Source organism: Streptomyces sp. NPDC058683 (assembly GCF_042716195.1).
In the GTDB taxonomy this organism is placed as follows: domain Bacteria; phylum Actinomycetota; class Actinomycetes; order Streptomycetales; family Streptomycetaceae; genus Streptomyces.
Map to the genome: position 1 here is coordinate 1 of NZ_JBHXSK010000032.1, position 57,671 is coordinate 57,671.

A 57,671-nucleotide genomic window follows, 5' to 3' on the forward strand; every position below is an offset into this window, starting at 1 on the left:
GTTCAGGGACCCGGAGGGTTCAGCGGCCCCCGCCGGGTTCGCCGTCCCTCCCGAGGCCGAGGCTCGCGTCGCTCGGCTCTCCGTCCGCCCTGCCGCTCGCCCCCGGCCGACCGGCAGGGCACGGTGCCGTGGCGGGTCGTCTCGGCGGTCGGCTCAGTCGACGGCGGCCGGTACCGTCTTCCCGGTGGCGTGGGTGTCGTCGTCGTGGTGGTGGCGGCCGAGCGGGATGACCATCGGGGTGCCGCTGACCGGGTCGGGGGTGATCCGGCAGCGCAGGTCGAAGACGTCCTCGACGGTGGCCTCGGTGACCACCTCGGCCGGCGGGCCCTCGGCGACGATCCGGCCCGCCTTCATGGCGATGACGTGATCGGCGTACCGGCAGGCCTGGTTGAGGTCGTGCAGCACCATCACCACCGTGCGGCCCTCGCGCCGGTTGAGGTCCGTGATCAGGTCGAGCACGTCGATCTGGTGCGCGAGGTCGAGATAGGTCGTCGGCTCGTCCAGCAGCAGTACGGGGGTGCCCTGGGCGACCGCCATGGCGATCCACGCGCGCTGCCGCTGCCCCCCGGAGAGCTCGTCCACCGGCCGGTCCGCGAGGTCGGTGAGTTCGGTCGCGGCCAGCGCCGACCGCACGGCTTCCTCGTCCGCCGCCGACCACTGCCGCCACCAGGTCTGGTGCGGGGAACGGCCGCGGCCCACCAGGTCGACGACGGTCAGCCCCTCCGGCGCCACCGGCGTCTGCGGCAGGATGCCCAGCTTGCGGGCGAGTTCCCGGGTCGGTATGGAGCGCAGCGCGGCGCCGTCCAGTTCGACGACGCCCTGGCGCGGGGCGAGCAGCCGGGCGAGGGCCCGCAACAGGGTCGACTTGCCGCAGGCGTTGGCGCCGACGATGGCCGTGATCCGGCCGGTGGGCACGGTGAGGTCCAGGTCCTCCACCACCGGCCGTCCGTCGTAGGCCAGATGGAGGCCGGCGGCCCGCAACTCGGGCCCGGCCGCGGGCTCTTCGGGGGAGACGGGCGAGCCGGGGGTGGCCGGCCGCGGGGTGCGCGAGTCGGTGGTCGACATGGGATCAGCCTCCAGAGCCCGCGCGGTTGGCGCGGATGAGCAGCCACAGCAGGACCGGCGCGCCCAGGGCGCCGGTGACGACCCCGACCGGCAGTTCCGTCCCGGGGATCGCCTCGCGTGCGAGGAGGTCGGAGCCGAGGACGACGAACGCGCCGGTGAGACCGGAGACGAGCGGGGGCGGCGACGAGGTGCCCGCCAGCCGCAGGGCGATCTGCGGACTGGCCAGGGCCACGAACGCCACCGGACCGGCCGCGGCCGTGCCGAAGGCGATCAGGCCGACCCCGGTGAGCAGCAGCGCCAGCCGGACCGGCTGGACGGGGGTGCCGAGCCCGGCCGCCACGTCGTCGCCGAGCTGGAGCGTGCGCATCCAGCGGCCCATGCCCAGGGCCACCGGCAGCAGCACGGCCAGGGCGACGGCCAGTGCGTCCACCTGGTCCCAGGTACGGCCGTTGAGGTTGCCGACCAGCCAGCCGAGCGCCTCTTCCGCCTGGAACCGGTTGCCCCGCGCCACCAGGAAGTCGGTGGCGCTGGTGCAGATCCAGGACACGCCGATGCCGACGAGGATGATGCGGTAGCCGGTGGTCCCGCCCTTCCAGGCCAGCGCGTACACGAGGAGCGCGGTCGCGAGGGCGCCGAGCAGCCCCAGCGTGGACAGCCCGAGGCCGCCGGTCCAGCCGAGGACCACCGCCGCGACCACCGCGGTGCCGGCGCCTTCGGTCAGCCCGATCATGTCGGGGCTGGCCAGCGCGTTGCGGGTCATCGTCTGGAACACGGCCCCGGAGACACCGAAGGCGATGCCGACGAGGAGCCCGGCGAGGGCACGCGGCAGCCGCAGGTCCCGTACGACGGTGAGCGTGCCGGGATCGCCCACACCGAACAGGGCCTTGACGACGTCGGGCAGACTCACCGGATAGTCACCGAGGGCCAGACCCCAGCAGAACAGCGCGAACGCGCCGAGGCCGACGAGCACTCCGGTCAGCACCAGGCGCGGCCGGAACGTCCCGGAGACGGGCGGCGCGGCCAGCCGGAAGGGCCGGTCGCGCAGCGCGGGCCGGGTCCGGGTGCCGGGGGACGACTGCGCCTTCGACTCGGCGGCCGTCTGAGGGGGCGACTGGGCGGTCACGTTCACACCTCCGCGAGCTTGCGGCGGCGGACCAGGGCGATGAAGAACGGGCCGCCGAGGAACGCGACCAGCACGCCGGCCTGGATCTCGGTGGGCCTGGCCACCATCCGGCCCACGATGTCGGCGGTCAGCAGCAGCACGGGGGCGAGCGCCGCCGACAGCGGCAGCAGCCAGCGGTGGTCGGGACCGATGCCGGCCGCCTGGGCCAGCACCCGGGCGATGTGCGGGACGACCAGGCCGAGGAAGACCACCGGGCCGATCACGGAGACCGACGCGCCGGTCAGCAGCACGACCGCGGCCACGCCCTGGAGCCGTACCAGACCGAGCCGCCGCCCCAGCGAGGCGGCCACGTCGTCGCCGAGGGCCATGCTGTTGAGGGCGGGGGCGCAGGACAGCGCGAGGACGGCGCCGACCGCGAGGAACGGCAGGATGCGCGGCAGGTCGCCGGAGTCCTGGTCGGCCAGGGTGCCGGCGGACCAGAAGCGGTACCGGTCCAGCGCGTCCTGGTCGGTCAGCACCACGGCGCTGGTCAGCGAGGACAGCAGCGAGGTGACGGCCACTCCGGCGAGCGCCAGCTTGACGGGGGTCGCCCCGGACCGGCCGAGCCGCCCGAGCAGGAAGACCAGGACGCTGGCGGCCAGCGCCCCGGCGAACGCGAACCACACGTAGCCGTACAGCGATCCGACCCCGAACACCGCGACCGAGACGACGATCGCGAAGGAGGCGCCGGCGCTGACCCCGAGGATCCCGGGGTCGGCGAGGGGGTTGCGGGTCAGGGCCTGCATCAGCGCGCCGGACATGCCGAGCGCCGCGCCGGTCGCGAGGCCCAGCAGGGTGCGGGGGATGCGCACCGACCAGATCACGTTGTCCACGAGCCGGCTGGGCGGATGCCCGAGGACCGAGCGGACCACTTGGTCGAGCGGGACGCTCAACGCGCCCAGTGCCACGGAGAGAAGGGACAAAAGAACCAGGAGGGCGACGATCAGTGACACCAGCACCGTCGTGCGAAGCCTTCTGTCTGAAGCCACTTGCGGGTCTCCATGCCGTCTTCCGGTGGGCCCCCGAACACTCCTGAGGGCGGGTTAGGTGAGCATAACCTCAGCTGCTGTGACTTGGACCGCTGAAACCACATCGACCCTGTTGAGTTAGGCAATCCTTACCTTACTATGCGAGCGGTCGCGGCTCCGCTGAGCCGTTCCACACCTATGGGGAGGCACGGGCAGCTGTGTCGGGCAACACGCGTTCTTCCGCACCTTCTTCCGCGAGTTCGGCTTCTGCGAGTTCGGCAGCTTCTGCGAGTGCGGTGACGAGGGCGACAACCACCGAGGACTACTGGCGGCAGAAGTTCGCCGCACCGGCACCGGAGACCGCGCTGCCGCACGACTTCCCCCACCCGCCACGGTCGCAGGAGCGGCGCCGACCGGCCCGCCGTACGGTCGCGTCGGGCACCACGGCCGACGAAGCGACCCAGCTCGCCGCCTTCGCCGCCCTGCTGCACCGCTACGGCGGCGCCGCGGCGACCGAGATGACCGTCGCCCACGACGGGCTCCCGCTGCGCCTGACGGTGGCCGGCGGCCACTCCTTCGCCCAGCTGCGCGCACGCGTCACGGCCGCCCGCACGGAGGCCGCCGCCCACCGGCTGCCGACCGCCGGCCTGCTCCGCCTGCTCGCCCCCGAACCCGGCCGCGGCGGGGCCCTGTTGTGCGCCACCGGCTTCGGCGCCGCCCCCTGGGACGAGGGCGGCCCGCTGGACCTGGCGCTGTCCGTGGCCGACGGGGAACTGCACGCGGACTACGACCCCGACCTCTTCGAGGCGGCCACCGTCGACCGGATCCTCGGCCACTACGCCACCCTGCTCGCCGCCGCCCTCGAATGGGCCGACACCCCGGTCGCCGCCCTGGAACTCCTCGGCGAGGAGGAACGGCACCGGATCCTCGCCGAGTGGAACGACACCGCGCACGACGTGCCCGCGCTCACCTGGCCGCACATGTTCGCCGACCAGGTCGCCGCCCGCCCCGACGAGGTGGCCCTGATCCACGAGGACGTCCGCCTCACCTACGCCGAACTCGACGCCCGTGCCGCCCGGTTGGCGCACGCCCTGGTGGCCCGGGGGGCCGGGCCCGAGCGGGTGGTGGCCCTCGCCGTACCCCGCTCGGCCGACATGATCGTCGCCGAGGTCGCCGTACTGAAGGCGGGCGCCGCCTATCTGCCCGTCGACACCGACTACCCGGCCGACCGCATCGCCTACATGCTCGACGACGCCCGGCCGGTCTGCCTCGTCACCACCGCCGAGATGGTCCCCGACCTGCCGCCGGGCCAGGACCCGCTGGTCCTCGACGCCCCGCAGACCCTCGCCGAACTCGCCGGATATCCCGCCCACGACCCCGCGGCGGCCGCCGAGTTGACCGTCGCGCACGCGGCGTACGTCATCTACACCTCCGGATCCACCGGCCGCCCCAAGGGCGTGGTGCTCTCCCACGCCGGTGTCGCCAAGCTGGTCGCCACCCAGCGCGAACGGTTCGGGATCGGCCCGCACAGCCGGGTCCTGCAGTTCGCCTCGCCCAGCTTCGACGTGGCCTTCTGGGACCTGTGCCTCGGCCTGCTCTCCGGCGGCCGGCTGGTCGTCGTACCCGCCGACCGCCGGGTGCCCGGCGCACCGCTCGCCGACTACGCGAACGAGCACGGCATCACCTTCATGATCCTGCCGCCCGCGCTGCTGGCCGCGATGCCGGAGGACGTCCGACTCCCGCCCACGGCGACCCTGTTGGCGGGCACCGAGCGGGTCTCGCCGGAACTGGTCGGGCGGTACGCGCGCGACCGGATGATGTTCAACGCCTACGGCCCCACCGAGGCCACCACCAACTCCACGCTCGGGCGGTGCGACCCGGACACCCCGGCCGGCACCATCGTGCCCATCGGCGTCCCCGACCCCGGCACCCGCGCCTACGTCCTCGACGACCGGCTGCGGCCGGTACCCGCCGGTGTGGTGGGGGAGTTGTACCTCGGCGGCGCCGGACTCGCCCGCGGCTACCTCGGCCGGCCCGCGCTGACCGCCGAGCGGTTCGTCGCCGACCCGTTCGGCGCGCCCGGCGAGCGCCTCTACCGCACCGGCGACCTGGTCCGCTGGAAGGCGGACGGACGGCTGGAGTTCCACGGCCGCGCCGACAGCCAGGTCAAGATCCGCGGCTTCCGTATCGAGCCCGGCGAGATCGAGTCGGTACTGCGCGCCCACCCGGCCGTCGACCAGGCCGCCGTGGTGGTCCGCGAGGACCGACCCGGCGACCGCCGCCTCGCCGCGTACGTCGTGCCCTCCCTGGACGCCGCGGCCGAGGCCGACGAGGCCTTGTCCGACTGGAAGGACCTGCACGAACTCCTCTACTCCGCCGCCGGTTCGGACGGCTTCGAGGAGAACTTCGCGGGCTGGAACAGCATGTACGACGGGCTGCCCATCCCGCTCGCCGACCTGCGCGAGTGGCGGGACGCGACCGTCGACCGGATCCGCGAACTGCGGCCCCGCCGCGTCCTGGAGATCGGCGTCGGCAGCGGTCTGCTGCTTTCCCGGATCGCCCCGGACTGTGACGGGTACGTCGGCACCGACCTCTCCGAGGAAGCCGTACGGGCCCTGCGCGTCCAGGTCGACGCCGTACCGGAGCTGGCCGGCAAGGTCACCCTGCTGGCGCGGCCCGCGCACGAGCTGACCGGCCTGCCGGAGGGTTCCTTCGACACGATCGTCGTCAACTCCGTCATCCAGTACTTCCCGAGCTCCGACTACCTCACCGACGTCCTGCGCTCGGCGGCCCGGCTCCTCGCGCCCGGTGGTGCGCTGTTCGTCGGCGACGTACGGAACCTGCGGCTGCTGCGGACCCTGAGCGCGGCCATCGAGACGGGCCGGGCCCACACGGACGACAAGGACGCCCTGCGCGCCGCCGTCGACCGGGCCGTGGCCTGGGAGGGCGAACTCCTCGTCGACCCCGACTACTTCGCGGCCCTGGACGGCTTCACCGCCGAGGTACGGCTCAAGCGCGGCACCCACCACAACGAGCTGACCCGCTACCGCTACGACGTCGTCCTGCGCCCGGGCGCCGAGACCCCCGCCGACATCGCGACCGAGACCCCCGCCGACATCGCGACCGAGACCCCCGCCGACATCGCGACCGAGACGTCCGCCGGCACCGCGACCGAGATCGCCTGGTCCGCTCTCGGCACCCCCGAGGCCCTCGCCGAGCGGCTCGCCGCCGCCGACCGCCCGGCCCGCCTCCGGGTCACCGGCATCCCCAACGCCCGTCTCGCCCCCGACCTGGCCGCGCTCGGCACCCTCGACGACAGCAGCCGCACCGGCGGTGCGGGCGTCGACCCCGAGGCCCTGTACGAGACCGCCGCCCGGCACGCCTACGGGGCGGCCCTGACCTGGACCGCGGACGCCGAGGACGGCAGCTTCGACGCGGTGTTCGCCCTCGGCGACGACACCCCGCTCGGCCCGCTCTACCGCCCCGCCCAGGACCACCCGCACGCCAACCGCCCCGCGCCGTTCCGCAACGTCACCGCGCTGATGGCCCAACTGCGTGCGCACACCGCCGAGTTCCTGCCCGAGTACATGGTCCCGGCCGCCCTGGTGCCGCTGGACCGGCTGCCCGTCACCCCCAGCGGCAAGCTCGACTCCGCCGCCCTGCCCGTCCCGGACTACGGCCTGCTCAGCTCGGGCCGCGCCCCGCGCACCGAGCGCGAACGCCTGCTGTGCGACCTGTACGCGCGAGCCCTGCGGGTGCCCTCGGTCACCGTCGACGACGACTTCTTCGCGCTCGGCGGCGACAGCATCGTCGCCATCCAGCTGCTCGTCCTGGCCCGCCGGGCAGGCCTGGAGCTGACCCCGCGCGACGTGTTCAGGCACCGTACGGTCGCCCACCTCGCCACCGTCGCCCGCACCGCCGACGGCGGCGACGACACCGCTGAGCTGCCCTGGGACGCCCCGACCGCCGACGAACTCGCCGCACTCCAGGGCCGGGACCCGCTCACGGTCGCCGAGGTCCTGCCCCTCGGCCCGCTCCAGGAGGGCTTCTTCTTCCACGCCCTGGTGGACGGCAGCGAGCACGACGCCTACGTGGTCCAGCAGGTGATCGAACTCGCCGGGCCCGTCGACGGCGACCTGCTCCGGCAGGCCGCCCAGCGGCTGCTCGACCGGCATGCCCCGCTGCGGGCCTGCTTCCGCCAGCTCCCGGGCGGCCGCCCCGTCCAGATCGTCGCCACCGGCCTCGACGTACCGTGGCGCGAGGTCGACCTCGCCGCCCAGGACACCGCCGTCCGCGCGGGCCTCGCCGAGGCCGTCGCCGCCGACGAACGCACCCGCCGCTTCGACCTCGCCCGCCCGCCGCTGCTGCGCTGCGCCCTGGTGCGCCTCGCCCCGGACCGCAGCCGGCTCGTCCTGACGTTCCATCACATCGTGGCGGACGGCTGGTCGCTGCCCGTCCTGCACCGCGAACTCCTCGCCCTCTACGGCGCCGAGCCCGCCGCACTGCCCGAAGTCGCCCCGCTCCGCGGCTACCTGGCCCGTGTCGGACGCGCCGACCGCGAGGCCGCACGGGACGCGTGGCGAGGCGCCCTGGCCGGGATCGACGAGCCCACCCGCCTGGTCGAGACCCCCGCCGCCGGGCCGATCGAGCCCGCCCAGATCCGCATCGAGCTGCCCGAGCGCACCACCGCGCGCCTCACCGCCCGTGCCCGCGAGCACGGCGTCACCCTCGGCACCGTCGTACAGGCCGCCTGGGGCCTGCTGGTGGCCGGCCTCACCGGCCGTCAGGACGTGCTGTTCGGCACCACCGTCTCCGGCCGCGACGCCGCCGTGGCCGGCATCGAGTCGATGGTCGGCCTCTTCATCAACACCCTGCCCACCCGGCTGAGCTGGGCCCCCGGCGACACCCTCGGCGCCGTACTCGAACGTCTCCAGCGGGAACAGAGCGCCCTGCTGGACCACCAGCACCTCGGCCTCGCCGAGATCCAGCGGGCCGCCGGGCACGCGGGCGGCGGCGAACTCTTCGACACCCTCGTGGTGTTCGAGAACTACCCCGCCGACTCGCACCTCACCGACCCCACCGGCACCGTCCGGCTGACCGGGCACGCCTTCCACGACGCCGTCCACTATCCGCTGGCCCTCGTCGTCAAGCCCGGCCGCCGTCTCGACCTGCGCCTCAAGCACCACGCCGACCGGCTCCCCGCCGACGCCGCAGAGCTCCTCGCCGACCGGCTCACCCTGGTCCTGGACGCCCTCGCCGAGGACACCGCACGCCCGGTGGCCGCCCTCGACCTGCTCACCCCGGCCGAGCGGACCCACCCCGAGGGCGAGCGGCACGCCGTACCGGCGGTCACCCTGCCCGCCGCCATCGCCGCGGGGACCGCCCGCACCCCCGACGCCACCGCCGTCGTCTTCGCGGACACCACCCTCACCTACGCCGAACTCGACGCCCGCGCCGAGGCATTGGCCCGACGGCTGCGGGCCCAGGGAGCGGGACCCGAGCAGTTCGTCGCCGTCGCCGTGCCCCGCTCGGCCGAGCTGATGGTCGCCCTGCTCGGCGTGCTCAAGGCGGGCGCCGCCTATCTGCCGCTCGACCTCGACTACCCGGCCGACCGCATCGCGTACATGCTCACCGACTCCGGCGCCCGGACCGTCGTCACCACCGCCCGGGACGCCGTACGCCTGCCGGACACGGACGGCCTGGACATCCTGTACGTCGAGGAGGACGCGGACGTTCCCGACGCACCCCGGTCCGTGCCGCTCACCCCGGACCACCCCGCCTACCTCATCTACACCTCCGGCTCCACCGGCCGCCCCAAGGGCGTCGTCGTCACCCACCGTGCCATCGGCAACCGGCTCGCCTGGATGCAGGGCGCGTATCAACTCACCGCCGACGACCGGGTGCTGCAGAAGACGCCGGCCAGTTTCGACGTGAGCGTCTGGGAGTTCTTCTGGGCGCTGCACGAGGGCGCCGCCGTCGTCCTCGCCGCCCCCGACGGGCACCGCGACCCCGCCTACCTCGCCCGGCTGATCCGGGCCGAGAAGGTGACGACGATGCACTTCGTGCCGTCGATGCTGGAGGCGTTCCTCGCCTCCGAGGAGGTCACCGCGGACCCGTCCTGGGCGGGCAGCCTGCGCCGGGTCCTCAGCAGCGGCGAGGGGCTGCCCGGACGGGCGGCGGCCCGCTGGCACGAGCTGACCGGCGTACCGCTGCACAACCTGTACGGGCCCACCGAGGCCGCCGTCGACGTCACCCACCACGCCTTCGACGGCGCACCCGACACCACCGTGCCCATCGGCCGGCCCGTGTGGAACACCGGCCTGCGCGTGCTGGACTCCTGCCTGCGCCCGGTGCCCGACGGCGTGCCCGGCGAGCTGTACCTGACCGGCGTCCAGCTGGCCCGCGGCTACCACCGGCGGCCCGCGCTCACCGCCGACCGCTTCGTCGCGGATCCCTTCGGAGCGCCCGGCGCCCGCATGTACCGCACCGGTGACCTGGTGCGCCGCCGCCCGGACGGCACCGTCGACTACCTGGGCCGCACCGACCGGCAGGTCAAGCTGCGCGGCAACCGAATCGAACTCGGCGAGATCGAGGCCGCGTTGACCCGGCATCCGGCGGTGGCGCGCGGTGCCGTCGTCGTCCGCGACCAGCGCCTGGTCGCCTACGCGGTCCCGGCGACCGGTGCCGTCGCCGACCCCGCCGACCTGCGCGCCGCGCTCGCCGACGCGCTGCCCGCGGCCTTGGTCCCGGAGGCGTACGTCGTCCTGGACGACCTGCCGCTGACCCCCAGCGGCAAGCTCGACCAGGCCGCGCTGCCCGCCCCCGAGGCCGAACGCGCCGCCCGCCGCGAGCCCGCCGGACCCCTGGAGCGGCAGCTCACCGACATCTACGCGGCCGTCCTCGGCATCGCCGACGTCGGCCCGGACGACGACTTCTTCCGGCTCGGCGGCGACAGCATCAGCTCCATCGGCGTCGCCAGCCGGGCCCGCGCAGTCGGCCTGGACCTCAGCCCGCGCGACGTCTTCACCCACCGCACGCCCGCCGCCCTCGCGGCCAACGCCGGCACGGCCACGGCCGCCACTGAGGCCACCGCCGCCGCGTTCGTCCTCACCGACGCCGAGCACGCCCGGATCCGCGCCCTCGCCGGCCCTGCGGCCGTCGCCGACGTCTGGCCGCTGGCCCCCCTCCAGGAGGGCCTGTTCTTCCACTCGGCCTACGACCAGGGCGCGTTGGACGTCTACACCGTCCACGAGACCTTCGACTTCGCCACCCGGCTGGACGCGGCCCGGCTGCGCGCCGCCGTCCGCACCCTCCTCGACCGCAACCCCGGGCTGCGCGCCGGCTTCACCAGCGAGGGCCTGGACCAGCCGGTGCAGTTCATCGTCGAGGACCCGGAGATCCCGCTGGAGGAGGTCGACCTCGCCCGCCTCCCGGCCGCCGAACAGGACGCCCGGGTGCGGGAGTTGACCGACGCCGAACGCAACCGCCGGTTCGACCTGTCCGCGCCCCCGCTGTTCCGGCTGCTCCTGCTGCGCCTCGGCGCCGAGCGCGGCGACCGGCTCGTCATCGGCCGCCATCTGATCCTCTGGGACGGCTGGTCGGCCTGGCTCTTCCTCGACGAGCTGTTCGCGCTGTACGAGACGGGCGGCGACGCCTCCGCCCTGGCCACGCCCGGCAGCTACCGGGACTACCTGACCTGGCTGGACCAGCAGGACGACTCCGCCGCCACCGCCGCCTGGCGCACCGCCCTCGTCGGCCTGGAGGAGCCCACCCTGCTGGCCCCGACGGCCGCCGACGGTCTCGAACCGGTCATCCCCGACCAGCTCGACGTACGCCTGACCGCCGCACTCGGCGACCGGCTCCGGGAGACCGGCCGCGTCCACGGCCTCACCCTGAACACCCTGCTCAACGCGGCCTGGGGGCTCACCCTCGCGTCCGCCACCGGCCGTCCCGACGTCGTGTTCGGCACCACCGTCGCCGGCCGGCCCAGCGAGGTCCACGACGTCGAGAACATCATCGGGCTGTTCCTCAACACCGTCCCCACCCGGATCGCGTTCGACCCCGCCGAGCCGGTCCTCGACCTGCTCCGCCGCGTCCAGGGCGAGCGGCTCGACCTGATGCCCTACGAGCACCTCAGCCTCGGCGTGCTCCAGGCCGAGACCGGGCACCGCAAGCTCTTCGACACCCTGTTCGTGCTCCGCAACAACGACACCGAGGACCGGCTGGCCCAGCTGCGCACCCGGCACGGCGCCACCGCCGTCGCCAACGTCGACGCCACCCACTACCCGGCCAACCTCGTCGTCACCCCGGGCCACCGGATCGCGGTCACCCTCACCCACCGGCCCGACCTGGTCCCCGCGGACCGCGCGCAGGCCCTCCTGGACCGCTTCGCCCTGCTCCTGGACCGCCTCACCGCCGACCTGACGGCACCCGTCGGCTCCCTGGACCCGCTGCTGCCCGCCGAACACACGGCGCTGCGCGAGGAGTGGGCCGCCGGCCGGGTCGCGGACCCCGAGGACACCGTCGCCGACCTGCTCGCCGCCCAGGCCGCCCGCACCCCGGACGCCCGCGCCCTGGTCTTCGGCGAGCGCACCCTGACCTACGCCGAACTCGACGCGGCCGTGAACCGGATGGCCCGGCTGCTGATCGAGCGCGGTGCGGGCCCCGAGCGGGTCGTCGCCCTCGCCCTGCCGCGCTCCCTGGACATGGTCGTCGCCCTGTTCGCCGTGCTGCGCACGGGCGCCGCCTACCTGCCGCTGGAGCTGGACCACCCGGCCGACCGGCTCTCCCTGATGCTGGCCGACGCCCGCCCGCTGCTGCTGCTCAGCAACGCGGCCGTATCGGCCACGCTCGACGGCGACCTGGCCCGGGTGCTGCTCGACGACCCGGCCACCAAGGGGGAGTTGGCGGGGCTTCCGGACACGCCCGTGCACCGCCGCTTCAGCCTCGAACACCCCGCCTACGTCATCTACACCTCCGGCTCCACCGGCCGCCCCAAGGGCGTCGTCACCCCCTACCGGGGTCTGACGAACATGCAGCTCAACCACCAGAAGGAGATCTTCGAACCGGCCATCGCGGCGGCGGGGGGACGGCGGCTGCGGATCGCGCACACCGTGTCCTTCGCCTTCGACATGTCGTGGGAGGAGCTGCTCTGGCTGGTCGAGGGCCACGAAGTGCACGTGTGCGACGAGGAGTTGCGCCGTGACGCGGAGGCGCTGGTTGCCTACTGCGAACGACACCGCGTCGACGTCGTCAACGTGACCCCCACCTACGCCCGGCTCCTCATCGAACAGGGCCTGTTGGAGGGTCATGTCCCGCCGCTCGTCCTGCTCGGCGGCGAGGCGGTCCCGGAGACGGTGTGGGCGGCCCTGCGCGACACAGAGGGCACCTACGGCTACAACCTGTACGGGCCGACCGAGTACACCATCAACACCCTCGGCGGCGGCACCCTCGACAGCGCCACCCCGACCGTCGGCAAGCCCATCCGCGGCACCCGCGCCCACATCCTCGACGCCTGGCTGCGCCCGGTGCCCGACGGTGTCCCCGGCGAGCTGTACATCGCCGGAATCGGCCTGGCCCGCGGCTATCTCGACCGCCCCGGCCTGACCGCCGAACGGTTCGTCGCCGACCCGTTCGGGACGCCCGGCGAGCGCATGTACCGCACCGGCGACCTGGTGCGCCGCGCCGCCGACGGGAACCTCGACTTCCTCGGCCGCACCGACGACCAGGTCAAGATCCGCGGCTACCGCATCGAACCCGGCGAGATCGAGACCGCCCTCAGCCGCCACCCGCTGGTCTCCCAGGCCGCCGTGGTCGTCCGCGACGAACGCCTCGTCGGCTATGTCGTGCCCTCCGGCGCCGACACCGCCGAACGCACCGCCGCCGAGGCCGCCCAGGTCGGCGAGTGGCAGGAGATCTACTCCGACGAGTACGAGGAGATCGGCACCGCCGTCTTCACCGAGCAGTACGACGGCTGGGACAGCTCCTACGACGGCCGGCCCATCCCCTTCGAGCAGATGCACGAGTGGCGCGAGGCCACCCTCGCCCGCATCCGCTCCCTGAACCCGCGCCGCATCCTCGAGATCGGCGTCGGCTCCGGCCTGCTGCTGTCCCGGCTCGCCCCGGACGCCGAGGCCTACTGGGCGACCGACTTCGCCGCCCCCGTCATCCGCAAGATCGGCGCCGAACTGCGCGCCCGGGACCCGGAGCTGGCGGCCAAGGTCGAGCTGCGCTGCCGGCCCGCCGACGATCTCGGCGGCCTGCCCACGGGCTACTTCGACACGATCGTCATCAACTCCGTCATCCAGTACTTCCCGAGCATCGAGTACCTCACCGCCGTCATCGACGGCGCCATGGCACTGCTCGCCCCCGGCGGCGCCCTGTTCGTCGGCGACGTCCGCAATCTGCGCCTTGCCCGCAGCTTCCACACCGAGATCCAGCGGGCCCGGGGCACGGCGGAGGCCGAGCTGGAGCGGGCGGTGGAGCGCGGTCTGCGCCTGGAGAAGGAACTCCTGGTCGACCCGGACTTCTTCACCGCCCTCGGCCACGGCGTCGATCTGCGCACCAAGCGCGGCCGTCACCACAACGAACTGATCCGGCACCGCTACGACGTCGTCCTGTACGCCGGCGAGCCGGACCTCCGCCTCGACGACGCCCCGACCGTCCGGTGGACCACCGCCCACACCGTGGGCGAACTCGCCCGCGGCGGCTTGACCTCCGAGGCCGTCGGGGACCTCCTGTCGGCAGGCGGCCGGCTGACCGGCCACCTCGGCGCCCGCTCGCGCGCCGAGCGGCCCGCCGCCCTGCGGGTGACCGGTATCCCGGACGGCCGGACGGCCGAGGACGGCGTCGACCCGGAGACCCTGCACACGCTCGGCGCGGACGCCGGATACCGGGTACTGACCACCTGGTCGGCACGGACCGGCACGTACGACGCCGTCTTCCTCACGGGCGAAACGGCCCAAGTGGCCGAACACCGGCTCACCGGCGGCCTGTTCCGCGCCGGCGGCGGCACCGCGCCCTACGCCAACGACCCCACCGCCGCCCGCGAGACCAGCGCCCTGATCCGCAGGCTGCGCGAGGACCTCGGCCGTGAGCTGCCCGAGTACATGGTCCCGGCCGCCTTCGTCACCGTCGACGGCCTGCCCATGAACGCCAACGGCAAGCTCGACGTCCGCGCCCTGCCCGAGGCCGAACCCGCGGTCGCCCTCGGCGGCGGACGCGGCCCCCGCACCCCGCAGGAGGAGGTGCTGTGCCGGCTGTTCGCGGAGGTGCTGGGGCTGCCGGAGGCCGGTGCGGAGGACGACTTCTTCGACCTGGGCGGCCATTCGCTGCTCGCCACCCGGCTGGTCAGCCGCGCCCGCACCGAGCTGGGCGCCGAACTCGCCATCCGTGATCTCTTCGAGGCACCCACCCCCGCCCGGCTCGCCGCCCGGGTCGGCGAGGCGAGCCCGGCCCGGCCGCCCGTGATCCCGGTGACCGACCGGCCCGACCGCATCCCGCTGTCCCCGGCCCAGCGCCGGCTGCTGCTGGTCGAGCAGATCACCGGCAGCGGTGTCGCCTACAACTTCCCGCTGGTCTTCCGGCTGCGCGGCGACCTGGACACCGAGGCCCTGCGTGCCGCCCTGCGGGATGTGGCGGGCCGCCACGAGGCCCTGCGCACGGTGTTCCCCTCGCACGAGGGCGAGCCGTACCAGCGGATCGTCCCCGCCGAGGAGGCCGACCCGGCCCTCACCGTCACCGACGCGATCGAGGACGACCTGCCCGCGCTGATCGAGGCGGCCCAGCGCCGCCCGTTCGACCTCACCGCCGAACTCCCGCTGCGCTGCGCGGTGTTCCGGCTCGGTGGAGCCGACCACGTGGTGGCCGTCGTCCTGCACCACATCACCACCGACGAGTGGTCCGACCGGCCGTTCCTCGCCGACCTCGACACCGCCTACGCGGCCCGCCGCACGGGTACGGCCCCGGACTGGGCGCCGCTGCCCGTGCAGTACGCCGACTACACCCTGTGGCAGCGGCAGCTGCTCGCCACCGGCGGTGAGGCTCAACTCGCCCACTGGAGCGAGGCGTTGCGCGGGCTCCCCGAGGAGCTGACCCTGCCCGCCGACCGGTCGCGCCCCGCCGGGCCGACCGGACGCGGCGGCAAGGTCCGCCTTGACCTGCCCGCCGCCACCGGCCTCGCCCTGCGCGATCTCACGACCGCCACCGGCACCAGCATGTTCATGCTGTTCCAGGCCGCCACCGCCGCCCTGCTCAACCGGCTCGGCGCCGGTGCCGACATCCCGCTCGGCGCACCCATCGCGGGCCGCACCGACGAGGCCCTCGGCGACCTGGTGGGCTTCTTCGTCAACACCCTCGTACTGCGCACCGACCTGTCCGGCGACGACCTGACCTTCCGTCAACTGCTCGGCCGGGTACGGGAGTCGTCACTGTCCGCCTTCGAGCACCAGGACCTGCCCTTCGACAGCGTCGTGGAGGCCCTCAACCCGCCCCGGGTGGCCGGCCGCAACCCGCTCTTCCAGGTCATGCTCGGCTACCACTTCCGCCCCGACGGCGACCCCGACGTGCTGGGCCTGGCCACCGAGTGGTTCGACATGGACACCGGCATGGCCAAGTTCGACCTGCACTTCACCTACGTCGACGAGTCCGACCGGGTGGTCCTGCTCCTGGAGTACGCCACCGACCTCTTCGACCACGCCACGGCCGAGCGCCTGGCCGCCCGCGCGGTCCGGCTGCTGTCCCGCGCCGCCGCCGGACCCGACCTGCGGGTAGGGGACCTGGACGTCCTGGACGAGGAGGAGCGGGCCCGCGTCCTCACCGACTGGAACGCCACCGCCCACCCGGTCCCCACCGGCACCCTGCCCGAGCTGTTCCGCGCCCAGGCGGCCCGCACCCCCGACGCCACCGCCCTGGTCTTCGAGGAACAGCGGCTCAGTTACGCGGAGCTGGACGCCCGGGTGGAGCACACCGCCCGGGTCCTGGCCGGTCTCGGCGCGGGCCCGGAGCGGACCGTCGCCGTCGCCCTGCCGCGCTCGGTCGACCTCGTCGTCGCGCTGCTCGCCGCGCACCGCGCCGGGGCCGCCTATCTGCCGCTGGACCCCGACTACCCGGCGGACCGGCTCGCCCTCATGGTCGAGGACGCCCGCCCGGTGTGCGTGATCCGCGACGCGCTGCCCACCGGACCGCAGGGCGAACTGCCCACCTCGTACGACCCCCGCCACCCGGCGTACGTCATCTACACCTCGGGCTCCACCGGCCGCCCCAAGGGCGTGGTCGTCCCGCACGAGGGGATCGTCAACCGGCTGCTGTGGATGCAGGACACCTACCGGCTCGATACCGAGGACCGGGTGCTGCAGAAGACACCGTCCAGCTTCGACGTGTCGGTGTGGGAGTTCTTCTGGCCGCTGATCACCGGGGCCACGCTGGTCGTCGCCCGGCCCGAGGGCCATCGCGACCCCGCTTATCTGGCCCGGCTGATCCGCGAACAGGACGTCACCACCGTCCACTTCGTGCCCTCGATGCTCCAGCTGTTCCTGGAGGAGCCGACCGCCGCCGACTGCACCGGACTGCGCCGGGTGATGTGCTCCGGCGAGGCCCTGCCCGCCGCGGTGACCCGGCGCTTCCACGAGGTGGTCCCGGCCGAACTGCACAACCTCTACGGCCCGACCGAGGCCTCCGTCGACGTCACCGCCATCGAGATCGGTCCCGGCGCGACCGGCGTGCCGATCGGCCGCCCGGTCTGGAACACCCGCCTCTATGTCCTCGACGCCGGTCTGCGTCCGGTGCCGCCCGGGGTCCCGGGTGAGCTGTATCTGGCGGGCGTACAACTGGCCCGCGGCTATCTGGACCGGCCCGGGCTGACCGCCGAGCGGTTCGTCGCGGATCCCTTCGGGGCGCCGGGGGAGCGGATGTACCGCACCGGCGACCTGGCCCGCTGGACGGCGGACGGCACGGTCGAGTACCTGGGCCGTACCGACGACCAGGTGAAGGTGCGCGGCTTCCGGGTCGAGCTCGGCGAGATCGAGGCCGTGCTGGCCGCCCACCCGGCCGTCGCACACGCCACGGTCGCCGTCCGCGACCAGGCGCTCGTGGCCTACGTGGTCCCCGACGCGGGGCCGGTGGTGGACGCGACCGCACTGCGCGGCCACGCCTCCGCCGCACTCCCCGCCCACATGGTCCCGGCCGCCTATGTCACCCTCGACGCCCTGCCGCTCACCCCGAACGGCAAGCTCGACCGCAAGGCCCTGCCCGACCCCGGGTTCACCGCCGATGCGGCCGACGGCACCCCGCCGCGCACCCCGCGCGAGGAGATCCTCGCCGCCCTGTTCGCCGACGTCCTGGGCCTCGAACGGATCGGCGCGGACGACGACTTCTTCGCGCTGGGCGGCCATTCGCTGCTCGCCATGCGTCTGGTCAGCCGCGTCCGCACGGCGCTCGGCGCCGACCTCACGGTCCGCTCGGTCTTCGAGGCGCCCACGGTGGCCGGGCTCGCCGCCCGCACGGACACCTCCGGCGACGCGGCCCGACCCGCGCTCGCCGACCCGCGCCCGCGTCCCGAACTGCTGCCGCTGTCCTCCGCGCAGCGCCGGCTGTGGCTGCTCGCGCAGGTGGACGGCGCGAGCACGGCGTACAACCTGCCGTCGGCCTGGCGGCTGACCGGCTTCCTCGACCGCGAGGCCCTCCAGGCCGCCCTGAACGACGTGGCCGCCCGGCACACCCCGCTGCGGACCGTCTTCCCGGCCGTCGACGGGGTCCCGCACCAGCACGCCCTGGACCCGGCGGACGTCCAAGTACCCCTTACGGACGCCCCGTTCGAGAACCTCGCGGAGCAGGCGGCGCACCTCTTCGACCTGGAACACGAACTCCCGTTCCGTGCGGCCCTGTTCAGGACCGGCCCGGACGAGCACGTCCTGCTGCTCCTGCTGCACCACATCGCCACCGACGAGTGGTCCGACCGCCCGCTGCTCGCCGACCTCTCCACCGCCTACGCGGCCCGCACCGCAGGCCGGGCCCCCGACTGGACGCCGCTGCCCGCGAGTTACGCCGACTACACGCTCTGGCAGCGCGACCTGCTGGCCGCGGCCGAGCCCCGGCTGCTCGCCCACTGGACCGAGACCCTGCGCGGGCTGCCCGGTGAGCTGACCCTGCCCACCGACCGGCCGCGACCCGCCGAGCCCGGCGGACGCGGCGGCACCACCGGCTTCACCGTCCCGCCCGCCCTGGCCCACGCCCTGCGCGGCCTCGCCCGCGAGCACGGCGTCAGCATGTTCATGGTCGCCCAGGCGGCCGTGGCCGCGCTGCTGCACCGGCTCGGCGCCGGCGACGACATCCCGCTCGGCGCCCCGGTCTCCGGCCGCTCCGACGAGACCCTCGAAGACCTGGTCGGCTTCTTCGTCAACTCCCTGGTGCTGCGCACCGACCTGTCCGGCGACCCCACCTTCGCCGACCTGCTCGCCCGGGTCCGGGAGACCGACCTGGCCGCCTACGAGCACCAGGACCTGCCCTTCGAGCGGCTGGTGGAGGCCCTCAACCCGGAACGCTCCCTGGCCCGGCACCCGCTGTTCCAGGTGATGGTCGTCCACCTCGCGGGCCAGGGCGGCGCACCCGTCCTGCCCGGCCTCACGGTCCGCGGCGAGACCGTCGGCCAGGACAGCGCCAAGTTCGACCTCAGCTTCGACTTCGTCGAGCAGGACGAGCACATCGACGGCTGGATCGAGTACAGCGCCGACCTCTTCGACCGGCGGACCGCCGAACTCCTCGCCCGCCGCCTGGAGTCCCTGCTGGCGCAGGTCGCCGCCGACCCGGACCGCCGCGTCGGCACCCTGGACGTGCTGCGCGAGGAGGAACGCGCGCTCGTCCTCACCGGCTGGAACGACACCGCCCGGGACGTCCCGGACCTCACCCTCCCCGAACTGTTCCGCGCCCGGGTGGCCCGCACCCCCGGCGCCTCCGCGCTCGTCTTCGAGGACACCTCGCTCACCTACGCGGAACTGGACCTGCGGGTGGAGCGGCTCGCCCACACCCTCGCCGCGCACGGGGCGGCGGCCGAGGCGACGGTCGCCGTCGCCCTCCCGCGCTCCCTCGCGCTCGTGGTGACCCTGCTCGCCGTGCACCGTGCGGGCGCCGCTTATCTGCCCCTCGACACCGGCTACCCGGCCGAGCGGCTGGCGTACACGCTCACCGACGCCCGCCCGGTCTGCCTGGTCACCACCGACGGCGTCACCCTCCCCGCCACCGACGTGCCCCGCCTCACCGTGGACGCCGACGGCACGCCCGCGCACCCGGCCGACGCACCTCTGCCCACCTCCTACGACCCCCGCCACCCCGCCTACGTCATCTACACCTCCGGCTCCACCGGCCGCCCCAAGGGCGTCACCGTCCCGCACCGGGCCATCGCCAACCGCCTGCAGTGGATGCAGGACACCTACCGCCTCGACGCCGGTGACCGGGTGCTGCAGAAGACCCCGGCGGGCTTCGACGTGTCGGTGTGGGAGTTCTTCTGGCCGCTGATCACCGGCGCCGCCCTGGTCGTGGCCCGGCCCGAGGGCCACCAGGACCCGGCCTACCTGGCCGCCCTGATCCGGCGCGAGCACATCACCACGGCCCACTTCGTGCCGTCGATGCTGCGCGCCTTCCTGGACGAACCGACCGCCGCCGACTGCACCGGCCTGCGCCAGGTGATGTGCAGCGGCGAGGCCCTGCCCGCGCCGCTGGCCGCCCGCTGCCACCAGGTACTGCCGGACACCCGCCTGCACAACCTGTACGGCCCCACCGAGGCCGCCGTCGACGTCACCGCCCACGAGGTGCCCGCCGACCCGGCGGCCGTGCCCATCGGCCGCCCGGTGTGGAACACCCGCACCTATGTCCTGGACGGCGCCCTGCGGCCCGTACCGCCCGGTGTGGCCGGCGAACTGTACCTGGCCGGCGTCCAGTTGGCGCGCGGCTACCTCGGCCGCCCCGGGCTGACCGCCGAGCGGTTCGTCGCCGATCCCTTCGGGGCGCCGGGGGAGCGGATGTACCGCACCGGCGACCTGGCCCGCTGGACGGCGGACGGTGAACTGGAGTACCTCGGCCGCACCGACGACCAGGTCAAGCTGCGCGGCTTCCGGATCGAGCTCGGCGAGATCGAGGCCGTGCTCGCCGCCCACCCGGCCGTCGCGCACACCGCGGTCGTGCCACGGGACGAACGGCTCGTCGCCTACGTGGTGCCCGCCGGATCCGGCGCGGACTCCGCCGAACTCCGCGCCCACACCGCGCGGTCGCTGCCCGGCCACATGGTCCCCGCCGCCGTGGTCACCCTCGACGCCCTCCCGCTCACCCCGAACGGCAAGCTGGACCGCCGGGCCCTGCCCGCGCCGGACTTCGCCGCAGAGGTCACCGACACCCGTCCGCGCACCCCGCTGGAGGAGACCCTGTGCGGCCTCGTCGCCGAGGTGCTCGGACTCCAACGGGTCGGTGCCGAGGACGACTTCTTCTCCCTCGGCGGGGACAGCATCGTCGCCATGCAGCTGGTCGCGCGGGCCCGCGCCGCCGGACTGGCGTTCAGCCCACGGGACGTGTTCCGGCACAAGTCGGCCGCCGGACTCGCCACGGTGACCACCACGGCCGCCGCCGAACGCCGGGACGAGACCGTCCTGCTCGACCTCACCGAGAGCGAGCGCGCCGAACTCACCGCCCTGCCCGCCGGCACCGACGTCCTGCCCGTCTCCCCGCTCCAGGCCGGCCTGCTCTTCCACGCGGCCCTGGACTCCGGCGACGAGGGACCCGACGTCTACACCGTCCAGGTCACCTACGACCTCGACGGCCCCCTGGACGCCGACCGGCTGCGCGCCGCCGCGCAGGCCGTGCTCGACGCCCACGAGAACCTGCGCAGCGGCTTTTGGCACCTGTCCTCCGGACGGCCCGTCGCCGTCGTACCGCGCACGGCCGTGCTGCCCTGGCGGCAGCTCGACCTCACCGGGGAGCCGCAGGACTGGACCCGGCTGCTCGCACAGGAACGGCGCCGATTCGACCCCGAACGCCCGCCGCTGCTCCGGCTGTTGCTGGCCCGGGTCGGCCAGGACCGGCACCGGCTGGTCCTCTCCCACCAGCACCTGCTCCTCGACGGCTGGTCACTGCCGCTGCTGGCCGCCGAACTGTGGGCGCGCTACGAGGGCCGCCCCCCGGCCCCGGCCGCCCCCTACCGCGCGCACCTGCGGCTGCTGGCCGCCCAGGACCCGGCCGCGTCCACCGCCGCCTGGTCCGCGGCCCTCGCCGGTCTCGCCGAGCCCACCCGGCTGGCGCCCGCCGACCCCGACCGGGCCGCCGCCGTCCCGGGCACCCACACCGTGGAACTGGACGCGGTCCGCACGGCGGAGCTGGAGGCGTTCGCCAGGCGCCGGGGCATCACCGTCAACACCCTGGTGCAGGCGGCCTGGGGCGTGCTGCTCGGCCGGCTCACCGGGCGCGAGGACGTCGTGTTCGGCGCCACCGTCGCCGGCCGCTCGCCCGAACTCGCCGGATCCGAGGCGATGATCGGCCTGTTCATCAACACGATCCCGGTACGGGTACGGGTGCGCCCCGAGGAGAGCACCGCCGCTCTGCTGGAGCGGCTCCAGGACGAGCAGTCCCGGCTCATCGCCCACCAGCACCTCGGCCTCGCCGACATCCAGCGCGCCGCCGGACTGGGCGAACTCTTCGACACCCTCGTGGTGTTCGAGTCGTACCCGGTGGCGGAGACCGGCGAGGAGACGGGCGACGCGCCGCGCGTCACCGTCCGCGACCACGCCGACTCCACCCACTATCCGCTGGCCTGGGCCGTCGAACCCGCCGAACGGCTCCGGGTGACCGCCGAGTTCCGCCCCGACCTGTTCGAGGCGGCCACCGTACGGCGGATCACGGACGCCCTGACCGGTCTCCTCACCGGCATGGCCGCCGACCCGGAGGGTCCCGTCGGCCGGCTGGAGCTGCTCGGCTCCGCCGACCGGTACACCGTCCTGGAGACCTGGAACGACACCGCGCTCCCGGCCGCCGAACGGCTCGGCACCGTACCGGCGTTGTTCGCCGCGCAGGCCGCCGCCACCCCCGACGCGGTCGCCGTCACCGACGGCCGCACCACCTGGACCTTCGCCGAACTCGACGCCCGCAGCACCGAGTTGGCACGGACCTTGGCCGGGCACGGGGTCGCACCCGAGCGGATCGTCGCGCTCGCCCTGCCCCGCACCGCCGGCCACATCGCCGCCATCCTCGCGGTGATGAAGGCGGGCGCCGCCTATCTGCCCCTCGACCCCGACCTGCCCGAGACCCGGCTGAACGCGATGCTCGCCGACGCCCGCCCGGCGCTGCTCCTCGCCACCGTGGAGACCGCCGCCGCGCTGCCCGCCGCCGATGTCCCGGTCCTGCTCCTGGACGCCCCGGCGGACGGCCTGCCGCAGGCCGAGCCCACCCCGCCCGGCCCCGACCACCCCGCCTACGTCATCTACACCTCCGGCTCCACCGGCCGCCCCAAGGGGGTCGTCGTCACCCAGCGCGGTGTCGCCAATCTCTTCCACAGCCACCGCCACGACCTGCACGACCTGGCCAAGGAACGCACCGGGCGACGGCACCTGAGGGTCGGACACGCCTGGTCGTTCTCCTTCGACGCCTCCTGGCAGCCGCAGCTCTGGCTCCTCGACGGGCACGCGCTGCACATCGCCGACGACGACACCCGCCGCGACCCCGAACTCCTCGCCGCCTTCCTCCGCGACCAAGGCATCGACTTCATCGAGGTCACCCCGTCCCTGCTCGCCCGGATGGCCGACAGCGGCCTGATCGGCCCCGACGGCGGCTGCCCGCTCGCACTGGTCGGCTTCGGCGGCGAGGCCGTACCCGAGTCGCTGTGGCAGCGGCTCGCCGCGCTCCCGGACACCGAGGCGGTCAACCTCTACGGCCCCACCGAGGCCACCGTCGACGCCCTCGTCGGCCGGGTCCGCGACAGTGCCCGCCCGGTCGTCGGACGCCCCGTCCACCACTCCCGCGCCTACGTCCTGGACACCGCCCTGCGCCCGGTCCCGCCCGGCTTCACCGGCGAGCTGTACCTGTCCGGGCCTGGCCTGGCCCGCGGCTACCTCGGCCGCCCGGAACTCACCGCCGAACGCTTCGTCGCCGACCCCTTCGGCGCACCGGGGGAGCGGATGTACCGCACCGGCGACCTGGCCCGCTGGACCGAGGACGGCCTGCTGGAGTTCGCCGGACGCACCGACGACCAGGTCAAGATCCGCGGCTACCGCATCGAACTCGCCGAGATCGAGGCCGCGCTCGACACCCACCCGACGGTCGCCCAGACCGTGGTCGTGGCCCGCGAACACCGGCCCGGGATACGGCAGTTGATCGCCTACACCGTCGTCGAGGCCGATGGCGCGGACGGTGCGGAGCTGCGGGCGCATGCCGCGGCCACCCTGCCCGACTACATGGTCCCGGCCGCCGTCGTCGTGCTGGAGCGGCTGCCGCTGCTGTCCAACGGCAAGCTCGACCGGGCCGCCCTGCCCGCCCCCGACTTCACCGCGGCGGGCGGCGGCCGGGCCCCGGAGAACGACACCGAGCACACCCTGCGCGACCTGTTCGCGGACGCCCTCGGCCTGCCCGCCGAGGCCATCGGCACGGACGACGACTTCTTCGCCTTCGGCGGCGACAGCATCGTCGCCATGCAACTCGTCGCCCGGGCCCGCTCGGGCGGTCTGCGGATCACGCCCCGCCAGGTCTTCCAGCACCGCACGGTCGCCGCCCTCGCCGGTGTCGCCGTCCCGCTGGGCGCCGGCGAACGGCACACCACCCACGACGACGGCACCGGCCGTGTCCCGCTCACCCCGATCATGCGGGCCCTGCTGGCACGCGGCGGCCCGCTCGCCGCCTACCACCAGGCAGCCCTGCTGCGCACCCCGGCGGACCTGACCGAGCCCGGCCTGCTGACCGTGCTCGGGGCGCTCGCCGCCCGGCACGACATGCTGCGCGCCCGGCTCGTCCGCACACCGGAGCCCGCCCTGTGGGTGCAGGCCGCACCGGACACCGACGTGCGGACGTGGCTCGCCCGGGTCGACGTACGCGACGCCGCGACCGACGAGACCGCGCTGCGCGACGTCATCGTCCGCCACGCGCCCACGGCCCTGGCGGGACTCGACCCGGACGCCGGGGCGATGGTGCGGGCGGTCTGGTTCGACGCCGGCCCCGACCACCCCGGGCGGCTGCTGCTCCTCGTCCACCACCTGGTGATCGACGGCGTCTCCTGGCGGGTGCTGCTGCCCGACCTGGCCACCGCCTGGGCGGCCGTCCGCGGCGGCCGTACCCCCGAACCGGCCCCGGTGGAGCTGTCGTTCGCCCGCTGGTCGCGGCTGCTCGGCGCCCGTGCCGCCGACCCGGCCGCCGAGGACGAGCTGCCGTGGTGGACGTCCGCTCTCGCCGAGGGCGCCGGGCTGCCCCTGGCCCGCCCCCTCGACCCCGCCCGGGACACCGTCGCGAGCACCCGCTACCTCTCCCTGACCCTGCCCGCCGGTATCACCGGCCCCCTGCTCGGCCGGGCCCCGGCCGCCTTCGGGGCGAGCGTCAACGACGTCCTGCTCACCGCGTTCGCCCTGGCCGTCGGTGACTGGCGGGCCCGGACCCTGGGCGCGGCGAGCGCCGGCGGCCCGGTCCTGGTCGACCTGGAGGGCCACGGCCGCGAGGAGGAACTCGCCGGCGACGCCGACCTGTCCCGTACGGTCGGCTGGTTCACCAGCGTGGTCCCGGTACGGCTCGACCCGGGCGCGGCCGGCCCGGACGCCCTCGCGGGCGGGGCCGCCCTTGACGGGGCGGTGGCCCGGATCCGGGCGCACCTCACCGACCTCCCCACGGCCGGTATCGGCCACGGCCTGCTGCGCCACCTCAACCCGGTGACCGGTCCGCTCCTCGCCGAACTGGGCGAACCGCAGATCGAGTTCAACTACATGGGCCGTTTCGACCGGCCGGCCGCCGCCGACTGGTCCTACGCCGCCGAGGAGTCGGCCGCCGACCTCGACGCCGACCCGGGCATGCCGATGTCCCACGCCCTCACCCTCAACGCCCTCACCGAGGACCGCCCCGAGGGGCCGGAACTCAGCGCCCACTGGGCCTACGCGGCCGGACTCCTCACCGAGGACGCGGTACGGGCGCTGGCCGAGACCTGGTTCCGCGCGCTGGAAGTGCTGGTAGTCCGCGCGGACGAACTGAACTGACCGACCGCACCCACCGAACCGACCGAAAGGCAAGGACCCGCTGACATGAGCAACCCGTTCGAGAACCCCGACGGCGTCTACTCCGTCCTCGTCAACGACGAGGGCCAGTACAGCCTGTGGCCCGACTTCGTGGACGTCCCCGCGGGCTGGACGGTCGTCCATGGCCCGGCCGCTCGCCAGGAGTGCCTGGACCACATCGAGACCCACTGGACGGACCTGCGCCCCAGGAGCCTCGTCGACGGCTCCTGACGGACGAGGAAAAGACGAAAGGGGGGGTGGGTCCGGTCCCGGACCCACCCCCCCTTTCCGATGCGCTACGACGCCGGCTGCTCGACCTTCGTGGCGGTCTTGCCGTCCACCGCCGCCGCCAGCTGCGGCACCAGGCGGTCCAGGACGTAGGGGATGCTCAGCACGGTCGACAGGGACACCGCGTTGCCGTAGTCGCTGGTCTCCTTGACGTAGACCTCACGGCCCTGCTTCACCACGTTCAGGTCACCGTAGATCGGGTCACTGTGCAGCTTGGTGACCGACGTGGTGGTGTCCGGCGCGATCCATACGGCCACGTCCTGGTCGAGCAGGTCGTAGCGCTCCTTGCTGATGTTGGCGCCGAACTGGTCCCCGATCACCTTGTCGAGGTCCTTGGGCAGCGAGAAACCGAGGTCGGACAGGAGCCGGGAGCGCGGGTCCTCGCTGCCGTAGACGAACACGCCCTCGTACGGGGTCGCCATGACCGCCGTGGCCTTGGCGAACTCCGGGTTGGCCTTCTTGGCCGCCGCGAACTCGGCCTCGACGCCCGAGACCAGCGTCTTGGCCTCGTCCGCCTTGCCGAGCGCCTGGCCGATCTCCTCGGTCTGCTGCTGCCACGGCACGCCGTAGTCGTTGTACTCCTTCGGCTGGGCCACCACCGGCGCGAACTTCGACAGGCTCTCGTACTGCGCCTTGGTCAGCCCCCCGTACACGGCGAGGATCAGATCCGGCCTGAGCGCGGCGATCTTCTCCACCTGGGGGCCGGTGCCGGTGTCCTTGAGCACGGTCGGCGCGGCGGCACTGCCCAGCTTGTCCTGGGCCCACGGGCCGATCGCGCCCTTGTAGCCGCCCAGCCACTCGGTCGTGCCGACCGGGACCTTGCCGAGGGCGAGGACCGCGTCCTGGTCGGTGAGGCCGACGGTCACGATCCGCTTCGGCTCGGACTTGATCGTCGTACTGCCGTACTTGTGGGCGATCGTCACCGGGTAGGCACCCGCGGACGCGGACGAGCCCGTGGAACCGGCCGAGGCGGAGTCGGAGTCGCTGTCGGAGGAGCCGCAGGCGACCGCCGTCGCCGTGAGCAGGAGTACGGAGGCGAGCAGGCCGGTGAGCCTGGAGACTCTGGTGGCGCGAGGCATCGGGTGATCCTTCTGGTCTGGGCGATGGGGTCCGGCGGGGGCGGCTTGGATCAGTCGGGGGCTCGGTCAGCGGGGGGCCCGGGAGGCGTCGGCGGGGCGTTCGCCGGTGGCGCGGCTGCCGGCCCAGGCCTGCCACAGGGCCGCGTACCGGCCCTCGGCGGCGAGGAGTTCGTCGTGGGTGCCCTCCTCGACAACCCGGCCGGCGTCCAGGACGACGACCCGGTCGGCCGCCGCGGCCTGGCTCAGCCGGTGGGCCACCACCAGCGCCGTACGGCCCCGCAGTGCCTGCTCGGCGGCCTCGTCGAGGAGCCGGGCGCCCGAACTGCCGGCCTCGGCGGTCGCCTCGTCGAGCACGACGACCGGCGGATCGGCCAGCAGGAGACGGGCCAGGGCGAGTTGCTGGGCGCGGTCGGCGGTGAGCCGGTGGCCGCCGTCGCCGACGACCGTGTCCAGCCCCTCGGGCAGGGCCTCGGCCCAGCCGAGGGCGCCCACCCGGGCCAGCGCGTCCCACAGCTCCTCGTCGCTCGCGTCCGGGCGGGCCAGGCGCAGGTCGTCGGCGAGCGGCCCGGCGAACACGTGCACCTCCTGGGTGACGAGCCCCACCAGCCGCCCGGACTCGTCCGGTTCGGCGCCGCCGATGTCGACCCGGCCCGACTCCGCGCGGTGCAGCCCGGCCACCAGCTTGGCCAGGGTCGTCTTGCCCGCACCGGTGGTGCCGACCAGCGCGATCCGCTCCTTGGGCCGTATCTCCAGGTCGACACCGCGCAGCACCGGACGGCCGGGCACGTACGCGTGCGAGACACCGGCCAGGGTCACGGACGGATCGCCCGTCCTGGCCGTCGTACCGGCGTCCCGCTGCCCGGAGACCGCGGGCACCGGCTCGTCGATCACACCGACCAGCCGGGCCAGGCCCGCGGTCGCCGACTGGGCGTCGTCGAGCAGCACCAGCGCGGTGTTGACCGGACCGAAGAGGCTGTGGAAGTACAGAGCGGCGGCGGTCGCCGTGCCGACCGAGGCGGAACCGGACCGCACCAGCAGGAACCCGGTGCCCAGGACGGCGGCGAGACCCACGTACTCGGCGATGTGCAGCCTGCTGTAGAAGCGCAGCACCAGCCGCACCCCGCGCATGGTCAGTTCCACCGCGGTCCGCGAGCGCTCGGCGACCCGCCGGCTGTGGCCGTCCTGGAGCCGGTACGCCCGTACCGTGCGCGCCCCTCCGATGGTGTCCAGCAACTGCTGCTGTTGCTCGCCGGTGGCGATCCGCTCCCGCGCGTACAGGGGGACGGCGTTGCGCACGTACCAGCGCGCGGTGTGCGCCTGCACCGGCACGGCGAGCAGCGCCGCCAGCAGGAACCGCCAGTCCAGCAGGGCGAGGGCGCCCAGGGTCAGCACGATCGACAGCGCGGAGCGGGCGAGTTCGGGCAGGGCGGTGCGCACCGCGTCGGCGACCCGGGACACGTCCCGGGTGACCCGGGAGTTGAGGTCGCCGGAGCCCGCCCGCTCCAGCCGCTCCAGCGGCAGCGCCAGGGCACGCTCCACGAACAGTTCGCGCAGCCGGGCGAGCGCGGTCTCGCCGAGCCGGGACACCAGCGACATGCCCAGCGCGGTCGTCACGCCCTGCACCACGGCCACCCCGGCGAGGGCGAGCACGGGCACGGTGAGCGCGTCGGGGGAGCGGTGCCGGGTGACCAGGTCGACGATATGGCCGAGCAGCGGCTGGGTGAGCAGCCCGCCGGCCGTGGCCAGCACCATCACGCCGAAGCCGGCGGCCGCCAGCCCCCGGTTCGGGCGCAGCAGTTCGCGGACGGCCGCGCGGGTGCGGGCGGGCGTGGCCGTCGGCAGCAGCGCCCGCCCGGGATCGGCCCCTTGGTCGGTCCGGGTCATGCGAGCACCGCCGTCCGGTAGGTCTCGTGGGTCAGTGCCAGCTCCGCGTGCGTGCCCTCGGCGCCCACCCGGCCGCCGTCCAGGAACACCACCCGGTCGGTGACGGCGAGCAGCGCCGGGCTGTTGGTCACCACGACCGTCGTCCGGCCCTGCCTGATCCGCCTGAGCCCCTCGGCGATCCGGGCCTCGGTGACCGCGTCCACCGCGGTCGTCGGATCGTGCACGACCAGGACCGGCGGTTCGGCGCGCAGCGCCCGCGCGAGCAGGACGCGCTGCCGCTGTCCGCCGGACAGCGACCGCCCGCCCTCGCCGACCCCGGTGTCCGCGCCGTCCGGCAGCGAACGGGCGACCTCGTCGGCGTCGGCGGCGGCCATGGCCCGGTCCGTGCGCGGGTCCGGTCCGTCGCCGCCCCCGGGGGTCACGTTCGCCGCCAGGGAACCCTCGAACAGCGCGGCGTCGTGCGCGGCCACCAGCACCGCGGCCCGCAGCCCCGCCGGGTCCAGCCGGGTCAGCGGCACCCCGTCCAGCTCGACCGAGCCCGACTCCGGGTCCGCCTCCCGGCCCAGACAGCTCAACAGGGCCTCGGCACACGCCGGATCCGTCACCGCGATCCCGGTCAGCCGACCGGCGGGCAGGTCGAGGTCCACACCGTCGAGGCCGCCGTACCGCACCCCGCGCAGCCGCACCTCCCCGCGCACCCCGTCCGGCACCGGCTCGTCCCCGCCCACGACGGCGGGTCCGGCGGCCAGCACCCGGGCGATCCGGGCGGCGGAGGCGCGGCCCTGCGCCAGCTCGGTGTTGACCCAGGCGAACGTCTCCAGCGGCCCCAGCAGGAACAGCGCGAGCCCGACCGCCGAGACCAACTGCCCGAGCGTCAGCGAGCCGTCGAGCGCCAGCCGCCCGCCCACCCAGGCGATCAGCGCGATGAACCCGCCGGTGAGGGCCAGTACCAGACCGGTCTGCCAGGCCTCCGCGCGGGCCGCGCGCAGGGTGGCCGCGAGGGAGACCCTGCTGGTACGGCGGTACCGCTCGACGGCCGCCCGCTGCGCGCCGAGTCCCTTCAGCACCCGCAGCCCGGCCACCAGGTCGGCCGCGACTCCGGCGGCGCCCGCGGCCCGGTCCTGCTCGGCCTCGCTGCGCCGCTCCAGCGGCTTGCTGAGCAGATGGCCCAGCCACAGCAGCACCGGCGTGCCCAGCAGCACGATCAGACCGAGCGTCACGGAGGTCAGCAGCAGGGCCACGGCGCTCACGGTGATGCCGGCGACCGCCCAGATCCCGCTCATCAGCGCCATGTTGACCGCGCCGACCCGCTTGGCGTCCTCGGTGGCCACGTTGGCGAGTTCGCCGGAGAGCCGGTCCTCCTCGGCGCCGCCCCGGGGATCGAGGACCCGGTGCACGATCGCCAGCCGAAGGGTGTGCGCGGCTTCCTCGGCACCGCGTTCACCGGCGCGCGCACCCAGCCGGAAGCTCCACGACAGGCACACGTACAGGACGGCCAGGACGGCCAGCCACAGCGCCAGACGTCCGGCGTCCTGTCCGGCCACGGCCTGGTCCACGACGACACCGATGAGCACGGGGACCAGCGCTTCCCCGAGTTGGTGCACACAGCCGAGCGCGGAGCCCAGGGCGAGCCGCCGCCCCTGCCCCCTGACCGAGCGTGCCAGGACATCGCGTCCCGACGGTTCCCCTGATCCCACCAGCCACCCTCCGGAAACCGGTCAACTTAGGCAAGGCTACTCTAAGTAAATGCGGTGGCGTCAATCCCTGATTCCCTTCAGGCGGGCGGGTGATGACGATCCGGCGGCGGCCGGCGACGCCCTCGCGGTCCTCTGTGAGGGGCTGCGACGGGATCGGCCGCGGGTGGCAGGTGTGGTTGACGGGCGTGGCTGTGGGTGCCGGTGTGGTGGCTGAGGGTGCCGCCGTGCCCGGAGAACCGCTCACCGGGAACCCGGAGCCGGAGGTGCTCCGCCTCTGTACGTCCTTGGTGGTGGCACAGGAGTTGGCGCGTTACCTCAGGCGTGCGCATCGCCCGGCGGGACGGCTCGGGTATTCATGGGCGGCCATCACGCTCGGTTACTATGCTCACTTCGTGCCGGAGGCCGGAAGGCGGAAGGCTGCCTCCCTCCGCTGTTGATCGCAAGGCTGAAGACTTGGATGGCCTCAGGAAATGCTGCCAGAAGTCACTGTGACCCGCTATGTCACGCCCCTGCGTGAGGGCGGCTCACTGCCGGGGCTCGTCGAGGCCGACGACTTCGGGACGTACGTCATGAAGTTCACCGGCGCGGGGCAGGGCCGGAAGACGCTGGTCGCCGAGGTGGTCTGCGGTGAACTCGCCCGGCGGCTCGGGTTCCGGATGCCCCGTCTGGTCACCGTCGAACTGGACCCGGTGCTGGGGCTCGGTGAACCCGAGCAGCAGGTGCAGGACCTGCTGCGGGGCAGCGGCGGCACCAACCTCGGCATGGACTTCCTCTCCGGCGCCCTCGGCTTCGACCCGCTCGCCTTCACGGTGAGCCCCGAGGAGGCCGGGCGGATCGTCTGGTTCGACGCGCTGATCAACAACGTCGACCGCTCCTGGCGCAACCCCAACCTGCTGGTGCACCGCGGCGACCTGTGGCTCATCGACCACGGCGCCACCATGATCTGGCAGCACAACTGGCCCGCCGCCGAGGCCTCCGCCGCCCGCCCCTACGACGCCGCCGACCACGCGCTGAGCGGCTTCGCCCCCGATGTCCGGGCGGCCGCCGCCGAGTTGGCGCCCCGGGTCACCGAGGACCTGCTCGCCGAGGTCACCGCCGAGATCCCCGACGTCTGGCTGGCCGGCGAGCCGGGCTTCGACACCCCCGACGACCTGCGGCGGACCTACGCCCGGCCGCTGCTCGCCCGGGCCGCCGTCATCCACGAGCGCATCACCGGCGTCGCGCCCCGCACCGAGGGAGCCAAGTGAGCGAGACCCATATCCATGTGGCCGGACATGTGACCGAGCGCCACATCACCCGGGACGGCCAGGGTGGCGGCCGGGACGTCTTCGAGTACGCCCTGCTGCGTGTCGTACCCCGCGTGGAACGCGGCGAATACATCAACGCGGGCGTGATCGTCTACTGCCGGGCCAAGGTCTACGTCGGTGCCCGCACCCATCTCGACGAGACCCGGCTGCTGGCCCTGGACCCGGACGCGGACGTGGCCGGGGTGCGGGCCGCGCTCGGGGCGGTCGAGGGCGTCTGCGCGGGCGGGGAGGCGGCGGGGCAGGCGGCCGGCGACGACCCGGGGCGGCGCTTCCGCTGGCTCGTCGCCCCCCGCTCGACGGTCGTGCAGCCCGGCCCCGTGCACACCGGGCTCACCCTCGATCCGGCGGCCGAGACCGAGCGGTTGCTGGACCTCCTGGTGAGGTAATGGATCACACCCGCGCGGTGTGACGTTGACACCGCGTGCCAGGGCTTCTAGCGTCACGTCTGCTGAAGGTACTAAGCGGTCGCTCACCGCAGGGCGGGCTCCGTGAGCGGGCTCACTCGATCAGGTTCTCTCAAGGGCGAGGAGACACAGGAATGTCCACCACAGAGCAGCGGGTCGCGGTCGTCACCGGTGCCGCACGCGGGATCGGCGCCGCCACCGCCGTACGACTGGCCGCCGAGGGCCGTGCGGTCGCCGTGATCGACCTCGACGAGGCCGCCTGCAAGGACACCGTCGAGAAGATCACCGCCGCCGGCGGCAAGGCGATCGCGGTCGGCGCCGACGTCTCCGACGAGGCCCAGGTCGGCGCCGCGATCGCGCGGGTCGTCGAGGAGCTGGGCGCCCCGACCATCCTGGTCAACAACGCCGGCGTGCTCCGCGACAACCTGCTGTTCAAGATGTCCGCGTCCGACTGGGACACGGTTCTGAACGTGCACCTGCGCGGCTCCTTCCTGATGACCAAGGCCGTCCAGCAGCACATGGTCGAGGCCGGCTGGGGCCGGGTCGTCAACCTGTCCTCCTCCTCGGCGCTCGGCAACCGCGGCCAGGCCAACTACTCCGCCGCCAAGGCCGGTCTGCAGGGCTTCACCAAGACCCTCGCCATCGAGCTCGGCAAGTTCGGCATCACCGCCAACGCCGTCGCCCCCGGCTTCATCGCCACCGAGATGACCAAGGCCACCGCCGAGCGCGTGAAGATGGGCTTCGAGGAGTTCAAGGCCGCCGCCGCCACCCAGATCCCGGTGCAGCGTGTCGGTGAGCCCGAGGACATCGCCAACGCCATCGCCTTCTTCACCAACGAGGCGGCCGGCTTCGTCTCCGGCCAGGTGCTGTACGTGGCCGGCGGACCGCTGGACTAGCGGGTACCAGGGACTCACCAGGGACTATCGAGGATCACCGACATGACTGAACTGCCCGAGCTGTCCGGCAAGGTCGCCATCATCACCGGCGCCAGCCGCGGTATCGGCTACGGCGTCGCCGAGGCGCTGATCGCCCGCGGCGACCGGGTCGCCATCACCGGCCGCAACGAGGACGCCCTCAAGGCGGCCGTCGAGAGCCTCGGCTCCGAGCGGGTCATCGGCATCGCCGGCAAGGCCCACGACCTGGCCCACCAGAGCGAGGTCGTCGAGCGCACCATGGAGGTCTTCGGCCGCGTCGACTTCCTGGTCAACAACGCCGGCACCAACCCGGTCTTCGGCCCGATCGCCGACGTCGACCTGGACGTGGCCCGCAAGGTGTTCGAGACCAACGTGGTCTCGGCCCTCGGCTTCGCCCAGAAGACCTGGCACGCCTGGCAGAAGGACAACGGCGGCGCCATCGTCAACATCGCCTCCGTCGCCGGTCTGTCGGCCTCGCCGTTCATCGGCGCGTACGGCATCAGCAAGGCCGCGATGATCAACCTGACCCAGCAGCTGGCGCACGAGTTCGCGCCGGGCGTCCGGGTCAACGCGATCGCCCCCGCGGTCGTCAAGACCAAGTTCGCCGAGGCCCTGTACGAGGGCCGGGAGGCGGAGGCCGCCGCGGGCTACCCGCTCAAGCGGCTCGGCGTGCCCTCCGACATCGGCGGCGCGGCCGCGTTCCTGACCTCGGAGCAGTCTGACTGGGTCACCGGCCAGACCCTCGTGGTCGACGGCGGCATCTTCCTCAACGCCGGCATGGCCTGACGGCTCCACAGGCCGCCCGGCCCGCCTCCGGGCGTCGTGTTCGTCACAGACATTTCGTCCCAGGAACGACGGAAACGACGCCCGGACAGCCGTACAGGATCCGCACAGCCGGATGACAACGTCGTCATAGCACATTCGATCAACGCCCGTGTTTCCGGGGCGGTTCAAGGAGGACAACGCTGCGGTATGGTCTGCCGCCGACCCCTGGTATGGCGGATCGAGGAGCGAGCACGTGTTCAACCGGAACCGAGGTCTTCGACGAGTGGCCGCTGTCGCGTCCATATCCCTGGTGGCCGGCTGCGGGGTGTTCGCCGGCAGCAGCACGGATGACAGCGGGCCGATCGTCGTCGGGACCACCAGCGCCCCCAGCACCCTCGACCCCGCCGGCTCCTGGGACGGCTCCTGGGAGCTGTTCCGGAACATCTACCAGACCCTGCTCGCCTACCCCAACGGTGCCACCACCCCGGAGCCCGACGCCGCCGAGAACTGCGCCTTCACGGACTCCGGAAACCGCACCTACCGCTGCGAACTGCGCTCCGGCCTGAAGTTCGCCGACGGCGACACGCTCGACGCGGAGGCCGTCAAGTACTCCATCGACCGGATCCGGACCATCAACGCGCCCAGCGGACCCGCCGGACTGCTCGGCAGCCTCGACCGGGTGCAGGCGCTCGGCGACCGCGAGGTGGTCTTCCACCTCAACAAGACCGACGCCACCTTCCCGTTCGTGCTCGCCACCCCGGCCATGTCGATCGTCGACCCCGACGACTACCCCGCGAAGTCGCTGCGCAAGGACGACTCGGTGCACGGCTCCGGGCCGTACACCCTCAGGTCGTACGACGAGAAGCGGGCCGAACTCGTCCGCAACGACCGCTACCAGGGCTTCGCCGACCGGCAGAACGACGCGGTGACCATCCGCTACTTCCAGGACTCGGCCACCATGGTCAAGGCCCTGCGGTCCGGGGACATCGACGTCACCTACCGCGGCCTCGCCGCCTCCGACATCGTCGCCCTGGAGACGCACACCGACACCGAACTGCAACTGGTCGACGGCGCCGGCACCGACATCAGCTACCTGGTGTTCAACCCCGCTGACCCGTGGGCCAAACAGCCCGCCGTGCGCAGGGCGGTGGCCCAGATCGTCGACCGTGCCGCGATCGCCCACAAGGTCTACGAGGGCACCGTCGACCCGCTCTACTCCATGGTCCCGGCGGGGCTCACCGGCCACACCACCGGCTTCTTCGACGACTTCGGCGACCCCAGCACCTCCAAGGCCCGCAAGATCCTCGCCGACGCGGGCGTCACCCAGAAGGTCCCGCTCACCCTCTGGTACACCACCGACCGGTACGGCTCCGAGACCGGCCGGATGTTCCAGGAACTCAAGCGACAGCTCGACGACTCGGGGCTGTTCACCATCACCCTGCGAAGCCGGCCCTGGAAGACCTATGTCGTCGGTTACCAGAAGGGCGAGTACCCGGTGTTCGGGCGCGGCTGGTTCCCGGACTTCCCCGACCCGGACAACTTCATCGCCCCGTTCGTCGGCGAGCAGAACGCGCTCGGGACGCCCTACCCGTCCCCCGTGATCACCGGCAGACTGCTGCCCGAGTCGCGCACCGAGAGCGACCGCGGCGAGGTCGTCAAGCAGTTCGAGGAGGCCCAGCAGATCCTCGTCAACGACGCCCGGCTGATCCCGCTGTGGCAGGGGCGGCAGTACGTCGCGGCCAGCGACGACATCTCCGGCGGCGAGCAGGCGCTCGACCCGTCGACGATCATGATGATGTGGGAGCTGCACCGCAAGACCAGCTGGTGAACCGGTGTGCGAGGGCGATTGTCAGTGGCCGCCTGTAGGTTCTTGGGCATCAGCAGGAACTGCAAGTGACCGTACATCGTGAGGACGTTGACGTGACCGACATCGCCATGCTGCCCGAGTCCTGGCGCGGGGTTCTGGGCGACGAACTGCAGCAGCCCTACTTCAAGGAGCTGACCGAGTTCGTCGAGGAGGAGCGGGCGAACGGCCCTGTCTACCCGCCGCGCGAGGAGGTCTTCGCCGCGCTGGACGCCACGCCGTACGACCAGGTCAAGGTGCTGGTCCTCGGCCAGGACCCGTACCACGGCGAGGGCCAGGGCCACGGTCTGTGCTTCTCCGTCCGCCCCGGGGTGAAGATCCCGCCGTCCCTGCGGAACATCTACAAGGAGATGAAGGAGGAGCTGGGCTGGGAGGAGACGCCGGACAACGGCTATCTGATGCCGTGGGCCCAGCAGGGTGTGCTGCTGCTCAACGCGGTGCTCACGGTCCGCGCCGGTGAGGCCAACTCGCACAAGAACAAGGGCTGGGAGAAGTTCACGGACGCGGTGATCCGCGCGGTCGCCGAGCGGCCCGACCCGGCGGTCTTCGTCCTCTGGGGCGGCTACGCGCAGAAGAAGCTCCGCCTGATCGACGAGACCCGGCACGTGGTGGTCCAGGGCGCCCACCCGTCCCCCCTGTCCGCGAAGAAGTTCTTCGGCTCCCGCCCGTTCACCCAGATCAACGAGGCGGTCGCGGAGCAGGGCCACCAGCCGATCGACTGGCACATCCCGAACTTGGGCTGAGCACGCGGGGCGGGGTGCCGGGTCTACGGGGGCTGACGGGGGTATCGGGGGCGGGGCCGCAGGGGGACGGTCCCGCGCGGGGCGGGCGATGAGCGGGTGGTGGTCGCCCGTGGGGCGGGCTGGTGGGTGTGCGGCAGTTCCGTGCCGGACGGGCGGTGCGAGGGCGGGGCGGCCGGTGGACGCGGTGGTTTTGCGCGGTGCGGGCGGTGGGCGGGCGGCGATCCTGTCCGGCGTGGGGGTGCCGGGGGGAGTGGTCCCGCGTGGTGGGGGTCGCTCGGGCGGAGGGCCGGGCGGTGCGTGGGAACACGTCGGTTTCGGGGTGGGTCGGATGGCGCTGCGGGGCCCCGGTGGCGGTTAGCGTCGTCGGAGACAGCGGAGAGCTCGGAGGACGTGGTGGCGGAGCGACAGGAGCGCACGGCACCTGATGCCGTGCTCACACGGATCGGGCAGGTCGTGATGCTGCACCACGCCGGGGACCGCGAGGAGGCCCGCCGGCGGCTGCTCGACCTGTGGGCGGAGCTCGGCGAACACGGCGAGCCGTTGCACCGCTGCACCCTGGCCCACTATCTGGCCGACACCCAGGACGACCCGTCCGACGAACTCGCCTGGGACCTGAGGGCGCTGTCGGCGGCGGACGAGGCGGAGGGAGCCGAGGGGCTGCGCGGCTTCTACCCCTCGCTGCATCTGAACCTCGCCGCCGACTACGTCAAGCTCGGCCGCACCGAGGCCGCCCGCACCCATCTGCGCCGGGCCCGCGGCGCGGCCGCCGCCGCTCTCGGCGACGACGGGTACGGCGACGGGGTGCGGGCGGCGATCAGCCGCCTGGAGCTGCGGCTGCGGGAGGACGACACGCCGGACGGCGACTCCTGGGGCCCACCACGGCAGCGGCCGAACTAGCGGCGGTCCGGTCGATCGCCGTCCACCGGCCCCTGGCCGGCGCCGTAGTCGTCGCCACCGTGCGCCGCATCCTCGCGCGCGCCTCCTCAACGCCCGTACGTCTGCTGGCAGATCCGCGCCTCCGGGCTGTCCGTGCGCCAGCCGCCGTACTGCCTGCCGAGGGCGCACACGTCCGGGGCCTTCGGCGCGGGCCCGGAGAGATCGGGGACGTCGGTCCCCGGGCCGTGGGTCCGCTGTGGGTGCGGGTGGGGGTGCGGGGCGGCCGCGCGCGGGGCGGGGGTCCGGTGCTGGGCCGGGGGAGGGGGCGCCGGGGCGTGGGCGGCGGTCGGCGTGGCCCGGGGGGCCGGGCGGGACGGGCCGACCATCTCCAGGGCCTCCTTGACCGGCGCCTGCACCACCCGGGGCTCGGCGGTCCCGTCCGGGCGGGGCACCGACGGCTGCGAGGGCGCCGTACCGGGCGGCGGGCCGGGTGCCGCCGGACGCTGGACCGTCACGCAGCCGGAGAGGGCCGAGACGGTCACGGTGACCAGAAGCGCTGCGGTGGTGGTCGTTCGATGCACCCGCGCAACTCTGCTGGGTCCGCACGGAGGTTGACACCGCCGACGGGAGTTTGGTGCCCCGCACGGGTGATCTCGTGCCCCGTACGGGGGACCGGCGGCTGCGAGGCTGACGTCAGTCGCCGGTCGCGCCGTCGATACGCTCCCGGATCAGGTCGGCGTGGCCGTTGTGCCGGGCGTACTCCTCGATCATGTGGGTGTGGATCCAGCGCAGGCTGACCTGCTCCCCGGTGCGGCGGTGGCGGCCCTTGGAGAGGTCGTCCAGGCCGAAGTCGGCCGCGTTGCGCCGGGCGGCCTCGATCTCGGCCTGCCAGCTCGCGTACGCCTCCTGCCAGGTGTCCGCCTCGCCGAAGTGGAACTCGCCGTCCGGTTCCTCCTCGCTCCAGTAGAGCGGGGGTGCCGTCTCACCGGCCAGAACCCTGCGGTACCAGGACCGCTCCACGTCGGCCATGTGCCGCACCAGCCCCATGAGGGACAGCGGGGACGGCTCCACCGAGGCGATGGCGAGCTGGGCGTCGGTCAGGCCCGCGCACTTCATCGCGAGGGTCTGCCGGTGGAACTCCAACCAGCCCTCCAGCATGGCGTGTTCGTCGGCGTCGAAGGCGGGCATGCGGCGTTCGGTCGTCATGCCCGGCATCCTCGCCCACCACGCCCGATCCCACCACGGAATATCGGCCCGTATGCTTCCGGACAGGCACATGGGGAACCGTGAGGGGAGCGTCAGTGAAGGTCGGCTGCATCGGACTCGGCGACATCGCGCGGAAGGCGTATCTGCCGGTGCTGGGCGCACAGCCGGGCCTCGAACTCCATCTCCAGACCCGCACCCCGGCCACTCTCGCCGAGGTCGCCGACAGCCTCCGGCTGCCCGCCGGCCACCGGCACGCGACCCTCGACGACCTCCTCGCCCAGGATCTCGACGCCGCCTTCGTGCACGCGCCCACGGCCGCCCACCCCGAGATCGTCACCCGGCTCCTGGAGGCAGGCGTACCGACGTACGTCGACAAGCCCCTCGCCTACCGACTCGACGACTCCGCGCGCCTTGTGGCGCTCGCCGAGGCGCGGAACGTGTCGCTGTTCGTCGGCTTCAACCGGCGCCACGCCCCCGGTTACGTCCAGTGCGCCGACCACCCGCGCGAGCTGATCCTGATGCAGAAGAACCGCATCGGGCTGCCCGAGGAACCCCGCGCGATGATCCTCGACGACTTCATCCACGTCGTCGACACCCTCCGCTTCCTCGCCCCCGGCCCGGTCGACGACGTCACCGTCCGGGCCCGCGTCGCCGAGGGCCTGCTGCACCACGTGGTCCTGCAACTGTCCGGGGACGGCTTCACCGCGCTCGGTGTGATGAACCGGCTCAGCGGCTCGGCGGAGGAGATCCTGGAGGTCTCCGGGCAGGACACCAAGCGACAGGTCCTCAACCTCGCCGAGGTGATCGACCACAAGGGGCAGCCGACGCTCCGGCGGCGCGGCGACTGGGTGCCGGTCGCCCGGCAGCGCGGCATCGAACAGGCCGTGCTCGTCTTCCTCGACGCCGTCCGTGCCGGCAAGGTGCTCAGCGCCCGGGACGCACTGGCGACTCATGAGCTGTGCGAGCAGGTGGTACGAGAGGTTCGGCGGCACCCCGGCGCAGCCTGACCGCCCGCAGCCGCAGCCCCTCGCCCAGACAGAAGCCGGCCAGCACCAGCAGCGCGCCGTCCACCGTCCAGTCTCCGTACCGCACGAACGGCGTGACACCGCGGGCGATCGGCACCTCGTAGACCCGCGCCGTGCCGGCGTCCGTGCCCAGCCACGGGCCCAGCCGCTCCCCGCCCGGGCCGTACACCGCGGAGACACCGGTCAGCGTGGCGTGGACCATGGTGCGGCCGGTCTCGGCGGCCCGCAGGGCGGCCAGCGAGGCGTGCTGTTCGGGGGCCCAGCTGTGCTGGAACGACGAGGTCGACGTCTGGCCTATCAGCACCTCGGCGCCGTCCTGGGCGAGATGCCGGCTCATGTCGGGGAACGCGGTCTCGAAGCAGACCATGGGGCCGACCCGCAGCCCGTGGCCGACGTTCATCACCACCTGCTCGGTGCCGCGGCGCCGGTCCTCGCCGGCCGCCTTGCCGACCGAGGTGGCCCAGCCGAGCAGCGAACGGGCCGGTATGTACTCGCCGAAGGGGACCAGCCGCATCTTGTCGTACCGGTCCCCGGTCGGGCCGTCCGCGCCCACCAGGAGGGAACTCTTGTAGATGCCGGGCCGGTCGGAGCGCCGGGCGTCCACGTTGACCAGGATGTCGGCGCCGGTCTCCCGGGAGAGGGCGGCGATCCGCCGGGCGAGGTCGGGCCGGTCACCGAGGTCGTACCCGACGCTGCTCTCGCCCCAGACGATCAGGTCGGGGCGCTGTCCGGCCAGTTGCCGGGTCAGCTGCTCCTCGCGGGCGAAACGCCGGTCACCGCTGTCGGTGCCGTCGACGATGCCGGGCTGTACGAGGGCGATACGGACGTGACCGTCGACGTCGGGGCGCGGTGACCAGACCCAGGCGGCGGAGGTCGCAGCGGCCGTGGCCACCAGCGAGGCCACCGCCGGTACCCGCGCCTCGCGCACGGAGACGAGCACCGTCAGCGCCACGTTGACGGCCACGACCAGGAAACTCAGCAGCCACACCCCGCCCACGGAGGCCAGCCGCAGCGCGGGCGTCACCTGCCACTGGGTGGCGCCGAGCATGCCCCACGGTCCGCCCAGCCCCTGCCAGGACCGCACCAGCTCCACCATCAGCCAGCCCGACGGCAGCACCAGCACCGCGACCGCGGCCCGCCCCGGTGACGGCGTCCCGCCCAGCAGCCGGCGCGTCAGCAGGCCCCAGGGCGCCCAGAGGAGGCTCAGCAGGCCGGCGATCAGGAAGATGAAGACGTGCAGGCTCGGCAGCAGCCAGTGGTGCACGGCGATCATGAACCCGAACCCGCCGCACCAGCCGTCGTACGCCGCCCGCCGCCCGGTCGGTGCCGAGCGCGCCAGCAGCAGCCAGGGGATCAGGGCGACATAGGCGAACCACCACAGCGACGGTGCCGGAAAGGCCAGTACGGGCAGCGCGCCCGCGAGCGCGGCCGCGCAGGAACGCCGCCAAGGGGAGGTGAGCCAGCGCTCGACGGTCCTCATACGTCGCCTCCTGCCCGCGGGTCCTTCCAGTGTGCGGGACCGGCGGGGATCTCCGACAGGGGGCATGGGTGCGAGGTCAGTCAGGCACGGCCGTCGCGCGCTGGTCGCTCATCCTGCGCCACTTCTCCTCCACGACCACCTGACGCAGCCGCCAGCCGTCCCGGGTGCGCAGGAACGCGAAGGCGTAGCGGCCGCCGCACACGAAGTCCGGGGCGGTGGAGGCGCCGTCGCCCCCGGCGAACCGCATGGGGTTGATGTAGTCGGCCTGGAGGTGGGCGGTGTCCCCGGCGTCGTGGTCCAGGATCCCGAACCGCACCTGGCGGTTGACGATCAGATGCTGTCGCATCGAGAACAGGGTCAGGCTCTCCGAGAGCCACCCGGCCACCTGCCCGGCATCCCCCTCGATCCCGCCGGCCGACCGGTAGTCGGCCCGCCCGTCCGCGGTGAACAGTCTCCGGTACGCCGTCCAGTCCCCGTCGTCGACGGCCACCGCGTAGTCGGTGACCAGTCCGTCCACGGCCAGCCGGTCCATCACGGTCGCGAGCTCTACGCGCTGCGTCATCGGCTCAGTGTTGGGCACGGGGCGAGCACAGCCAAGAGGTGTGGGCGATATGCGGGGGATATTCGGCGATGTTCGAACCGACCCGGCCCCGCCCTAGGTCACGCGTACGGTCGGGGGGCCGAAAAAGAACGCGGGTTCGACGAAATCCTCGGTCGTCCCTGGGGGCGCACCAGGGCGACCATGCAGGGGAGACCGTCGGCCTGTGCCCATTCCCTCGGGTGCGGTCGCCGAAGTCCGGATCATGGCAGCGTGACGAAGCGGACGTCTCCGGGCCGTAAGATCATCGCCCGGTCGGTCTCAGGAGGCTCGTATGGCACGTCCCGTCACTGTCGTCACGGGTGGAAGCCGGGGTATCGGCGCCGCGACCTGCCTGCGGCTCGCGGCCGACGGGCATGACGTCGTGATCGGCTACGTCCGGGACGCGGGCGCCGCCGAGGCGGTCGCGGAGGGGGTGCGCAAGGGCGGGGCGCGCTGTGTCGTCGTAGCGGTGGACACGGCCGTCGAGGCTGATGTCGAGCGGCTGTTCGACACGGCGGAACGGGAACTGGGTGCCGTCACCGGGCTGGTCAACAACGCCGCCGTGACCGGGCCGCTGGGGCGGCTCACGGACGTGGACAGCGCCGATCTGCGGCGGGTCGTCGAGGTCAATCTGCTGGGCACGCTGCTGTGCTCACGGCGGGCCGCCCGGCTGATGGCGGAGCGCGGGAACGGGGCGATCGTGAACGTGTCCTCGGCGGCGGCCACGCTCGGCAGCCCTGGCGAGTACGTGCATTACGCGGCGACGAAGGCGGCCGTCGACGCCCTGACCGTGGGCCTCGCCAAGGAGCTCGGACCGGACGGGGTGCGGGTCAACGCGGTCGCGCCCGGGGTGGTCGACACCGAGATGCACGCGGCGATGGGCGACCCGGGACGGGCCCAACGGATCGGCGCCGCAGTGCCGTTGGGGCGGTCCGGCCGGCCGGAGGAGATCGCCGCCGCCATCGCCTGGCTGCTGTCGCCGGAGGCCTCCTACACGACGGGCGCGGTGCTGCGGATCTCCGGCGGGCGCTGAGACCCGGCGCCGGGTCAGGCCGCCTCGGTGATCCGCCCGCGGATCGCCTCGGCCCACTCGACCACCAACAGCTCGTACTCCGACCGCTCCTGGGCCGACAGAGTGCCGCCCGCACGCAGCCACAGCGCCCGGATGTGCTCGTTGACCTCGGCAGCAGACCGCGCGGAACCAGGGGTTCGGGAATCGGGGGACATACCGAACAGCGTAGGGGCAAGAACTGACCGTGCGCTACCAGGCCGCTACGCAGACCGTATGGGGTTGGTCACGGGCGACACGGCGGGCGGGGCTCCGTGCCTTGGCATTTGCCGGGTGGGTGGTCGCGACACGGACACGGCGGTACGCCCCTGCCCTGGCCTTCGCCCTCACCGGAGCCGGTGCGCAGCCCTCAAAGCCCGGGAAAACGGCGGGTGTTGGGGGTTGGCCGAGATAAGCCGCCCAGCCGCGCCCGCACGACCGACGACCGCCCCCGCGCTCACGCCGTAGTCATCCCCCCCCCGGCAGCGCTCACACCATGGTCGTCGCGGAAGCGAGCAACGCCAGTTTCCCGGCGCTGTCGGTGTCCGGGGCCGGGTGGTAGATGACGAGGGTCTGGCCGGTCGTGCCGGTGACCGTCAGGCGTTCGCGGTTCAGGCACAGGCGGCCGACCCGGGGGTGGTCGATGTGTTTGGCCGCGCCCTCGCAGGCGGCCACGTCGTGGCGGGCCCAGAGCCGGCTGAAGTGGGGGCTCGCGAGGGAGAGTTCGCCGACGAGGTCGATGACACGGGGGTCGTCCGCGTCGGTCCCGACGGACCGGCGGAAACCGGCGATCATGCCGGCGCCGGCGTTCGCCCAGTCCGGGTGGAGGGCCTGCTCGGCGGGGTCGAGGAAGGTGTCCCGCAGCCGGTTGGCGCCGACCGTGAGACGCGGTGACAGCGCGGTCGCCAGGGCGTTCACGGCGAGCACGTCGAAGTAGCGGCCCTCGACGAGCGCGGGCAGCGGGAGGGCGGCGACCAACTGGGCGATGCCGGGCGGAACCGTCTCCTTGCGTCGGCGGCTCCGGCGCCGGCGGGGCTCCGCGGCGCCGAGGCTCAGCAGATAGGCCGTCGAGGCCTCGTCGAGGCGCAGCACCCGGGCGAGGGACTCCAGGACCTGTACGGAGGGGTTGCGGTCGCGGCCCTGTTCCAGGCGCAGGTAGTAGTCGGCGCTGATCCCGGCCAGCATCGCCACCTCCTCCCGGCGCAGGCCCGGCACCCGCCGTACCCCGAGCACGGGGATGCCGACCTGCTCGGGCGTGACGAGCTCGCGCCGGGCCCGTACGTACGCGCCCAGCAGGTTCGGTTCGTCGGTCATCCCGCCACCGTAACGCGGGCCGTCGCGCCCCTGCCTGGTCCTGTCACCCCCAGGATCGGCGGGGCTCTGCCCCGGCCGGAGCGGGCGCGCAAGCCTGATCGGCGACCGTCACGACCACAGCGAGGAGCGGGATCATGTCGACATATCTGCTGGTGCACGGTGCCTGGCACAGCGGAGAGTGCTGGGAGCGGATCGTCCCGAAGCTGACGGCGGCGGGGCACCGGGTGTTCGCGCCGTCGCTGACCGGACACGGCGAGAAAGCGCATCTGCTCGGCCCCGAGGTCGGCCTCGACACCCACGTCGACGACGTCCTGGGGCTGATCACGGACGAGGACCTCACCGATGTCGTACTCGTCGGACACAGCTACGCGGGGCTGGTCGTCTCGTCCGTCGCCAACCAGGTCCCCGACCGCGTCGGGCACCTGGTGTATCTCGACGCGATGGTCCCGGAGCACGGCGAGAGCGCCGCCGACGTCCAGCCCGTGAGCCAGGTCCTGATCGACCGCGCCCTGGCCGACGGCAGCGGCTGGCGGGTCCCGCCGCTGCCCGAACTGCCGCCGCCGCACGGCCTGTTCGGGGTGACCGAGCCGGCGGACGTGGCCTGGCTGCGCACGATGCTGACCGACGAGTCGGTGCGCTGCCTCCAGCAGCCGGTGCGGCTGGACAACCCGGCCGTGCACACGATCCCCCGGACCCACATCCACTGCGTCGCCGACGTACCGGAAGGCATCGTCCGGCGCCCGGTCCCCGCGACGGAGCAGGTGTGGCGACTGCCCACCGGCCACGACTGCATGATCACCATGCCGGCGGAACTCGCGGAGCTCCTGCTCGAGCTCGGCTGATCCCGAGGGCGATATTCGCTGTGCCGGGGAGGTGCGAGGCCGTAGCCTCCCCGCATGACGGACCAGGACGAGCGCGCGGTACAGGCGGCCATCGACGGGGAGCTGCGGCTTCTCGATCCCGAGGTGCGCGCCTCCCCGGACCTCGTCCTGGAGCTTCTCGACCCGGAGTTCACCGAGATCGGGGCGTCCGGCCGCCGCTGGGACGCGGTGTCGATCCTCACGGTGACCAGCGGCGGATCGGTGTCCCCCGACTCGCCGGTCCAGGTGAGCGAGATGTCCGGGACCGTGCTCGCACCGGGCCTCGTCCACCTGACGTACTTCGCGGACAACCAGGGGCGCCGGGTCTGGCGCAGCTCCCTGTGGCGGCTGACGGAGTCCGGCTGGCGGATGTACTTCCACCAGGGCACTCCGGCCGCCTGACGTACCGCCTGGTGCTAGCCCGCCGACTCCGCCGCGTGCGGGCTCAGCATGTCCGCCGAGACCAAGGCGATGATCACGATGCCGAGGGCGATGCGGTACCAGACGAACGGCATGAAGCTCTTGTTGGAGATCCACTTCATGAACCACGCGATGACCGCGTATCCGGACGCGAAGGCGATCACCGTCGCGAACAGGGTCGGACCCCAGGCCACGTGGCCCTCGCTCACCGAGTCCTTGACCTCGAAGGCGCCGGAGGCCAGCACCGCCGGGATGGCGAGCAGGAAGGAGTAGCGGGCCGCCGCCTCGCGCTTGTAGCCCATGAACAGGCCGCCGCTGATGGTGGCGCCGGAGCGGGAGACGCCCGGGATCAGGGCGCAGGCCTGGCAGAGGCCGTAGATCAGGCCGTCCTTCACGCTCAGGTTCTCCAGCGTCTTGCGCTGCTTCGGCGCCCGGTGCCGGCCGCCCTTCTCGTCGCGGGCGGCCAGCCGGTCGGCGACGCCGATGACTATGCCGACGACGATGAGCATGGTCGCCGTGATGCGCAGATCGCGGAACGGACCCTCGATCTGGTCCTTGAGCGTCACACCCAGCAGGCCGATCGGGATCGAGCCGACGATCACCAGCCAGCCCATCTTCGCGTCGTGGTCCCGTCGCATCGCCTTGTCGGACAGCGACCGGAACCAGGCCGAGATGATCCGCCCGATGTCCTTGCGGAAGTAGATGAGCACCGCGGTCTCCGTGCCGATCTGGGTGATCGCCGTGAAGGCCGCGCCCGGGTCCTTCCAGCCGGAGAAGGCCGCGGTCAGCCGCAGATGCGCGCTGGAGGAGACGGGCAGGAACTCGGTCAGCCCCTGGACGAGTCCGAGGATCAGCGATTCAAACCAAGACATGAAGGTACGGCGTCCCAGGGGTGAGAGGGGCTGGCGGACGCGCGGGCGCGCGTGATCATGCGTGTGCAACGGCAGCGTAGCGGGCCGCGGTGACAGCGTGGACACAGGGGTTCGGCGGGTGGACCGGAGGGAGGGGGGTGTTGACCGGCCTGGGTACCGCCGCTTACGTTTCCCCAGGAGAAAGCGCTTGCTCCCGCACATCGGGGTGCGTGTGCGGCGCACGTCGGGCGACGGTTCGCGCCCATCGTCGGTCCCCGCCCCGAGGAGTGCTGATCACGTCCATGCCCCGCACGCCCCTTGCCTCCCTGCCTGGAGCCCCCTTCGCCGGTCGCCGCATCCGGGCCGCCGTGGTCGGTGCCGGCGCCATCGGGCGCGGCTCCCACCTGCCCGCGCTCGCCCAGCTGGCCGCGGAGGGCGAGACCGAGGTGGTCGCCGCCGTTGACATCGATGCCACGGCGGTCGAGGCGTTCCGCGCCGAGGCCGGCATCCCGCACGCCTACACCGACCTGGACCGGATGCTCGCCGAGCAGCGGCCCGACCTGGTCACCATCGGCACCCCGCCGACCCTGCACCGGGACCAGACGGTGGCGGCGTTGCGGGCAGGCGCCTGGGTGTGGTGCGAGAAGCCGCCGGTGCCGTCCCTCGCCGACTTCGACGCGGTCGAGGCCGAGGAGGGCACCGACGGCGGGCCGTACGCCTCGATCGTCTTCCAGCACCGGTTCGGCTCCGCCTCCACCCATGTGCGCCGGCTGCTGGCCGAGGGGGCGCTGGGGCGTCCGCTGGTCGCCCACTGCCAGACCACCTGGTACCGGGACACCGCTTACTACGCCGTGCCCTGGCGCGGCCGCTGGGCGACCGAGGGCGGCGGCCCGGCGATGGGCCACGGCATCCACCAGATGGACCTCCTGCTCGACCTGCTCGGGCCGTGGAGCGAGGTGCGGGGCATGGCCGGCCGGCTGGTGCACGACGTGGAGACCGAGGACGTCTCCACCGCCCTGGTCCGGTTCGCGAACGGCGCCCTGGCGACCGTCGTCAACAGCGTGCTCAGCCCCGACGAGGTCAGCCGTATCCGCATCGACTGCGAGCGCGCGACCGTCGAACTGACCCATCTGTACGGCCACTCCAACGCGAACTGGCACATCACCCCGGCCCCGGGCGTGCCCGCCGACGAGGCGGCGGCCTGGCAGGACTTCGGCCCGGACGTGCCCAGCTCGCACCTGGCCCAGCTGCGCGAGCTGATCGCCAGCATGCGTGCGGGGGAGCGGCCGCGCAGCAGCGGCGCCGACGGGCGCACCAGCCTGGAGCTGATCACCGCGCTGTACAAGTCGGCGTTCACCGACACGACCGTACGTGCGGGCGAGATCGGTCCCGGTGATCCTTATTACACGGCCCTGCACGGAGGCGCTCCGGGCTGGGCGCCGGTCGAGCACGAGGAGGTGTCCGCGTGAGCGGCGAGCTGCGGATCACGCACACCCACGGCGACCGGATCAGCGTGACCGAGCCGGTCACCGGGGTGCAGCTCTTCGTGTACGTCTACCGGCCCGAGGCACTCTGGGAGGCCCCCAAGCCCTACCTGCATCCGATCCGCACCCTCGCCGGGGACGTCGTCACCGATTACCGGCCCAACGACCACCGCTGGCACAAGGGCCTCTCCCTGACCGCCTCGCACCTGTCGGGCGCCAACCTGTGGGGCGGCAACTCCTATGTCCACGGCGAGGGTTACCTCGTCCTCCCGGAGCGCGTCGGCTCGATGCGGCACGTCGGTTTCGACGAACTGTCGTCGGCGGACGGCCGGCTGGTCGTCGCGGAGCGGCTGACCTGGCATCCGTACGACGGGACGCTGTGGGCGCAGGAACAGCGGCGCATCGAGGTCCATGACGTCGATCCCGCATCCGGTGCCTGGGCGCTGACGTGGTCCAGTGCCGTCACCAACGTCCGTGACGAGCCGCTCCGGTTCGGCAGCCCGACCACCGCCGGACGCGAACAGGCGGGCTACACCGGCCTGTTCTGGCGTGGGCCGCGCGCCTTCCGGGACGGCCGGATCATCGGCCCCGAGGGCGAAGGACCGGAGCTGATGGGCTCCCAGTCGTCCTGGCTGGCCCTGTCCGGCGAGCACGACGGCGCCGACGGCCATGCCACCGTCGTCTTCGAACACGCCCCGGAGAACGACCACTCGGGCGCGGGCGGCACCCACCCCGCGCACTGGTTCGTGCGCAACGACCCGTTCGCCGGCATCGCCCCGTCCTGGGCCTTCCACGACGAACTCGAACTGGCCCCGGGCGACACCCTCCGGCGCCGCTACCGGGTCGTCATCGCGAACGGCGCCTGGGAACGCGCCGACATCGCCAAGTACCTGGAGGCGCATCCGTGGTGAGCGGTGGGGAGTCCGGGTTCGCGGGGCTGCCGGGCGGGGTCGCGGTCTCACGCCTGTGCGTGTACGACTGGCCCGCGGCCGACGGTGTGCGCGGCGGAACTCCCCACCTTCACCTGGTCTGTTCGGAAGGCTATGTCGTCACCGGCGGCCGGGGTGCGGTGCAGACACTCACCGTCTCGGGGTACCAGGTCACACCTCTCACGCCCGGCACGGTCGCCTGGTTCACGCCGGGTACCGTCCACCGCCTCGTCAACGAGGACGACCTGCGCATCACCGTCCTGATGCAGAACAGCGGCCTCCCGGAGGCCGGGGACGCGGTGCTGACGCTGCCGCCGCGGTACCTGACCGACCCGGAGACGTACGCCTCGGTGACCGCCGTCCCGGCGGACGCGCCGGAGGCTGAGCGGGAGCGGATCGCCCGGGCCCGCCGCGACCTCGCCCTGGAGGGTTACCGCGCGCTGCGCGAGGCCACCGGCCCGGAGCCGCTGGCCGCCTTCCACCGGGCCGCCGCCGCCCTCGTGCGGCCCCGGCTCGCCGACTGGCGGGCCCGCTGGGAGCGCGGCGCCCGGGCGGCCGCCGAGGCCACGGGGGAGCAGCTCGACCGCCTCGGGCGGGGCGATGCCGGCCACCTCGCCGACGCCGTCGTACAGGCCGAACAGCCCTATGAGCAGGGCCGGTTCGGGATGTGCGGGCGGCTGGACGTGTACCGGCAGGGGCAGTAGCGCCGCAGAGCCGAAGGAGGGGCGGACGGTCCGGTGACCGTCCGCCCCTCAGCTGTGGGCGGACGCGGTCGGGGGATGCCACCCCGGGTGAGGGTTGGATTTTCCTACTCACGGAGTTATGGTGAGTTTGGTTTTCCTACTCACCGGTAATCGAGACTGGCAATCGAGGTCCCCGCGATGCGTGACGCAGTCATCGTCGAAGCCGTACGCACCCCCGTCGGAAAGGGCAAGCCGAACGGGTCCCTGGCGCACGTCCACCCCGTCGAACTCCTCGCCCACACCCTGCGCACCCTCGTCGAACGCTCCGGCGTCGACCCGGCCCTCATCGACGACGTGATCGGCGGCACCGTCGACCAGGTCGGCGAGCAGGCCATGAACACCACCCGGTACGCCGTGCTCTCGGCGGGCTTCCCGGAGACCGTGCCCGCGACCACCGTCGACCGCCAGTGCGGTTCCTCCCAGCAGGCCGTGCACTTCGCGGCGCAGGGGGTGATGTCGGGGGCCTACGACATCGTCGTGGCCTGCGGCGTCGAGTCGATGAGCCGGGTGCCGATGTGGTCCAACGTGCCGCCCGGCAAGGACCCCTTCGGTCCCGGGGTCGCCGCCCGCTACCCGGAGGGCCTGGTCCCGCAGGGCATCAGCGCCGAGCTGATCGCGGCGAAGTGGTCGATCAGCCGGGCGGAGATGGACGCGTTCGCCGTCTCCTCGCACCAGAAGGCCGCGGCCGCCTGGGAGGCGGGGCTGTTCGACGCCGAGGTGGCGGGCCTTGAGGGGGTCGGCCGGGACGAGTCCGTGCGGCCCGGCACCACCGCCGAGATCCTCGCCGGGCTCAAGCCCGCCTACTACGACCCCGGGTTCGCCGAACGCTTCCCGGAGATCGACTGGAGTGTCACGGCGGGCAACGCCAGCCCCGTCAACGACGGTGCCTCGGCCGTGCTGATCATGGCCGGTGAGACCGCCGAGCGGCTCGGGCTGCGGCCGCTGGCCCGCCTGCACGCGTTCGCCGTGACCGGCTCCGACCCGCTGCTGATGCTGACCGGCGTGATCCCGGCGACGGAGAAGGTGCTGCGCAGGGCCGGGCTGGAGCTCGGCGACATCGACCTCTTCGAGGTGAACGAGGCGTTCTCCAGCGTGGTGCTGGCCTGGCGGCAGGAGACCGGGGCGGACCTGGCCAAGGTCAACGTGCACGGTGGGGCCATCGCGCTGGGGCATCCGCTGGGGGCGAGCGGGACCCGGCTGACCACGACGCTGGTGCACGCGATGCGGGAGCGCGGCGCTCGCTTCGGCCTGCAGACGATGTGCGAGGCGGGTGGGCTGGCCAACGCGATGATTCTGGAAGCGGTGCGGTAGGGGGGCGCCGGGCGCCTGGTGAGGTGCCGCTCCGTGCCGGTGCGCGGCTGCGGCGGCGTGGGGGCTTGTCGCGCAGTTCCCCGCGCCCCTTGCGGGGCGCTGTGGCTTCGGGGCGTCGGAAAAGTGAAGACTATTTCGCGCGCAGGTGGTGGCGTTTGCGCCAGGCCAGTACTGCGCCCGCCACCGCCGGGATCACGATCGCCGCCACCGAGATCAGGAAGACCGGTGACGTCGGTGTCGAGGCCCGGGCGCCTGCCACGACGTACGCGGCGACGTTCGGGATCGAGCCCAGCCCCGTCGCCAGCAGGTACGGCGCGTAGCGCATACGGGAGACGGACGCCGCGTAGTTGGCGGCCCAGAACGGCACACCGGGGAACAGCCGTACCGCCAGCATCGAGCGGAAGCCGTGCTTGCTGAACTGGTTGTCCGCCGCCTTCAGGAGCCGGCCGCGCAGCAGCGGGCGCAGTGCTTCCTGGCCGAGCATCCGGCCGAGCGCGAAGGAGATCCACGCCCCGAGCAGGGTGCCCGCCATGGCCGCGCCCATGCCCAGCGCCGAGCCGAACAGCGCGCCGGCCGCCAGGTTCAGGATCGGCCGCGGCACGAACGCCACCGTGACCAGGCCGTACGCCACGGCGAAGATCACCACCGCGGTGGTGCCCTCGACCTGGGGCGGCCAGCCCTGCGTCAGCAGCTTCTGCGGCTCGAAGAGGAGCACCGACGACGCGGCCGCCGCCAGCAGGGCGACGAGCAGGGACAGCCGGGACCACGGCGACAGCAGCACTCTTGTGCAGCGCGCGGTGAAGTTCACCGGACCGGACACGGCAATCGTCAGCTCCTCGGCGGCGGCCGGGGGAACGGCCGTGGCGGTGCCAGAGCGGTTGGCATCGAGCATTCGGTGACAGTAGCCGAAGCAGATGTGTGATCGCCGTATGGTTCCTGTCCATTGGGCGAAACCGACGCCACGGAAAACCGTTCGACGTGCGGCGACGGATCGGCAATGATCTGCGTCATGTTCCGGTACGCCTTCCTCCTCGCAGCATCCGCAGCCGCGGATGCGCCGAAGGCTGCCGTGCCCGTTCTCCTGGCCGCTGTAGACGGCGCCCGAAGCTGACCCTCCCCGGATCGTCCGGCGGACCCCGCAGGGGGAGGGTCGGCGGTTCTCCGGGGTCCCCGCGTCTCGCGCTGACGAGACGCTTCACCGCAGTTCAGGCTTCGAGGTAGAGCCATGCCCAAGACGGCATACGTCCGCACCAAACCGCATCTCAACATCGGCACGATGGGCCACGTCGACCACGGCAAGACCACCCTGACCGCCGCCATCACCAAGGTCCTCGCCGAGCGCGGCACCGGCGGTACCACCCAGTACGTTTCGTTCGACCGCATCGACCAGGCCCCGGAGGAGGCCGCCCGCGGCATCACCATCAACATCGCGCACGTCGAGTACGAGACCGACACCCGGCATTACGCGCACGTGGACATGCCGGGTCATGCCGACTACGTCAAGAACATGGTCACCGGGGCCGCGCAGCTGGACGGCGCGATCCTCGTGGTCTCCGCGCTCGACGGGATCATGCCGCAGACCGCCGAACACGTGCTGCTCGCCCGGCAGGTGGGCGTCGACCACATCGTGGTCGCGCTCAACAAGGCCGACGCGGGCGACGAGGAACTCACCGACCTCGTGGAGCTGGAGGTCCGTGAACTGCTCACCGCGCAGGGGTACGGCGGCGACTCGGTGCCCGTCGTCCGGGTCTCCGGGCTCAAGGCACTGGAAGGGGACCCGCGGTGGACGGCGTCGATCGAGGCGCTGCTCGACGCGGTGGACACGTACGTGCCGATGCCCGAGCGGTATCTGGACGCGCCGTTCCTGCTGCCGGTGGAGAACGTGCTCACCATCACCGGGCGCGGGACCGTCGTGACCGGTGCCGTGGAGCGGGGGACCGTGCGGGTCGGCGACCGGATCGAGGTGCTCGGCGCGGACGTCGAGACCGTCGTCACCGGCCTGGAGACCTTCGGGAAGCCGATGGACGAGGCGCAGGCCGGGGACAACGTGGCGCTGCTGTTGCGCGGGGTGCCCCGGGACGCGGTGCGGCGCGGGCACGTGGTGGCGGCGCCGGGGAGTGTGGTGCCGGCGCGGCGGTTCTCGGCGCGGGTGTACGTGCTGTCGGGGCGCGAAGGGGGTCGTACGACCCCTGTCTCGACGGGGTACCGCCCGCAGTTCTACATCCGTACGGCGGACGTGGTCGGGGACGTCGACCTCGGCGAGGTGGCGGTCGCCCGGCCCGGGGACACGGTGGAGATGACCGTGGAGCTGGGGCGGGAGATGCCGCTGGAGGCCGGCCTCGGGTTCGCCATCCGGGAGGGTGGCAGGACGGTGGGGGCGGGGACGGTGACCTCGGTGGAGTGAGGTCGCGGTGCGTGGGGGACTGCGGGCCGGCGGGGGCTGGTCGCGCCCACGCGGCGGAGCCCGCATACCGGCAGAGCCCCGCGCCCGTGGGTAGGTACGGGCACCGCACAATGGAGAGGTGAACGAAGCCATACCCGTCGTCCGGGTCACCGATCACGGCACCGCCAAGCTCATGCCCGACGTCGACCGGGAGCGGGCCTGGCTGCTGACCGTCGACGGGGCGCCCCAGTCGTACGTCGATCTCGACGCGCCGACGCATCTGGAGTTCGAGTACGCCCGGCGGCTCGGGTACGTGCTGGACGCGGTGGCGGAGACCGGGGCGCCCCTGGACGTGCTGCATCTCGGCGGGGGCGCCCTCACGCTGCCCCGGTACGTGGCGGCGACCCGGCCGGGGTCCCGGCAGGACGTCGTGGACGCCGATCGGGGACTGCTGGACCTGGTCACCGAGCATCTGCCGCTGCCGGCCCCCACCGGGATCGCCCTGCACGCCGCCGACGCCCGGGGCTGGCTGGAGGGAGCTCCCGGCGACTCGGCCGACGTACTGATCGCCGATGTCTTCGGGGGGTCCCGGATCCCCGCGCATCTGACCTCGCTGGGCTATGCCCGGGAGACCGAGCGGGTGCTGCGGGACGACGGGGTCTACCTGGCCAATCTCGCGGACTCCGCGCCCTTCGACTTCCTGCGCTCCCAACTCGCCACGTTCGCGGCCGTGTTCGAGGAGCTGGCGGTCATCGCCGAGCCGGGGGTGCTGCGCGGGCGGCGGTTCGGGAACGCGGTGCTCATCGCCTCGCACCGGCCCGTCGACACCGCCGTGCTGGCCCGGCGCACGGCCGCCGACGTCTTTCCGGCGCGGGTCGAACACGGGCCCGCGCTCAGGCGGTTCGTCGGCGGGGCCGGGCCGGTCGGGGACGCGGACGCGGTGCCGTCACCCGAGCCCCCCGGCGGAACGTTCGGCATCGGGTGACACCGGCGTCGGCTGTGCGGTGACCGGGACCGTGCGGCGGGTGAGGTTGCGGACGTCCGGCACCAGGAGGACCGCGGCCGTGACGGCGACGACCAGGCCCGCGCAGCCCCACAGCGCCGGACTCCGGCCGAAAGCGTCCTCCGCCGGTCCCGCCAGCGCGGTCGCCAGCGGCAGCAGGGAGACGGAGCCGAACCAGTCGTACGCCGAGACCCGGGAGAGCTTGTCCTCGGGTATCTCCTGGTGCAGCACGGTCATCCAGGAGACGCCGAAGACCTCGACCGTCGTCCCGGACACGAACATCACCACGTAGAGGATCCCCACCGGGACGGGCACCGCCAGCGCCGCCGAGGGCAGGGCCAGCGGGAAGATGCAGAGGGTGCCGACGAACAGCAGCCGGCGGGGTTTCCAGCGGGTCATCAGCAGGGCGCCGGCCACCGTGCCCGCGCCGAAGGCGCCCAGCGCCAGGCCCCACGGGCCCGGTCCGCCCAGGCTGTCGCGGGCGACGAGCGGGCCGTAGACCGCGTCGGCGGCACCCACCACCGCGTTCGCGATCGAGAACTGGACGACGATGCCCCAGAGCCAGGGGCGCCCCTTGACCTCCTGCCAGCCCTCCCGGAGGTCGGCCAGCAGCCCCTCGCCAGGGGTGCGCGGCGGGATATGGCTGACGTCGAGGAACGAGCGCAGTGCGCCGGCGACGGCGAACGCGGCCGCGTCCACCGCCAGCACCCAGCCCGGGCCCACCGCCGCCACCAGCGCACCGCCCAGCGCCGCACCGCCGAGCGCCGCGCCCTGCATCGCGATCCGGAACACGGCGAAGGCGCGGCCCGCCTGCTCCCCGCTCACCGAGGACATCAGCATGCCCTCGGCCGCCGGGCTGAAGAACGCCTGGCCGGTGCCGCCCAGCGCCGTGAGCAGCATCATCTGCCACAGGCGGGGGTCACCCGCGAGCACCAGGACGGCGAAGGTGCCCTGGGAGAGGAAGTTGAGGCAGTTGGCCGCGACCATCACACGGTGGCGGGGGAACCGGTCCGCCACCGCGCCGCCGATGAGCAGGAACAGCACCAGCGGAAGGGTCCGGGCGGCGGCCACCAGGCCGACGTCCCCGCCGTCGCCGCCCGCGTCCAGGACCGCGAACGCGGCGGCGATCAGCGAGCCGCCCGCGCCCAGGCTCGTCACGACCGCCGCCGCGGTCAGCAGGCTGTAGTTGCGGCCGGCCCAGCCGGGTCCCCGCAGGCGGGAGGGGGTGCGGGGGGTGTCGGAGGTGGAGGTCACCGCCTGACTATCCCTGCCGGGGGTCCGGCTTGCCAAACCGTTTGGTGGGCTTCAGGCCCCCCTGATCAGGTCAGCTCGCGGTCGGGGTGCCGTGCAGCCGGACCGTGCTGAGGATCTTCATGATCGTCGCCGTGGGGACCTCGCCGTCGACGCCCTTGGCGCCGTAGAAGTCCCAGGACACCAGGTCGCCGGCCGAGTTCTCGAAGCCGAACGTGATCGCCTTGCCGTCGCTCGCGCACTTGCCCTTCTGCGGGGTGTGCGCCGAACGCGCCCAGGCGTAGCCGCCCTTGAGGCCGGAGGCGGTGGTGTAGGCGGTGGCCTTCTTGTCCCAGGTGATGCTCTTCTTGTCCGGCTGCGTGTAGCCGCCGTACACCCACCAGGGGACCTCCCGGACGGCCGCGTCACCGCCGGCCTTCGCGCCGCTCTCGCCCTTGGTGCCGACCGCCGCGAGGGAGGTGTCCGCGGTCCTGCCGTCCTTGTCGTCGTCGCTCGTGCACCACTTCGACTTGTACTGGGCGGTTCCCGACATGGTGATGATCGGCTTGCCGTCCTTGTCCTCGAAGCCGACGGACGTACCGGGGGTCAGCACCTCCCAGTCGGCCGGCACGTCGAAGGCCGTGCCCCACTTGGGGTTCACGACGGTCTTCCAGCCCGCGACCGTCGGCTTCTCGGTCTCCTCACCTCGCGGGTTGTCGTCCGTGGAGGCGGACGCGGAGACGGTCGGCGTCGGCGACCGGGTCGCCCGCTGGTCCTTCCCGCTGTCCGCCTTGTCGTCCTTGGTGCCGCCGAGCACCAGGAACCCGGTCACGCCGGCCGCCACGACGACGGCCGTGGCCGCGAGGATCGCGACCAGTTTCGTCCGGTTGCCGCCGCCTCCGCCCTGCGGCGGCCGCGGCCCGCCGGCCGGTCCCGGCGGACCCCACTGCGGCTGCTGCCCGTACCCGCCCGGCTGCGGATACTGCTGGTATCCGGGCTGCTGGTACGGGTTCGGCTGCTGGTAACCCGGTTGCTGATACGGGTTGTTCTGCGGGTACTGCTCGCCCCCTGGCGGCTGCTGTTCTGGCCACATGGCTCGTAACCCTAGTGCCGCCCGGGACGCCGTACATCCTTGGCGCCGGCGAACGCCACGCCACCGGATCGCCGCCGCGACGACGACGATCTGCGCACCGGCACTGTTCAGAATCTGCTACCCGTGAGTAACATGACCGTCATGAGCACAGACCAGATGTCGATCGGCGAGATGCTCGCCGCCACGGTGCCGATGGTGCGGACCCTCAACCTGGAGTACCTGGAGACCACTCCGGAGCGAGCCGTGCTGTCCCTGCCGGACCAGGGCGACTTCCACAACCACATCGGCGGACCGCACGCGGGGGCGATGTTCACCCTCGCCGAGTCGGCGAGCGGCGCGATCGTCCTCGCCGCCTTCGGCGACCAGCTCTCCCGGGCCGTGCCGCTCGCCGTCAGCGCCGAGATCGCCTACAAGAAGGTGGCTCTCGGACCGGTCAGGGCGACCGCGACCCTGGGCCGCCCGATCGCCGACGTCGTCGCCGAACTCGACGAGGGCAAGCGCCCCGAGTTCCCGGTCGCCGTCACCCTCCAGCGCGAGGACGGCGCGGTGACCGGCGAGATGACCGTGACCTGGACACTGCGCCCCAACGGCTGAGCGGTCGCAGACGCTCAGTCCGCGGTAGACGGGCGCGGAGCGGCAGGCCGTCCGACCGTCGGCGCCGATGCGCTGAGCCGGGGAGTCCGCTCCGGAGCCCCGGCTACTCCTCGATGAAGGCGAGGATGTCGGGGTTGAGGACGTCCGGGTGCGTCGACAGCATGCCGTGCGGGTAGCCGTCGTAGCTCTTGAGCCGGCCGTTCTTGAGCAGCGCGGCGGACTTCGGGCCGGCGTCGGCGTACGGCACCACCTGGTCGCCCGTGCCGTGCAGGACGAGCACCGGGACCTCGATCTTCTTGAGGTCCTCGGTGAAGTCCGTCTCGGAGAAGGCCTTGATGCACTCGTAGTGCGCGTTGGCGGCGCCGGTCATGCCCTGGAGCCACCAGCGGTCGATCAGGGCCTGCGACTTCTCGACCCCGGGCTGGTCGAAGTTGTAGAACGGCCCCGACGGCACGTCGATGTAGAACTGGGCGCGGTTGGCGGCCAGCGCGGTGCGGAACCCGTCGAACACCTCGATGGGCAGGCCCTCGGGGTTGCTCTCCTTCTTGATCATGACGGGGGGTACGGCCGCGACGAGGACCGCCTTGGAGACCCGCCCCGGCTTGGCCAGCGCGACGTAGCGAGCGACCTCGCCGCCGCCCGTGGAGTGGCCGATGTGCACCGCGTCCTTCAGGTCGAGGGCGTCGGTCAGCGCGACGACGTCGGCCGCGTAGGTGTCCATGTCGTGACCGGTGGCGGTCTGGCTCGAACGGCCGTGGCCGCGGCGGTCATGGGCGATGACGCGGTACCCCTTGGACAGGAAGTACAGCAACTGGTTGTCCCAGTCGTCGGCGCTCAGCGGCCAACCGTGGTGGAAGACGACGGGCTTGCCGTCGCGGGGG

General features: G+C 73.2%; 37 protein-coding genes (1 of these 37 running past the window's edge). 20 read left to right on the forward strand and 17 right to left on the reverse strand.

Annotation, left to right across the window (positions count from 1 at the left end):
* Positions 1-153 precede the first annotated feature (153 nt).
* The 3 genes from ACFWXC_RS31290 to ACFWXC_RS31300 all read right to left on the reverse strand — a co-directional run bounded on the left by ACFWXC_RS31290 (position 154) and on the right by ACFWXC_RS31300 (position 3,186).
* Positions 154-1,065, reverse strand: a complete 912-nt coding sequence (locus ACFWXC_RS31290) for an ABC transporter ATP-binding protein (protein ID WP_384483692.1) — start codon at positions 1,063-1,065, stop codon at positions 154-156.
* 4 nt (positions 1,066-1,069) lie between these two features.
* Positions 1,070-2,110, reverse strand: a complete 1,041-nt coding sequence (locus ACFWXC_RS31295; RefSeq protein ID WP_384483868.1) for a FecCD family ABC transporter permease — start codon at positions 2,108-2,110, stop codon at positions 1,070-1,072.
* An 80-nt stretch (positions 2,111-2,190) separates the two neighbouring features.
* Positions 2,191-3,186: a FecCD family ABC transporter permease gene (locus tag ACFWXC_RS31300; RefSeq protein WP_384483870.1), complete on the reverse strand. Its 996-nt coding sequence runs from the start codon at positions 3,184-3,186 to the stop codon at positions 2,191-2,193.
* 305 nt (positions 3,187-3,491) lie between these two features.
* Between ACFWXC_RS31300 and ACFWXC_RS31305 the strand changes: the two genes are divergently transcribed.
* Both ACFWXC_RS31305 and ACFWXC_RS31310 read left to right on the forward strand, forming a co-directional pair.
* A complete protein-coding gene (locus ACFWXC_RS31305; protein ID WP_384483694.1) occupies positions 3,492-25,397 on the forward strand; it encodes a non-ribosomal peptide synthase/polyketide synthase in 21,906 nt (7,301 codons plus the stop codon).
* A 45-nt stretch (positions 25,398-25,442) separates the two neighbouring features.
* Positions 25,443-25,646: an MbtH family protein gene (locus tag ACFWXC_RS31310; protein WP_351706244.1), complete on the forward strand. Its 204-nt coding sequence runs from the start codon at positions 25,443-25,445 to the stop codon at positions 25,644-25,646.
* A gap of 65 nt (positions 25,647-25,711) precedes the next feature.
* Here the strand turns inward: ACFWXC_RS31310 and ACFWXC_RS31315 are convergent, their stop codons facing one another.
* The 3 genes from ACFWXC_RS31315 to ACFWXC_RS31325 all read right to left on the reverse strand — a co-directional run bounded on the left by ACFWXC_RS31315 (position 25,712) and on the right by ACFWXC_RS31325 (position 30,363).
* Positions 25,712-26,782: an iron-siderophore ABC transporter substrate-binding protein gene (locus tag ACFWXC_RS31315; RefSeq protein WP_384483696.1), complete on the reverse strand. Its 1,071-nt coding sequence runs from the start codon at positions 26,780-26,782 to the stop codon at positions 25,712-25,714.
* Between the two features lie 66 nt (positions 26,783-26,848).
* Positions 26,849-28,666, reverse strand: a complete 1,818-nt coding sequence (locus ACFWXC_RS31320; protein WP_384483698.1) for an ABC transporter ATP-binding protein — start codon at positions 28,664-28,666, stop codon at positions 26,849-26,851.
* Positions 28,663-30,363, reverse strand: a complete 1,701-nt coding sequence (locus ACFWXC_RS31325) for an ABC transporter ATP-binding protein (protein ID WP_384483701.1) — start codon at positions 30,361-30,363, stop codon at positions 28,663-28,665. The genes ACFWXC_RS31320 and ACFWXC_RS31325 overlap by 4 nt, the downstream gene beginning before the upstream one ends.
* 470 nt (positions 30,364-30,833) lie before the next feature.
* Between ACFWXC_RS31325 and ACFWXC_RS31330 the strand changes: the two genes are divergently transcribed.
* The 7 genes from ACFWXC_RS31330 to ACFWXC_RS31360 all read left to right on the forward strand — a co-directional run bounded on the left by ACFWXC_RS31330 (position 30,834) and on the right by ACFWXC_RS31360 (position 37,257).
* On the forward strand, positions 30,834-31,610 hold the full coding sequence (locus ACFWXC_RS31330; RefSeq protein WP_384483703.1) for a HipA family kinase: 777 nt from the start codon (positions 30,834-30,836) through the stop codon (positions 31,608-31,610).
* A complete protein-coding gene (locus ACFWXC_RS31335) occupies positions 31,607-32,056 on the forward strand; it encodes a DUF3037 domain-containing protein (RefSeq protein ID WP_384483705.1) in 450 nt (149 codons plus the stop codon). Before ACFWXC_RS31330 ends, ACFWXC_RS31335 begins: the two co-directional genes overlap by 4 nt.
* 152 nt (positions 32,057-32,208) lie before the next feature.
* Positions 32,209-32,970, forward strand: a complete 762-nt coding sequence (gene fabG / locus ACFWXC_RS31340; RefSeq protein ID WP_384483707.1) for a 3-oxoacyl-ACP reductase FabG — start codon at positions 32,209-32,211, stop codon at positions 32,968-32,970.
* A gap of 42 nt (positions 32,971-33,012) precedes the next feature.
* Complete coding sequence (locus ACFWXC_RS31345) at positions 33,013-33,774, forward strand: SDR family oxidoreductase (RefSeq protein ID WP_384483709.1); 762 nt, start codon at positions 33,013-33,015, stop codon at positions 33,772-33,774.
* A 232-nt stretch (positions 33,775-34,006) separates the two neighbouring features.
* Entirely contained in the window at positions 34,007-35,581 is a 1,575-nt protein-coding gene (locus ACFWXC_RS31350; protein WP_384483711.1) for an ABC transporter substrate-binding protein, read from the forward strand.
* A 92-nt stretch (positions 35,582-35,673) separates the two neighbouring features.
* Positions 35,674-36,360, forward strand: a complete 687-nt coding sequence (ung, locus tag ACFWXC_RS31355) for a uracil-DNA glycosylase (RefSeq protein WP_384483872.1) — start codon at positions 35,674-35,676, stop codon at positions 36,358-36,360.
* A gap of 393 nt (positions 36,361-36,753) precedes the next feature.
* Positions 36,754-37,257: a hypothetical protein gene (locus tag ACFWXC_RS31360; RefSeq protein ID WP_384483713.1), complete on the forward strand. Its 504-nt coding sequence runs from the start codon at positions 36,754-36,756 to the stop codon at positions 37,255-37,257.
* A gap of 86 nt (positions 37,258-37,343) precedes the next feature.
* Here ACFWXC_RS31360 and ACFWXC_RS31365 read toward each other — a convergent pair whose 3' ends face one another.
* Both ACFWXC_RS31365 and ACFWXC_RS31370 read right to left on the reverse strand, forming a co-directional pair.
* Positions 37,344-37,817, reverse strand: coding sequence for a hypothetical protein (locus tag ACFWXC_RS31365; protein ID WP_384483715.1), 474 nt, complete (start codon positions 37,815-37,817; stop codon positions 37,344-37,346).
* A gap of 112 nt (positions 37,818-37,929) precedes the next feature.
* On the reverse strand, positions 37,930-38,442 hold the full coding sequence (locus ACFWXC_RS31370) for a DinB family protein (protein WP_384483717.1): 513 nt from the start codon (positions 38,440-38,442) through the stop codon (positions 37,930-37,932).
* A gap of 95 nt (positions 38,443-38,537) precedes the next feature.
* Between ACFWXC_RS31370 and ACFWXC_RS31375 the strand changes: the two genes are divergently transcribed.
* The gene (locus ACFWXC_RS31375) at positions 38,538-39,449 is read left to right on the forward strand and encodes a Gfo/Idh/MocA family protein (RefSeq protein WP_384483719.1); all 912 of its coding nucleotides are present in this window, start codon (positions 38,538-38,540) and stop codon (positions 39,447-39,449) included.
* Here the strand turns inward: ACFWXC_RS31375 and lnt are convergent.
* Positions 39,367-40,947, reverse strand: a complete 1,581-nt coding sequence (lnt, locus tag ACFWXC_RS31380) for an apolipoprotein N-acyltransferase (protein ID WP_384483721.1) — start codon at positions 40,945-40,947, stop codon at positions 39,367-39,369. The two genes, ACFWXC_RS31375 and lnt, sit on opposite strands and share 83 nt — an antisense overlap.
* A gap of 76 nt (positions 40,948-41,023) precedes the next feature.
* On the reverse strand, positions 41,024-41,509 hold the full coding sequence (locus ACFWXC_RS31385; RefSeq protein WP_384483723.1) for a nuclear transport factor 2 family protein: 486 nt from the start codon (positions 41,507-41,509) through the stop codon (positions 41,024-41,026).
* 310 nt (positions 41,510-41,819) lie between these two features.
* Here ACFWXC_RS31385 and ACFWXC_RS31390 point away from each other — a divergent pair, with 310 nt between their 5' ends.
* Positions 41,820-42,560 carry an SDR family oxidoreductase gene (locus ACFWXC_RS31390; protein WP_384483725.1) on the forward strand — a complete coding sequence of 247 codons (741 nt, stop codon included), beginning with the start codon at positions 41,820-41,822 and terminating at the stop codon, positions 42,558-42,560.
* A 14-nt stretch (positions 42,561-42,574) separates the two neighbouring features.
* On the opposite strand, the gene ACFWXC_RS31395 is transcribed toward ACFWXC_RS31390, so the two are convergent.
* Together ACFWXC_RS31395 and ACFWXC_RS31400 are read right to left on the reverse strand one after the other, a co-directional pair.
* On the reverse strand, positions 42,575-42,754 hold the full coding sequence (locus ACFWXC_RS31395) for a hypothetical protein (RefSeq protein ID WP_384483727.1): 180 nt from the start codon (positions 42,752-42,754) through the stop codon (positions 42,575-42,577).
* Positions 42,755-43,064: 310 nt separating this feature from the next.
* A complete protein-coding gene (locus tag ACFWXC_RS31400) occupies positions 43,065-43,889 on the reverse strand; it encodes a helix-turn-helix domain-containing protein (protein WP_384483729.1) in 825 nt (274 codons plus the stop codon).
* Between the two features lie 134 nt (positions 43,890-44,023).
* Between ACFWXC_RS31400 and ACFWXC_RS31405 the strand changes: the two genes are divergently transcribed.
* Positions 44,024-44,731: an alpha/beta fold hydrolase gene (locus tag ACFWXC_RS31405; RefSeq protein WP_384483731.1), complete on the forward strand. Its 708-nt coding sequence runs from the start codon at positions 44,024-44,026 to the stop codon at positions 44,729-44,731.
* Between the two features lie 54 nt (positions 44,732-44,785).
* Positions 44,786-45,151: a DUF4440 domain-containing protein gene (locus ACFWXC_RS31410; RefSeq protein WP_384483733.1), complete on the forward strand. Its 366-nt coding sequence runs from the start codon at positions 44,786-44,788 to the stop codon at positions 45,149-45,151.
* Positions 45,152-45,165: 14 nt separating this feature from the next.
* On the opposite strand, the gene ACFWXC_RS31415 is transcribed toward ACFWXC_RS31410, so the two are convergent.
* Positions 45,166-46,041, reverse strand: coding sequence for an undecaprenyl-diphosphate phosphatase (locus ACFWXC_RS31415; protein ID WP_384483735.1), 876 nt, complete (start codon positions 46,039-46,041; stop codon positions 45,166-45,168).
* 281 nt (positions 46,042-46,322) lie between these two features.
* Here ACFWXC_RS31415 and ACFWXC_RS31420 point away from each other — a divergent pair, with 281 nt between their 5' ends.
* The 4 genes from ACFWXC_RS31420 to ACFWXC_RS31435 all read left to right on the forward strand — a co-directional run bounded on the left by ACFWXC_RS31420 (position 46,323) and on the right by ACFWXC_RS31435 (position 50,487).
* On the forward strand, positions 46,323-47,489 hold the full coding sequence (locus ACFWXC_RS31420) for a Gfo/Idh/MocA family protein (protein ID WP_384483737.1): 1,167 nt from the start codon (positions 46,323-46,325) through the stop codon (positions 47,487-47,489).
* Positions 47,486-48,415 carry a PmoA family protein gene (locus ACFWXC_RS31425; RefSeq protein WP_384483739.1) on the forward strand — a complete coding sequence of 310 codons (930 nt, stop codon included), beginning with the start codon at positions 47,486-47,488 and terminating at the stop codon, positions 48,413-48,415. The genes ACFWXC_RS31420 and ACFWXC_RS31425 overlap by 4 nt, the downstream gene beginning before the upstream one ends.
* On the forward strand, positions 48,412-49,137 hold the full coding sequence (locus tag ACFWXC_RS31430) for a cupin domain-containing protein (RefSeq protein ID WP_384483741.1): 726 nt from the start codon (positions 48,412-48,414) through the stop codon (positions 49,135-49,137). Before ACFWXC_RS31425 ends, ACFWXC_RS31430 begins: the two co-directional genes overlap by 4 nt.
* Positions 49,138-49,314: 177 nt before the next feature.
* A complete protein-coding gene (locus ACFWXC_RS31435; RefSeq protein ID WP_384483743.1) occupies positions 49,315-50,487 on the forward strand; it encodes a thiolase family protein in 1,173 nt (390 codons plus the stop codon).
* Between the two features lie 130 nt (positions 50,488-50,617).
* Here ACFWXC_RS31435 and ACFWXC_RS31440 read toward each other — a convergent pair whose 3' ends face one another.
* Entirely contained in the window at positions 50,618-51,379 is a 762-nt protein-coding gene (locus ACFWXC_RS31440; protein WP_384483745.1) for a TVP38/TMEM64 family protein, read from the reverse strand.
* A 333-nt stretch (positions 51,380-51,712) separates the two neighbouring features.
* Between ACFWXC_RS31440 and tuf the strand changes: the two genes are divergently transcribed.
* Entirely contained in the window at positions 51,713-52,891 is a 1,179-nt protein-coding gene (tuf, locus tag ACFWXC_RS31445) for an elongation factor Tu (protein ID WP_384483747.1), read from the forward strand.
* A gap of 118 nt (positions 52,892-53,009) precedes the next feature.
* Complete coding sequence (locus tag ACFWXC_RS31450; protein ID WP_384483749.1) at positions 53,010-53,855, forward strand: spermidine synthase; 846 nt, start codon at positions 53,010-53,012, stop codon at positions 53,853-53,855.
* On the opposite strand, the gene ACFWXC_RS31455 is transcribed toward ACFWXC_RS31450, so the two are convergent.
* Together ACFWXC_RS31455 and ACFWXC_RS31460 are read right to left on the reverse strand one after the other, a co-directional pair.
* Positions 53,817-55,127: an MFS transporter gene (locus ACFWXC_RS31455; protein ID WP_384483751.1), complete on the reverse strand. Its 1,311-nt coding sequence runs from the start codon at positions 55,125-55,127 to the stop codon at positions 53,817-53,819. The two genes, ACFWXC_RS31450 and ACFWXC_RS31455, sit on opposite strands and share 39 nt — an antisense overlap.
* Before the next feature lie 70 nt (positions 55,128-55,197).
* Positions 55,198-56,196: a hypothetical protein gene (locus tag ACFWXC_RS31460; protein WP_384483753.1), complete on the reverse strand. Its 999-nt coding sequence runs from the start codon at positions 56,194-56,196 to the stop codon at positions 55,198-55,200.
* A gap of 156 nt (positions 56,197-56,352) precedes the next feature.
* On the opposite strand from ACFWXC_RS31460, the gene ACFWXC_RS31465 reads away from it, so the two are divergent.
* The gene (locus ACFWXC_RS31465; protein WP_384483874.1) at positions 56,353-56,790 is read left to right on the forward strand and encodes a DUF4442 domain-containing protein; all 438 of its coding nucleotides are present in this window, start codon (positions 56,353-56,355) and stop codon (positions 56,788-56,790) included.
* 103 nt (positions 56,791-56,893) lie between these two features.
* On the opposite strand, the gene ACFWXC_RS31470 is transcribed toward ACFWXC_RS31465, so the two are convergent.
* A protein-coding gene (locus tag ACFWXC_RS31470) for an alpha/beta fold hydrolase (RefSeq protein WP_384483755.1) crosses the window boundary here: on the reverse strand, positions 56,894-57,671 show its 3' portion. Its footprint extends 53 nt past the window's final position; 778 of the gene's 831 nt are visible here — the last part of the coding sequence; its start codon lies beyond the right edge, outside the window; its stop codon occupies positions 56,894-56,896.

What these genes read in the sequence shown, in the direction of transcription:
- ACFWXC_RS31290 (WP_384483692.1), bottom strand. Translation starts at nt 1,065, where the DNA reads ATGTCGACCACCGACTCGCGCACCCCGCGGCCGGCCACCCCCGGCTCG.
- ACFWXC_RS31310 (WP_351706244.1), top strand. Translation starts at nt 25,443, where the DNA reads ATGAGCAACCCGTTCGAGAACCCCGACGGCGTCTACTCCGTCCTCGTC.
- ACFWXC_RS31315 (WP_384483696.1), bottom strand. Translation starts at nt 26,782, where the DNA reads ATGCCTCGCGCCACCAGAGTCTCCAGGCTCACCGGCCTGCTCGCCTCC.
- ACFWXC_RS31320 (WP_384483698.1), bottom strand. Translation starts at nt 28,666, where the DNA reads ATGACCCGGACCGACCAAGGGGCCGATCCCGGGCGGGCGCTGCTGCCG.
- ACFWXC_RS31330 (WP_384483703.1), top strand. Translation starts at nt 30,834, where the DNA reads ATGCTGCCAGAAGTCACTGTGACCCGCTATGTCACGCCCCTGCGTGAG.
- fabG (WP_384483707.1), top strand. Translation starts at nt 32,209, where the DNA reads ATGTCCACCACAGAGCAGCGGGTCGCGGTCGTCACCGGTGCCGCACGC.
- ACFWXC_RS31345 (WP_384483709.1), top strand. Translation starts at nt 33,013, where the DNA reads ATGACTGAACTGCCCGAGCTGTCCGGCAAGGTCGCCATCATCACCGGC.
- ACFWXC_RS31370 (WP_384483717.1), bottom strand. Translation starts at nt 38,442, where the DNA reads ATGACGACCGAACGCCGCATGCCCGCCTTCGACGCCGACGAACACGCC.
- lnt (WP_384483721.1), bottom strand. Translation starts at nt 40,947, where the DNA reads ATGAGGACCGTCGAGCGCTGGCTCACCTCCCCTTGGCGGCGTTCCTGC.
- ACFWXC_RS31385 (WP_384483723.1), bottom strand. Translation starts at nt 41,509, where the DNA reads ATGACGCAGCGCGTAGAGCTCGCGACCGTGATGGACCGGCTGGCCGTG.
- ACFWXC_RS31390 (WP_384483725.1), top strand. Translation starts at nt 41,820, where the DNA reads ATGGCACGTCCCGTCACTGTCGTCACGGGTGGAAGCCGGGGTATCGGC.
- ACFWXC_RS31395 (WP_384483727.1), bottom strand. Translation starts at nt 42,754, where the DNA reads ATGTCCCCCGATTCCCGAACCCCTGGTTCCGCGCGGTCTGCTGCCGAG.
- ACFWXC_RS31400 (WP_384483729.1), bottom strand. Translation starts at nt 43,889, where the DNA reads ATGACCGACGAACCGAACCTGCTGGGCGCGTACGTACGGGCCCGGCGC.
- ACFWXC_RS31405 (WP_384483731.1), top strand. Translation starts at nt 44,024, where the DNA reads ATGTCGACATATCTGCTGGTGCACGGTGCCTGGCACAGCGGAGAGTGC.
- ACFWXC_RS31410 (WP_384483733.1), top strand. Translation starts at nt 44,786, where the DNA reads ATGACGGACCAGGACGAGCGCGCGGTACAGGCGGCCATCGACGGGGAG.
- ACFWXC_RS31415 (WP_384483735.1), bottom strand. Translation starts at nt 46,041, where the DNA reads ATGTCTTGGTTTGAATCGCTGATCCTCGGACTCGTCCAGGGGCTGACC.
- ACFWXC_RS31420 (WP_384483737.1), top strand. Translation starts at nt 46,323, where the DNA reads ATGCCCCGCACGCCCCTTGCCTCCCTGCCTGGAGCCCCCTTCGCCGGT.
- ACFWXC_RS31435 (WP_384483743.1), top strand. Translation starts at nt 49,315, where the DNA reads ATGCGTGACGCAGTCATCGTCGAAGCCGTACGCACCCCCGTCGGAAAG.
- ACFWXC_RS31440 (WP_384483745.1), bottom strand. Translation starts at nt 51,379, where the DNA reads ATGCTCGATGCCAACCGCTCTGGCACCGCCACGGCCGTTCCCCCGGCC.
- tuf (WP_384483747.1), top strand. Translation starts at nt 51,713, where the DNA reads ATGCCCAAGACGGCATACGTCCGCACCAAACCGCATCTCAACATCGGC.
- ACFWXC_RS31460 (WP_384483753.1), bottom strand. Translation starts at nt 56,196, where the DNA reads ATGTGGCCAGAACAGCAGCCGCCAGGGGGCGAGCAGTACCCGCAGAAC.
- ACFWXC_RS31465 (WP_384483874.1), top strand. Translation starts at nt 56,353, where the DNA reads ATGTCGATCGGCGAGATGCTCGCCGCCACGGTGCCGATGGTGCGGACC.